Source organism: Anaerotignum faecicola (assembly GCA_024460105.1).
GTDB lineage: Bacteria > Bacillota > Clostridia > Lachnospirales > Anaerotignaceae > JANFXS01.
Window position 1 is genome coordinate 1 of sequence record JANFXS010000003.1, and the last position, 57,671, is coordinate 57,671.

59 protein-coding genes, 1 tRNA gene, 4 pseudogenes and 1 other annotated feature (1 of these 65 running past the window's edge) are annotated in these 57,671 nt (G+C 37.2%); of the genes and pseudogenes, 45 read left to right on the top strand and 19 right to left on the bottom strand.

The features are described 5' to 3' along the window. The 19 genes and pseudogenes from NE664_04955 to NE664_05045 all read left to right on the top strand — a co-directional run. A partial coding sequence (locus NE664_04955) for a phage tail protein (GenBank protein ID MCQ4726011.1) occupies positions 1 to 398 on the top strand: 398 nt, incomplete at its 5' end. Between the two features lie 13 nt (positions 399 to 411). Continuing rightward, complete coding sequence (locus NE664_04960) at positions 412 to 879, top strand: phage tail tube protein (protein MCQ4726012.1); 468 nt, start codon at positions 412 to 414, stop codon at positions 877 to 879. Between the two features lie 472 nt (positions 880 to 1,351). After that, on the top strand, positions 1,352 to 1,441 hold the full coding sequence (locus tag NE664_04965) for a putative holin-like toxin (protein MCQ4726013.1): 90 nt from the start codon (positions 1,352 to 1,354) through the stop codon (positions 1,439 to 1,441). Positions 1,442 to 1,738: 297 nt separating this feature from the next. Then, positions 1,739 to 2,413: a LysM peptidoglycan-binding domain-containing protein gene (locus NE664_04970; protein MCQ4726014.1), complete on the top strand. Its 675-nt coding sequence runs from the start codon at positions 1,739 to 1,741 to the stop codon at positions 2,411 to 2,413. Continuing rightward, positions 2,406 to 3,371, top strand: a pseudogene (locus tag NE664_04975) (hydrolase). The gene NE664_04970 and the pseudogene NE664_04975 overlap by 8 nt, the downstream one beginning before the upstream one ends. Then, positions 3,364 to 3,630 carry a DUF2577 domain-containing protein gene (locus tag NE664_04980; GenBank protein MCQ4726015.1) on the top strand — a complete coding sequence of 89 codons (267 nt, stop codon included), beginning with the start codon at positions 3,364 to 3,366 and terminating at the stop codon, positions 3,628 to 3,630. Before NE664_04975 ends, NE664_04980 begins: the two are co-directional and overlap by 8 nt. Positions 3,631 to 3,681: 51 nt before the next feature. Continuing rightward, positions 3,682 to 3,969 (top strand): annotated as a pseudogene (locus NE664_04985) (hypothetical protein). Positions 3,970 to 4,037: 68 nt separating this feature from the next. After that, positions 4,038 to 4,373, top strand: coding sequence for a hypothetical protein (locus NE664_04990; protein MCQ4726016.1), 336 nt, complete (start codon positions 4,038 to 4,040; stop codon positions 4,371 to 4,373). 63 nt (positions 4,374 to 4,436) lie between these two features. Then, positions 4,437 to 4,775 carry a hypothetical protein gene (locus NE664_04995; protein MCQ4726017.1) on the top strand — a complete coding sequence of 113 codons (339 nt, stop codon included), beginning with the start codon at positions 4,437 to 4,439 and terminating at the stop codon, positions 4,773 to 4,775. 24 nt (positions 4,776 to 4,799) lie between these two features. Beyond that, positions 4,800 to 5,786: a hypothetical protein gene (locus NE664_05000; protein ID MCQ4726018.1), complete on the top strand. Its 987-nt coding sequence runs from the start codon at positions 4,800 to 4,802 to the stop codon at positions 5,784 to 5,786. Positions 5,787 to 5,979: 193 nt separating this feature from the next. Then, positions 5,980 to 6,387 carry a DUF5986 family protein gene (locus NE664_05005; GenBank protein MCQ4726019.1) on the top strand — a complete coding sequence of 136 codons (408 nt, stop codon included), beginning with the start codon at positions 5,980 to 5,982 and terminating at the stop codon, positions 6,385 to 6,387. Between the two features lie 5 nt (positions 6,388 to 6,392). After that, positions 6,393 to 6,719, top strand: coding sequence for a DUF5986 family protein (locus NE664_05010; GenBank protein ID MCQ4726020.1), 327 nt, complete (start codon positions 6,393 to 6,395; stop codon positions 6,717 to 6,719). Positions 6,720 to 6,743: 24 nt separating this feature from the next. After that, positions 6,744 to 7,763, top strand: a complete 1,020-nt coding sequence (locus NE664_05015; protein ID MCQ4726021.1) for an XRE family transcriptional regulator — start codon at positions 6,744 to 6,746, stop codon at positions 7,761 to 7,763. An 811-nt stretch (positions 7,764 to 8,574) separates the two neighbouring features. After that, positions 8,575 to 9,582 (top strand): hypothetical protein, encoded by a 1,008-nt coding sequence (locus tag NE664_05020; protein MCQ4726022.1) that lies wholly within the window; start codon positions 8,575 to 8,577, stop codon positions 9,580 to 9,582. Between the two features lie 308 nt (positions 9,583 to 9,890). Next, the gene (locus NE664_05025) at positions 9,891 to 10,130 is read left to right on the top strand and encodes a hypothetical protein (GenBank protein MCQ4726023.1); all 240 of its coding nucleotides are present in this window, start codon (positions 9,891 to 9,893) and stop codon (positions 10,128 to 10,130) included. Positions 10,131 to 10,183: 53 nt separating this feature from the next. Next, positions 10,184 to 10,471 carry a hypothetical protein gene (locus NE664_05030; GenBank protein MCQ4726024.1) on the top strand — a complete coding sequence of 96 codons (288 nt, stop codon included), beginning with the start codon at positions 10,184 to 10,186 and terminating at the stop codon, positions 10,469 to 10,471. A 65-nt stretch (positions 10,472 to 10,536) separates the two neighbouring features. Next, the gene (locus tag NE664_05035) at positions 10,537 to 10,812 is read left to right on the top strand and encodes a hypothetical protein (protein MCQ4726025.1); all 276 of its coding nucleotides are present in this window, start codon (positions 10,537 to 10,539) and stop codon (positions 10,810 to 10,812) included. A 26-nt stretch (positions 10,813 to 10,838) separates the two neighbouring features. Next, complete coding sequence (locus NE664_05040; protein ID MCQ4726026.1) at positions 10,839 to 10,970, top strand: hypothetical protein; 132 nt, start codon at positions 10,839 to 10,841, stop codon at positions 10,968 to 10,970. A gap of 205 nt (positions 10,971 to 11,175) precedes the next feature. Then, the gene (locus tag NE664_05045) at positions 11,176 to 11,535 is read left to right on the top strand and encodes an MmcQ/YjbR family DNA-binding protein (GenBank protein MCQ4726027.1); all 360 of its coding nucleotides are present in this window, start codon (positions 11,176 to 11,178) and stop codon (positions 11,533 to 11,535) included. Between the two features lie 231 nt (positions 11,536 to 11,766). On the opposite strand, the gene NE664_05050 is transcribed toward NE664_05045, so the two are convergent. Continuing rightward, positions 11,767 to 13,149, bottom strand: coding sequence for a TrpB-like pyridoxal phosphate-dependent enzyme (locus NE664_05050; GenBank protein ID MCQ4726028.1), 1,383 nt, complete (start codon positions 13,147 to 13,149; stop codon positions 11,767 to 11,769). 601 nt (positions 13,150 to 13,750) lie between these two features. Here NE664_05050 and ispF point away from each other — a divergent pair. The 7 genes from ispF to NE664_05085 all read left to right on the top strand — a co-directional run bounded on the left by ispF (position 13,751) and on the right by NE664_05085 (position 18,504). Continuing rightward, positions 13,751 to 14,230, top strand: a complete 480-nt coding sequence (gene ispF, locus NE664_05055; protein MCQ4726029.1) for a 2-C-methyl-D-erythritol 2,4-cyclodiphosphate synthase — start codon at positions 13,751 to 13,753, stop codon at positions 14,228 to 14,230. Then, positions 14,227 to 14,452: a binding site (T-box leader), on the top strand. It overlaps the preceding gene by 4 nt. Before the next feature lie 57 nt (positions 14,453 to 14,509). After that, a complete protein-coding gene (gene cysS, locus NE664_05060) occupies positions 14,510 to 15,916 on the top strand; it encodes a cysteine--tRNA ligase (GenBank protein ID MCQ4726030.1) in 1,407 nt (468 codons plus the stop codon). Between the two features lie 2 nt (positions 15,917 to 15,918). Continuing rightward, positions 15,919 to 16,338, top strand: coding sequence for a ribonuclease III (locus NE664_05065; GenBank protein MCQ4726031.1), 420 nt, complete (start codon positions 15,919 to 15,921; stop codon positions 16,336 to 16,338). A gap of 2 nt (positions 16,339 to 16,340) precedes the next feature. Then, complete coding sequence (gene rlmB / locus NE664_05070) at positions 16,341 to 17,111, top strand: 23S rRNA (guanosine(2251)-2'-O)-methyltransferase RlmB (protein ID MCQ4726032.1); 771 nt, start codon at positions 16,341 to 16,343, stop codon at positions 17,109 to 17,111. Between the two features lie 3 nt (positions 17,112 to 17,114). After that, entirely contained in the window at positions 17,115 to 17,636 is a 522-nt protein-coding gene (locus NE664_05075; protein ID MCQ4726033.1) for an NYN domain-containing protein, read from the top strand. Positions 17,637 to 17,657: 21 nt separating this feature from the next. After that, complete coding sequence (sigH, locus tag NE664_05080; protein MCQ4726034.1) at positions 17,658 to 18,287, top strand: RNA polymerase sporulation sigma factor SigH; 630 nt, start codon at positions 17,658 to 17,660, stop codon at positions 18,285 to 18,287. A gap of 144 nt (positions 18,288 to 18,431) precedes the next feature. Then, positions 18,432 to 18,504 (top strand) — tRNA-Thr (locus NE664_05085). A gap of 417 nt (positions 18,505 to 18,921) precedes the next feature. Here NE664_05085 and spoIVA read toward each other — a convergent pair. Further along, entirely contained in the window at positions 18,922 to 20,400 is a 1,479-nt protein-coding gene (spoIVA, locus tag NE664_05090) for a stage IV sporulation protein A (protein MCQ4726035.1), read from the bottom strand. Between the two features lie 407 nt (positions 20,401 to 20,807). Between spoIVA and NE664_05095 the strand changes: the two genes are divergently transcribed. The 14 genes from NE664_05095 to NE664_05160 all read left to right on the top strand — a co-directional run bounded on the left by NE664_05095 (position 20,808) and on the right by NE664_05160 (position 40,409). Beyond that, complete coding sequence (locus NE664_05095) at positions 20,808 to 21,809, top strand: ABC transporter ATP-binding protein (GenBank protein ID MCQ4726036.1); 1,002 nt, start codon at positions 20,808 to 20,810, stop codon at positions 21,807 to 21,809. Further along, a complete protein-coding gene (locus NE664_05100; protein ID MCQ4726037.1) occupies positions 21,781 to 22,797 on the top strand; it encodes an ATP-binding cassette domain-containing protein in 1,017 nt (338 codons plus the stop codon). Before NE664_05095 ends, NE664_05100 begins: the two co-directional genes overlap by 29 nt. Continuing rightward, entirely contained in the window at positions 22,790 to 23,752 is a 963-nt protein-coding gene (locus NE664_05105; GenBank protein ID MCQ4726038.1) for an ABC transporter permease, read from the top strand. Before NE664_05100 ends, NE664_05105 begins: the two co-directional genes overlap by 8 nt. A 4-nt stretch (positions 23,753 to 23,756) precedes the next feature. Then, positions 23,757 to 24,599, top strand: coding sequence for an ABC transporter permease (locus NE664_05110; protein ID MCQ4726039.1), 843 nt, complete (start codon positions 23,757 to 23,759; stop codon positions 24,597 to 24,599). A gap of 27 nt (positions 24,600 to 24,626) precedes the next feature. After that, the gene (locus NE664_05115; protein MCQ4726040.1) at positions 24,627 to 26,237 is read left to right on the top strand and encodes an amidohydrolase family protein; all 1,611 of its coding nucleotides are present in this window, start codon (positions 24,627 to 24,629) and stop codon (positions 26,235 to 26,237) included. A 17-nt stretch (positions 26,238 to 26,254) separates the two neighbouring features. Further along, positions 26,255 to 27,916: an ABC transporter substrate-binding protein gene (locus tag NE664_05120; protein MCQ4726041.1), complete on the top strand. Its 1,662-nt coding sequence runs from the start codon at positions 26,255 to 26,257 to the stop codon at positions 27,914 to 27,916. A gap of 69 nt (positions 27,917 to 27,985) precedes the next feature. Further along, positions 27,986 to 29,197 (top strand): dipeptidase, encoded by a 1,212-nt coding sequence (locus NE664_05125; protein MCQ4726042.1) that lies wholly within the window; start codon positions 27,986 to 27,988, stop codon positions 29,195 to 29,197. 750 nt (positions 29,198 to 29,947) lie between these two features. Continuing rightward, positions 29,948 to 31,378, top strand: coding sequence for a tRNA (N6-isopentenyl adenosine(37)-C2)-methylthiotransferase MiaB (miaB, locus tag NE664_05130; GenBank protein MCQ4726043.1), 1,431 nt, complete (start codon positions 29,948 to 29,950; stop codon positions 31,376 to 31,378). Positions 31,379 to 31,382: 4 nt separating this feature from the next. Beyond that, positions 31,383 to 31,778 (top strand): YlbF family regulator, encoded by a 396-nt coding sequence (locus NE664_05135; GenBank protein MCQ4726044.1) that lies wholly within the window; start codon positions 31,383 to 31,385, stop codon positions 31,776 to 31,778. A gap of 35 nt (positions 31,779 to 31,813) precedes the next feature. After that, positions 31,814 to 34,438, top strand: coding sequence for a DNA mismatch repair protein MutS (gene mutS, locus NE664_05140; GenBank protein MCQ4726045.1), 2,625 nt, complete (start codon positions 31,814 to 31,816; stop codon positions 34,436 to 34,438). Positions 34,439 to 34,443: 5 nt separating this feature from the next. Next, the gene (gene mutL, locus NE664_05145) at positions 34,444 to 36,432 is read left to right on the top strand and encodes a DNA mismatch repair endonuclease MutL (GenBank protein MCQ4726046.1); all 1,989 of its coding nucleotides are present in this window, start codon (positions 34,444 to 34,446) and stop codon (positions 36,430 to 36,432) included. An 18-nt stretch (positions 36,433 to 36,450) separates the two neighbouring features. Continuing rightward, positions 36,451 to 37,395: a tRNA (adenosine(37)-N6)-dimethylallyltransferase MiaA gene (gene miaA / locus NE664_05150; protein ID MCQ4726047.1), complete on the top strand. Its 945-nt coding sequence runs from the start codon at positions 36,451 to 36,453 to the stop codon at positions 37,393 to 37,395. Positions 37,396 to 37,604: 209 nt separating this feature from the next. After that, complete coding sequence (locus NE664_05155) at positions 37,605 to 38,888, top strand: methionine gamma-lyase family protein (GenBank protein ID MCQ4726048.1); 1,284 nt, start codon at positions 37,605 to 37,607, stop codon at positions 38,886 to 38,888. A 102-nt stretch (positions 38,889 to 38,990) separates the two neighbouring features. Further along, positions 38,991 to 40,409: a D-alanyl-D-alanine carboxypeptidase gene (locus NE664_05160; GenBank protein MCQ4726049.1), complete on the top strand. Its 1,419-nt coding sequence runs from the start codon at positions 38,991 to 38,993 to the stop codon at positions 40,407 to 40,409. Between the two features lie 405 nt (positions 40,410 to 40,814). On the opposite strand, the gene NE664_05165 is transcribed toward NE664_05160, so the two are convergent. The 6 genes from NE664_05165 to NE664_05190 form a co-directional block, all read right to left on the bottom strand. Further along, positions 40,815 to 41,264 carry a zinc ribbon domain-containing protein gene (locus NE664_05165; protein MCQ4726050.1) on the bottom strand — a complete coding sequence of 150 codons (450 nt, stop codon included), beginning with the start codon at positions 41,262 to 41,264 and terminating at the stop codon, positions 40,815 to 40,817. 271 nt (positions 41,265 to 41,535) lie between these two features. Further along, positions 41,536 to 42,117: an N-acetylmuramoyl-L-alanine amidase gene (locus NE664_05170; protein ID MCQ4726051.1), complete on the bottom strand. Its 582-nt coding sequence runs from the start codon at positions 42,115 to 42,117 to the stop codon at positions 41,536 to 41,538. Positions 42,118 to 42,150: 33 nt separating this feature from the next. Beyond that, positions 42,151 to 42,675 carry a phosphatase PAP2 family protein gene (locus NE664_05175; GenBank protein ID MCQ4726052.1) on the bottom strand — a complete coding sequence of 175 codons (525 nt, stop codon included), beginning with the start codon at positions 42,673 to 42,675 and terminating at the stop codon, positions 42,151 to 42,153. A gap of 16 nt (positions 42,676 to 42,691) precedes the next feature. Next, on the bottom strand, positions 42,692 to 43,699 hold the full coding sequence (gene galE, locus NE664_05180) for a UDP-glucose 4-epimerase GalE (GenBank protein ID MCQ4726053.1): 1,008 nt from the start codon (positions 43,697 to 43,699) through the stop codon (positions 42,692 to 42,694). A 67-nt stretch (positions 43,700 to 43,766) separates the two neighbouring features. Then, positions 43,767 to 45,017: an MFS transporter gene (locus NE664_05185; protein MCQ4726054.1), complete on the bottom strand. Its 1,251-nt coding sequence runs from the start codon at positions 45,015 to 45,017 to the stop codon at positions 43,767 to 43,769. A 336-nt stretch (positions 45,018 to 45,353) separates the two neighbouring features. Continuing rightward, positions 45,354 to 45,575 carry a rubrerythrin gene (locus NE664_05190; GenBank protein ID MCQ4726055.1) on the bottom strand — a complete coding sequence of 74 codons (222 nt, stop codon included), beginning with the start codon at positions 45,573 to 45,575 and terminating at the stop codon, positions 45,354 to 45,356. 180 nt (positions 45,576 to 45,755) lie between these two features. Here NE664_05190 and NE664_05195 point away from each other — a divergent pair, with 180 nt between their 5' ends. Beyond that, positions 45,756 to 46,433 (top strand): manganese catalase family protein, encoded by a 678-nt coding sequence (locus NE664_05195; GenBank protein ID MCQ4726056.1) that lies wholly within the window; start codon positions 45,756 to 45,758, stop codon positions 46,431 to 46,433. 222 nt (positions 46,434 to 46,655) lie between these two features. Here NE664_05195 and NE664_05200 read toward each other — a convergent pair whose 3' ends face one another. The 5 genes from NE664_05200 to NE664_05220 all read right to left on the bottom strand — a co-directional run bounded on the left by NE664_05200 (position 46,656) and on the right by NE664_05220 (position 50,651). Continuing rightward, positions 46,656 to 47,198 (bottom strand): GNAT family N-acetyltransferase, encoded by a 543-nt coding sequence (locus NE664_05200; protein ID MCQ4726057.1) that lies wholly within the window; start codon positions 47,196 to 47,198, stop codon positions 46,656 to 46,658. Between the two features lie 65 nt (positions 47,199 to 47,263). Beyond that, the gene (locus tag NE664_05205) at positions 47,264 to 47,740 is read right to left on the bottom strand and encodes a pyridoxamine 5'-phosphate oxidase family protein (GenBank protein ID MCQ4726058.1); all 477 of its coding nucleotides are present in this window, start codon (positions 47,738 to 47,740) and stop codon (positions 47,264 to 47,266) included. 1 nt (position 47,741) lies between these two features. Further along, the gene (locus tag NE664_05210) at positions 47,742 to 48,944 is read right to left on the bottom strand and encodes a DUF2974 domain-containing protein (protein ID MCQ4726059.1); all 1,203 of its coding nucleotides are present in this window, start codon (positions 48,942 to 48,944) and stop codon (positions 47,742 to 47,744) included. A gap of 109 nt (positions 48,945 to 49,053) precedes the next feature. Beyond that, positions 49,054 to 49,881, bottom strand: coding sequence for a copper amine oxidase N-terminal domain-containing protein (locus tag NE664_05215; GenBank protein MCQ4726060.1), 828 nt, complete (start codon positions 49,879 to 49,881; stop codon positions 49,054 to 49,056). Between the two features lie 149 nt (positions 49,882 to 50,030). Then, positions 50,031 to 50,651 carry an NAD(P)-binding domain-containing protein gene (locus NE664_05220; GenBank protein ID MCQ4726061.1) on the bottom strand — a complete coding sequence of 207 codons (621 nt, stop codon included), beginning with the start codon at positions 50,649 to 50,651 and terminating at the stop codon, positions 50,031 to 50,033. 302 nt (positions 50,652 to 50,953) lie between these two features. Between NE664_05220 and NE664_05225 the strand changes: the two genes are divergently transcribed. After that, on the top strand, positions 50,954 to 51,193 hold the full coding sequence (locus NE664_05225; protein ID MCQ4726062.1) for a DUF6061 family protein: 240 nt from the start codon (positions 50,954 to 50,956) through the stop codon (positions 51,191 to 51,193). 376 nt (positions 51,194 to 51,569) lie between these two features. Here the strand turns inward: NE664_05225 and NE664_05230 are convergent. The 3 genes and pseudogenes from NE664_05230 to NE664_05240 all read right to left on the bottom strand — a co-directional run bounded on the left by NE664_05230 (position 51,570) and on the right by NE664_05240 (position 53,163). Continuing rightward, positions 51,570 to 51,800: pseudogene (locus NE664_05230) on the bottom strand (hypothetical protein). 170 nt (positions 51,801 to 51,970) lie between these two features. Then, complete coding sequence (locus tag NE664_05235; GenBank protein ID MCQ4726063.1) at positions 51,971 to 52,960, bottom strand: 23S rRNA (adenine(2503)-C(2))-methyltransferase RlmN; 990 nt, start codon at positions 52,958 to 52,960, stop codon at positions 51,971 to 51,973. A gap of 23 nt (positions 52,961 to 52,983) precedes the next feature. Next, on the bottom strand, positions 52,984 to 53,163 hold the full coding sequence (locus NE664_05240) for a cysteine-rich KTR domain-containing protein (protein ID MCQ4726064.1): 180 nt from the start codon (positions 53,161 to 53,163) through the stop codon (positions 52,984 to 52,986). A gap of 384 nt (positions 53,164 to 53,547) precedes the next feature. Between NE664_05240 and NE664_05245 the strand changes: the two genes are divergently transcribed. From NE664_05245 to NE664_05255, 3 genes are all read left to right on the top strand, one after another. After that, a complete protein-coding gene (locus NE664_05245; GenBank protein MCQ4726065.1) occupies positions 53,548 to 53,901 on the top strand; it encodes a helix-turn-helix transcriptional regulator in 354 nt (117 codons plus the stop codon). Between the two features lie 267 nt (positions 53,902 to 54,168). Beyond that, positions 54,169 to 54,507: a MobC family plasmid mobilization relaxosome protein gene (locus NE664_05250; protein MCQ4726066.1), complete on the top strand. Its 339-nt coding sequence runs from the start codon at positions 54,169 to 54,171 to the stop codon at positions 54,505 to 54,507. Between the two features lie 145 nt (positions 54,508 to 54,652). Beyond that, on the top strand, positions 54,653 to 54,826 hold the full coding sequence (locus NE664_05255) for a zinc ribbon domain-containing protein (protein MCQ4726067.1): 174 nt from the start codon (positions 54,653 to 54,655) through the stop codon (positions 54,824 to 54,826). On the opposite strand, the pseudogene NE664_05260 reads toward NE664_05255, so the two are convergent. The 3 genes and pseudogenes from NE664_05260 to NE664_05270 form a co-directional block, all read right to left on the bottom strand. Further along, a pseudogene (locus NE664_05260) lies at positions 54,819 to 55,043 on the bottom strand (response regulator). The gene NE664_05255 and the pseudogene NE664_05260 sit on opposite strands and share 8 nt — an antisense overlap. Positions 55,044 to 55,408: 365 nt before the next feature. Continuing rightward, a complete protein-coding gene (locus tag NE664_05265) occupies positions 55,409 to 56,119 on the bottom strand; it encodes a DUF6040 family protein (protein MCQ4726068.1) in 711 nt (236 codons plus the stop codon). Beyond that, positions 56,097 to 57,671: the 3' portion of a MobA/MobL family protein gene (locus NE664_05270; GenBank protein MCQ4726069.1), read on the bottom strand. The gene runs 147 nt beyond the window's last position; the window shows 1,575 of its 1,722 coding nt (coding positions 148-1,722); its start codon lies off the right edge, out of view; it ends in the stop codon at positions 56,097 to 56,099. The genes NE664_05265 and NE664_05270 overlap by 23 nt, the downstream gene beginning before the upstream one ends.

Sequence of the window (57,671 nt, forward strand, 5' to 3'; positions counted from 1 at the left end):
CGGTTAAAGCGGGAGAGCTTGTATTCCACAAAGTAGGGGATGAAATAAGGGTTTTAGAGGACGTGAACAGCTTTGTATCCGTAACCGTGGACAAAAACGAGGATTTTACAAGCAATCAGGTTATAAGGGTTCTTGACCAGATAGGAAACGACATAGCCGTGCTTTTCAATACAAAGTATCTCGGAAAGGTGCAGAACAACAACGCGGGAAGGCTTGCGTTCTGGAACGACATAGTTACTTACAACAAGGAGCTTGAAAGGCTTGAAGCTATTGAAGGGTTTATAAGCGACGATTTGACGGTTGAACAGGGAAACGATAAGAAAAGCGTCGTTGTGGTATGCCCCGTTTCGCCGGTGTGCGCTATGACGAAACTTTATATGACCGTTATCGTACAGTAAGGAGGGAAATATTATGGCAAATATAATGAAAGCGAAAGACGCCGTCGCCGCGTCGCTTGCGGAATGTTATGTTACCATAGACGGCAACAGATACAATTTTATGCATGCGATAAATCTTGAAGCGGCAGTCGAAAAAACAAAGACGGAAGTGCCCATACTGGGCAAAACGGGGAAAGGAAACAAAGCCAGCGGCTGGAAAGGCACGGGAAGCGCAACGTTCCATTACAATACCTCGGTTTTCAGGGAGCTTCTTACCAAATATAAAAACAGCGGCGAGGACACATACTTTGATATAATGGTTACGAACGAAGACAAAACCTCGGCAGTCGGAAGGCAGACCGTTATATTAAAGGACTGCAATGTAGACGGCGGCGTGCTTGCGAAATTTGATACCGAGGCTGAATACCTCGACGAGGAAATGGACTTTACCTTTGAAGACTGGGAGATACCGGAGAAGTTTACGCCGCTTGAGGGAATGTAAGCATACTGTTGCATTTTGGCGTACAGTGAAGTAAAATAATAATATGGGAGCCGTGGCGGGCGGCTGGCCTCCCTTTCGGTTAAGGAGGGAGGTGGAGCGTATGACTACATATGAAGCGTTAATGATAATGTTAACCTTTGCATTGGTTCTACTTGCTTTACTCTCTTATTTGAAGTAAGAGAATATAAAAAAAGTTGCCCCCACTAACTTTGGCAGAGTTTAGGGCAACTTAAACAAAAAACCGAGGTCAGCCGTTTGTGCGGCTCCTTACTTAACTATATTATAGCACAGAATAAAATATTGTAAAGATTTAAACGCCTGAATACGGGCATTTTTTAATGGAAGAATATCAAAAAATTTTGCTGAGTGAAGGAGTGATGTTGAATTTACACAGGTAATAAAGTAAAATAGTATTATGGGAACCGTGACAGGTAGTTGACCTCCCTTTTAACTAAGGAGGGAGGTGGAGCCTATGAGTACATATGAGGCATTGATGTCAATGTTTACATTTGCGCTTGTTTTATTGGCTTTACTCTCTTATATAGACAATAAGAGGAAATAAGAAAAACTACCTGCCATAAGAACTTTCGCGAGTTTGACAGGTAGTTAAACACAAACGGAGACCAACCACTTTGTGGCGGTTCCCTACTTAGTTATATTATACCATATAAAAAACCGTTGTAAAGGGGGGTTTACGAATGAGTTTGTTCGACATGATTATGTTGCCGATGTTGGCGGCCGCGCTGATACTTAATATACTAACCTACCGACGCACTTTAAAGTCAAGAAAAAAAGATAAATAAACAGCAGACGCCTGAATATTCAGGCGTTTTTATATTGCAAAAAAGGAGGGCGCAAAATGTACAAAGTATATCTGGGGGATCTGCTCCTTCCCGTAACGCCGTCGAAAATAGACCTTAAATACGGAAACAAAAACAAGACGGCGACGCTTATTAATTCGGAGGAAATAAACGTTTTAAATTCCATGGGGCTTACGGAAATATCCTTTGAAGCTATGCTTCCGAACTTTGAATACCCGTTTGCCGAATACGAGGACGGGTTTAAAGACGCGGGCGTAATGCTTGAGAAGATAAGGAATTTAAAGGCGTCGAAAAAACCGCTGATATTTAAAGTTATACGCCGCCTCCATGAAGAAGGCAGGGTATTGTTCTATACTGACGACTTTAAAGCGGCCGTTGAGGATCTGTCGTATACCGAGGACGCAAAAAACGGTTTTGACGTTACCGTCAAGATAAAGCTGAAACAGTATGTCGATTACGCCCCGGTTAAATTTACCGACAACGGCGACGGTACGGCGGACGTGGAAAAGGAAAGGGAGATAAGCGAAGAGAAAAAAGAAGAGATACCGTCGGAGGAAAACCCTCAAAGCTACACGGTACAGAAAGGCGACAGCCTTTGGGCTATATGCAAAAGGATTTACGGCGACGGCGGGAAATGGCGCGAGATTGCGGAGCTCAACGGTTTAAGCAACCCGCGGCTTATATATCCGGGGCAGGTGATAAAGCTTGCTTGAGATTTTTATATATAACGACGGCCAATGGTTTTCGCCTGTCGTACAGGACGGCGCAACATGGGAAACGGAGCGTTTCGGCAGCCCCGGCAAGCTTACGTTTTCGGTTATCAACACAAACTACGGCGGCGGGGAAGTTATCAACATACAGGAAGGCGATACTGTTAAACTGAAAGTTGACGGCCGGGATGTGTTTTACGGTTTTATATTCGCAAAGAAAAGGGACAAAGACCAAATCATATCTATAACGGCCTACGACCAGCTGAGGTATTTAAAGAACAAAGACGTAAAGAAGTATGATAACCTTACGACGGCGGGGCTTATAAGGGAAATAGCCGACGACTATTTTCTGGAGTGCGGGGAACTTGAGGACAGCGGCACGGCGTTAAGCCATATACATGACGGCGACACGCTTTTTGACATGATACTGTATTCAATGCAGGAAACGGCGCGCATAACGGGCGGCGGGTATGTCTTTTACGACGACTTTGGTAAGCTTACCCTTAAAAGCCTTGAACACATGGCCCTGGACTGTCTTATAGCCGAAAACACGGCGGAAAACTTTGACTACCAATCGTCTATAGACAGCGGGACGTACAACTATATAAGGCTTGTATACGAAAACAACGATACGGGCAAATAGGATCTGTATGAAACTAAGGACAGCGGAAACATACAGCGTTGGGGCAGGCTGCAATACTTTGAAAAAGTAAATAAGGAAGATAATAAAATCGCAAAGGCCGAAGCCATGCTTAAAATGTATGACGGCAAACGGAGGACACTTTCCGTTTCCGGCGCGTTTGGGGATATACGGGTGCGGGGCGGTTCCCTTGTGCCCGTTATATTGACTTTAGGCGACGTAGACGCTAAAAGCTATCTTCTTGCCGATAAGGTTAAGCATACGTTTAAAGACGGCCGCCATACAATGGATCTTACGTTAAGGGGAAACGTTTTTGTCTGACATTATAAGCATTATAAAAAAAGCCGCCGTCGAAGCGGTGGAATCGTCAAAGCCCTTCTGTGCCGTAACGGGTACGGTTGTTTCCGCAACCCCGTTAAGCATAGAAATAAGCCCGTATATAGTATTAAATTCGGAACAGCTTATATTAACCGACGCGGTAAGGGATTACAGCACGGAAATATCATTTGACGACAGTTCGGTAAAGAATAGCGGAATATTAACCCCATATTATGGGGTGGGTATAAGGTGTATAGAGTAAAAATATGTGGATATATAGAACTGGATATACAGTGAAAGGTGGAAAATATATATGAGGTTAGAGGAAAAAATAACAAAAGAGGTTGTACTAATTAGATATTATAATGTATTGTTTTATTTATTTTTTAGAGCTGGAATAGATGATTTTAAGAAACAATGTCTAGTAAATAGGATCGATGCGGGGGAAAGTGTGAGATTGAAACAAATACAGGAATGGTGTCATTGCCATTAAATTTCGTTTAAGACCAAATTTATTTATAGAAAAGATTTTTCGCTTAAAGCAAATTTGTGGAACTTATATTCATATGTAAGATTTAAGATTGATTCAATAGTAAGATAAAATGCTCTACAAATATGGTATACTTTATGTAACAGTTATGGTCTTAACTAACAAGAGGAGGAAGTTCTATGGCAAAGTATACAGATGATGAAATAAGAGCGATGAGTAAAATTACATGTAAGGTAGCAGGAGATTATTTAGGAATATCGCCAATGGCTGTGAGTATTGGAATGAGAAATAATTTATTACCAATTGGCTTTGCAGTACATAATGAGGAGCGTGATAGACGATTTTCAGAGAGTTGGTCATATTATATTATTGGAGAAAGATTAATTGCTTATAAGTACGGAAAGATTAATGAAATACAGGTTCATAATATTGAAAAAAATTTATCCGATATTATTGACAAATTTGAAGAAATGAGGAAAGACTTGCTTTTTATATTAAGCGAAAACGCAGAATAGAGGAATTAGAATTATTTGAGTATGCGTTTTCGCTTTCAAAATATAAGGATGAGGATAAAAAATATGAAGGGAGAAAGGTTTGGTATGAATGATTCTAATATGGTGTTGATAAATATGGAACAGTTATATGATGAGATTTGGAAAATATCTGTAGCCGGAGTTGCAAAAAAGTATAATTTACATTATGCAAAATTGATCGAAAGCTTAAAATCTTATGACATACCATATCCATCTTCTGGTTATTGGACAAGATTAGCATGTGGAAAAGATGTGTCTGGTGAGATAAAACCATTACCTCAAAAAGATTTTGATGATGTTTATTTGTATCCGGCAGAGTATTCTTCTGTTAAAAAACGTAAACAAAAAGATAACAATAAAAATGGTAGTTCAGAAGAACAATAATCAGAGATACGAAATGAAATCTCTGTGAACAAAACGGAAAAGCGTTTAATATGTGATATGCCAACTACAGTACTTTCTTTTTTAGAAGAAGAGGAAAGAGAGTGTGTAATTAATGAACTGGAAAACATTCAAGTCAAGCCGAATGCAAAAATACATCCTGTTTTGATTGAATATAAGAAATCAATTGAGGAATGGAAGAAGCATGAAAAGGAAAATACATATATAAGAAGAGGCCACTATGATTATTATAGAGGACAAAAAATAGAGCAACCTATTTTTATGAATGAAGTTTCTGAATCGGGTCTAAAAAGAATAATAGTAATCTTAGATACTTTATACAAGGTTATCGAAAAACTTGGAGGAGAAATAAAACAAGATTTATCGATAAAAGTCCGAGAAGACGTAGTAAGTGTCAGTTTTATAGAGGGGCAGGATAAAAAGATACATGAGCTGACAAAGCAGGAAGCGAAAGCACTTTTAGAATATAAAGAGAAGATAAAATTTCAGCAGTATGCTTCAAAACCACAGATTAAAAAATATGATTATTATTACAATGGAAAATTGCGAATTAAGTTCAGCAATGGGAAATATTTTAGAGATAATGAGCAACAACAAATTGAAGATAGAATCGATGAAATTATTATTGAATTGTATGAGATATCAGAAGAATATAGGATAAAAAGAAAAAAGAGAGAGGCAGAACATCGAAGATATTTAGAAGAACAACAACGAAAAAGAGAACTTGCAGAAAGGATAGAGCTGGAAAAGCAGAAGACACAAGAGTTAGTAAATGAAGCTAAAGATTATCAAATTGCTTGTGAAATAAGGAATTATATAGCAGCGTTAAAGGAAAGCGATAATTCAGATGAAATTGAAACAGAATGGTTTCAGTGGGCTGAGAAAAAGGCAGATTGGTTTGATCCTGCAATATCATCAGAAGACAAATTGTTAGGAAAGCGTAATCATAAGGCAGATCTAGAGGAAAACAACTTATTAGTAAAAAGAGAATGAATTCTTATAATTGGTAGCAATGATAAGTGAAATATCAGGACGGAAAAAGGTATATTAATAAATTTGTATAAAATTAAAATTACAAATCGACTTGGAAAAAAAACTAGAATTAGAAAAAATATTGACTTTTTTCTTGATATAGTAAAATATAATTGTCGAGATTATATAACATATCCAGAAAGGAGCCAATTGAATGTATTATAACAATAAAATACCATTTGAACAAGATAAAATTGAACTTGTGATTAAGTCTTTTGAAGACGGAGAATATTTATATATAGAGAATTACCGTGAACATCCGACTGTAACACAGAATGGTAAGGGTGCAACCATATGGAATAATATTTACACACAGCTTGCCAGCAATTTTAAAATTCCAGGGTATCAAACAGGGAAGATTTCAAGGGGGTTTTGGGATTTGCTTTATCTTTATGATGAAGAAACGAAATATCTTTATACTTTTATGAGAAAAAATAATTTCAAAAATCTGCAAAGCGGTCGAAAAAGAGATAAGCTGTTCCATTACGGTAATGTATTAAGTCGTTTAAATGGAGAGTTAGTAGGAACATATGAGATTCCTTATGAACAATTAGTTTCTTAGCTGAAATAAATGTTGATGAGGAAACGGATGCAAAACTAGAGGCTTTATTAAAAGATATGACCAGTTTGATTAACGGTAATATAGAAAGATATGCATTGATTTTAGTAGAATGTATAAGAGGGGAAGTAAAAGGAATTGAGTGTGTAATTCCCATTGCATATACAAATCCGATGTATAGAGAAGATTGGAGTGAATACATCAAGGCAGAATACGAAATGCCAGAGTATGATGTTCAAGAAACTCGTCCGGACGATGAGGCCATTATATTATATACAAATAATGAGGATATAGATTTAAGTGTAAAAACAGAGGAAGAAAAACAGGCAAAGTAAAAAGGATATTGGAGGTTTTAAGGTATGTCTATGTTAGAATCTTCATTCAATGGAGCAAGATTAAGGGCAGCACGTCAATACAATGGAATGACAATAAGTGAGGTAGCACAGGCTTTACATATTACAAATCAATCAGTTTCACAGTTTGAAAATAATAAGGTAGAGCCAAAGAACGAAAATGTATTTTTACTGAGTAATTTACTAGGATTTCCAAGAGAATATTTTTATGAAAGTGACAATCTTGAAATAACAATTGGAAACACATATTTTCGCTCATTGGCGTCAACTAGTAAGAAAGAGAGAAATGCACAAGTAGAAAAGGTACATCTTCTTGTTAAAATTTATGAAGGAATACAGACCTATATCCGATTTCCTAAATTTGATTTAGAACAACAGGATAGTATGAATCCGGAAGAACTTGCAGAATATGTTAGAGATAGATGGGGATTAGAAAATAGACCCATTTACAATTTGATTGATATAATGGAGAAGCATGGGATCATCATTAGTAGTGCATTTGAAAAAAACTCGAGTATTGATGCTTATAGCCACGTTGAAATCTTGGGAAATCAGATGGTTCCTATAGTTGTTTTGGGATATGAAAAAAATATTTTTCGTCAGCAATTTAATGCTGCACATGAATTAGGGCATATATTAACAGATGGTATGTATGAATTGGAAGAATTGTCCAAAGCAGAGTATAGGGACATGGAAAAATTTATGAACCAATTTGCAGGTGCGTTGCTTATGCCTAGGGATTTACTATTGAATGATTTGATGGGAAGATGGAAATTAGATCTGAGTTATTACATTGAATTAAAAAAGAAATATAGAGTTTCAGCACAAGCTTTAATTGTTCGTGCAAATCAGATTAGGGCAATTACAGCAAATCAGTATCAGTATTTAATGAAACAGATATCTCAAAATAATTATCGAAAAAGCGAACCGCTTGATGATGCTTATCAATTGATTTTTCCGAGATATTTGGAGCATGCGATGAACCTGATACGAAAAGAAAAAAAATTTCAGGTAATGAATTTATGAACCTTTTGAAATCAAAGGGAATTTCGTTACAGAAAGGTATGGTGGAAAAGCTTCTAAATTTGGAAGAAGGATTCTTGTTTGATGAAGTAAAAAATGAGGATAAAATTGTGCTGATAACACGTTAGTGAAAAATATAGAAATACTTGGGAGTTAAATTTCAGGTTAGAAGTAAGGTACCATGGAAATGAGTTTCCATGAGAAAAGAGGACATCGTTTGAGATACAAATTGTAAAAAAACGATGTCCTTTTAGTATAATAATCTAATAAAGGATTTTTGCCCAAGCTTTTCTGAAATAAAATAAATATTTCTCCGTAGCAGCGATGATAAATCATGATAAAATTGTATTATATAATTTGTTAATTCAGGAGGATCTAATTGCCATGTTTATTCAATCAATTGTTAAGAGATTAAAACCAAAATAGACATGCTAGAGAGAAAATATATTTTTCATATGAGAAAAACTATGATAACATTTTATTTGATGATATACTGTTAATATAAGAAGTTTTAAATCAAAGGATCTAAATAATAGTGATAGAACAATTGAGAAAAATTGATACAATATACGATTTATTGGCATTATGTTCTTCCTATATTTTAAACATGTACAGTCAGACTCTATATGAATTTGAATTGTTTGATAATGATGAATTTGATTGTGTGTACGATGCAGTGGAAAGATACTGTTGTTAATGTCAAGACAAAGGGCATAGGAAAGCATTTGAAGAATTAAAGGAATACATAATTTCTTTTATAGTTCCTGAGGCCACAATAGAAAAATGTTTTGCGGTAGTAAGATATATTGATGAGTTGGTTGAAGTGGAAATTAATAGTGGATTATTAGGGGGAAACAAAATTATTAAATACTCATCTATAAATTGGCAATATAAAGCTTGCGTAAGAATTATCCCTAAAATGAAATGGACATTTTTGGATAGAGGGGATTTGGAATTCAAAAGTCTTAGCAATAGTAAATATTCTTTATTTCGGGACAGAAGGGAATGTGAATGCTCTTCTTTGGATAAAGAAACGTTGAATTACATGATATGGGATAAAGTGCATCTAGAAAAATACCCAATGTGGATTTATCGCCTGGATGAAAAAAATCCTATTGCTAAACAGTTTTATGTAAAGGAGCAGATGACTTTTGGAATAGTTCCTTTTACCAATAAAAAGCTCGATGATATTTTAGATATTAAATATAAAAAAAGAGGCTTTTATATCGAGCAGATGTGTGTGGAAGCGGAAGAAGAGTTAAAGGATAGGTATGAAAATATTTGTTCGAGATGTGAAACCGAAGATATAGATTTTTTAGTATTCCCGGAGATGTTGATGACAGAAAAAATTATTTCTTCTATAAAGGGGAGGGATCAGAAACAGAGTCCTCGCATTATCATTAATGGTTCCATTTGGAAAGATTTTATGAATGAAACAATAGTCACAGATGGAAGAGGAGAAAAAATCTTCAGTTATTTAAAAAAAGAACCTTTCAAATTTTCGAGGGAAGATACGGAATATAGAGAATGTTTAAATCGAAGTAAAAATGGAGAATATTCTATTGTGGAAATAGAAGGAATATGCAGAATCGGCGTTACAATTTGTAAAGATTTAATTGGCAAAGAGGTTAAATTATTCCATAAATGTGTTGGTACAGACATATTAATTGTTCCGGCATATACAAAATCTATATCTGCGGAAGAATTATCACAGGAGTATAATTGCGTTGTGGTAGTAGCTAATGCATGTTCAGCTTTGGAAGAAACTAAAAAGATAATTTCTAATAGAATAATTGGCTTTGTCACATTACCCGTTAAATGAGATACGGATAGATCTAGAATTGTTTTAATGTACACACAAAATGATTGTACTAGGGAATGTGAATGCAAATGTGTTGGAAAAAAAGTGGTGGTAAATTTTTATAAAACTGAAGAATATACAGACGGGATTAGCTATGAAGTGTAGGAAGAAACATTTTAGATGCTATATTAAAAAGGTAAAAGAAGAGGTGCTATATGGGAAAAAGTGAATGGCAGAAAATCTCTTACATAGAGGACAGAAATGATGATTAAAAAGAGATATATCTGCAAGAATTAGGAAAATCCGTGCATAGCTATATTAAAACAGGTGTGAGAAATACTCAGTTAGATGATTTAATTGAATTGGAAGAAGAATTTCAGAAAAGATATGAAGAGCGTTTCAATGTAAGAAAAATTGCTGAGTTGATATCACAATCAAACATAGAGAAAATATCACAAATCGAGAAAACGTATTGGTTAAAGCTTGAAAAGAAAAGTGATGATACAATATGTGAAGAGAATAAACGACAAATTGATGTAAAAAAGTTTCTGATCATATTTCTGAAGTAGTTGTTGAAGTTGCTTATAATAAGTTGCAGAATGTTATAAAGGATACGGCGTATTTGAGCCATATGAATATGCTGTATGAATTATATGAACAAGAAGAACGATTGCGTAGTGAAGAAGAAGAGTATGAAAAAATCTCGGAAAAATTTCAAAAGATGGCTGATATTACAAGAAGCCTTAGTCAAGAAAGAAGAATGAAAATAGAGCAACTTCAAAAACAAACGGATATTTCTGAAAAAGAATTGGAAAGTTTGTTAAATAATATTTTAATATACGTAAAAAAAAGGATAGTATCCAAATCTCTTTATCGCCAGCAGGAAAAAAGTATTGTGATTACATTATGAATTCAAAATAAAAGTATTCTAAGAAGACTTTAGAACAAATAGTCTATAAGAATTGTGATAGATTAATGGAATCATTAGAAACTTCCTGCGATAGAGGCTTAGAATTTAATCTTAAATTAGAAGAAATTTCGCCTGAAAAGGATAGAGCACTTCAAACTAAATATCACAAATTAATGCAAAAATTCATTTCAGAGAATGAAGAAATTTATACGGAAAATGGTTATATAATTAATGAAGAGAAAGAGAGCATGTATAGAAATAATGAAAAAATAGAATTAGAATTCCAAGATAGTGGGATTAAGAAGACAATTGAATTATTTAACATAATTATAAGTCACTAATAAATTTAATAGTATAAGGTATTATTTTGGCTAAAAGACCAGTACTAAAAACAGTAGGTGCAGGGACAGAAGAACTTTTTAAGATTATTAAAGAAGCTGATATCTTATTTGAAAAAATAGAAGAACCATTTAATATTTATGAATATTGCAAAAAGTAGAAATTTTTTCAGCAAAAAAAATAAGGATAACGTTTAATTGTCGTTATCCTTATTTTTTGTTTTATCAACTAATCTGGTTTCCTTTGAGGAATTTGAATAACAATGCTATAATAGGAAAGGAAGGCGGGGCAGATATCCTGCCTGTAAAAATATGAAAAGTACAATCATAAGATTGATAAAATCGAGGAGCTGGGGAGTGGAATGTTTGAAACGGGAAGAGATTTATGAATATGTAAAGAAACAATACGGAACCGTTCCGGAATATCTTTGGAAGGAATCACCGGAAAGTGCGGTGCTGCGGCATCAGAATGGAAAATGGTATGCGGTGTTAATGCAGGTTGAAAAATCCAGGCTGGGATTAGAAGGAGATACAAAAGTAGACATCATCGATGTGAAATGTGATCCGGATATGGTGGGACTGTTGACACAGACCTATGGATTTTTATCGGGGTATCATATGAATAAGAAATACTGGATCACCATGCTGTTGGACGGAACTGTAAGCGAAGCGAAAATCTTAGACTTTTTGGATATGAGTTATGATTTGATAGATGGGAAAATATAATAAATGCTAATTGCAGTTCTCACATATTTTGCGTAGAATGTAATTAGAAAAACTGTGCATCAGCAGTGGGTTAACACCTAAAATCTGATACGTTTTCCGAACGCAGGTGTCGGAGGTTGGCAGACAACGGAAAAATCAACCATGAGAAGGGAATATTTAATGCTGTGGCATGAACATTCCCTTTTCTAAATTGCATAGGATAAGGACACATATAGCGAACAGATCAGGTTTTCAGGATTTTACTGTCACTATGGGAAGTTTGCTACGATAAACAGCCAGTTCTTCATCAGATAGAATGTAATCATCCATATCGCCATCGTGGAATTTTTCATATGCAACCATATCAAAATATCCGGTGCCTGTAAGACCAAATACAATTGTTTTTTCTTCCCAGTTATTTTTGCATTTCAATGCTTCATCAATAGCAACACGTATCGCATGGGAACTTTCCGGTGCAGGCAAGATTCCTTCTACTCGAGCAAAGTACTCGGCTGCTTCAAAGACTTCAGTCTGTTTTACGCTGGTTGCTTCCATAAATCCCTGATGGTAAAGCTCCGATAGAGTTGAACTCATGCCATGATAGCGAAGACCACCTGCGTGGTTCGCAGAAGGGATAAAGTCACTGCCAAGAGTATACATCTTTGCAAGTGGGCATACCATTCCTGTGTCACAAAAGTCGTAGGCATATATACCTCTGGTAAAACTAGGACAAGATGCCGGTTCGACAGCTATGATACGGTAATCTGTTTCTCCACGAAGTTTTTCTCCCATAAATGGTGCGATCAGACCACCAAGATTAGACCCGCCGCCAGCACATCCAATAATAATATCCGGCTTAATATTGAATTTATCGAATGCAGCTTTGGTTTCCAAACCAATCACAGATTGATGCAGAAGTACCTGATTAAGAACGCTGCCTAACACATACCGATAACCATCGCTTGTTACAGCTTTTTCTACAGCTTCGGAGATGGCACAGCCGAGGCTTCCGGTAGTTCCTGGATGTTCTGCAAGAATCTTTCTTCCAACTTCTGTTTCCATAGAAGGAGACGGTGTCACTGATGCACCGTATGTGCGCATGACTTCACGTCGAAAAGGTTTTTGTTCATAAGAGCATTTTACCATATATACTTTACAGTCAAGATCAAAGTAGGAACAAGCCATGGAAAGGGCAGTACCCCATTGACCGGCTCCGGTTTCTGTAGTCACTCCTTTAAGTCCCTGCTTTTTAGCGTAATAGGCTTGTGCAATGGCTGAGTTTAGTTTATGGCTGCCACTGGTGTTATTTCCTTCAAATTTGTAATAGATTTTTGCAGGAGTTCCCAGCTTTTCCTCCAGACGGTAAGAACGTACAAGAGGAGATGGACGATACATTTTATAGAACGATCGAATTTCTTCCGGAATTTCAAAGTAAGCAGTATCATTGTCAAGTTCCTGTGCAATCAGTTCCTCACAGAATACACCTGCCAGTTCTTCAGCTTTCATCGGTTGGTGTGTGCCGGGATTTAATAATGGCGCCGGTTTCTGTTTCATATCAGCACGCAGATTGTACCATGCTTTTGGCATCTCAGATTCATTCAGATAGATTTTGTAGGGGATTTTTTCGTTTTTCATAGTCATTACCTCCGGATAAGTTTTTTAAAATCTTTTGAGTTGTTACTTCTGTGTGGCCATTCGGCGCCATCGTTTGGTTAATAACATATCATTCGCCTCCTCACAATAAGGGAAAACTCCAGTGAATTTTATTCTGAGACAGGGAATTATAAACAAAAACGCCCCTGACAGAATACAACTATCTGTCAAGGACGAATCACGTACAAATATATACAGTACGACACTATCCGCGGTGCCACCTTGATTCATAGGATTACCCCTATGCACTTAGCAGAATACCAACATATCCCCGGCAACTTACGTATGCCTGCACGTTGCAGAATACTAGGTGTAAATAAATATACACTTTTGACTGCACCCTCAGCGGTCCATTTGACAACTTGTTTCTCACCTGACTCTCAGCAACACAGGCTCTCTGTAAAGGCATCATTGCCGTTATCTCCGCTTCAACGGTTTATCATATTGAATTGACATGATACTAACACGGATTTATATGGGTGTCAATAGGTAAGTTAAAAAACTGGAAAATTTTTTTTGCTTAAGATATAATATGCCATATCAATGGTATTTTTAAATTATAATTAAATAAAGGAGCGTGTAAATGTTGCGTATAGGTAACGGATATGATGTGCATAAACTTGCTGAAGGAAGGAAACTTATAATAGGCGGCGTTGAAATCCCGTATGAAAAAGGGCTTTTAGGCCATTCTGATGCGGACGTCCTCGTACATGCGGTAATGGATTCCCTGCTTGGGGCTGCGGCTCTCGGCGATATTGGAAAACATTTTCCCGACAATTCAGAAAGATACAAAGATATTTCCAGCATTTTTCTTCTTAAAAATGTTTTTTCCTTGCTAGAAAATGAAGGATATAGTATAATAAATATCGATGCATCTATAATTGCCCAGGAACCTAAAATGGCGCCATATATTGAAATTATGCGGAAGAATATAGCCGACGCTTTAAATATCGATATGGGAGCGGTTAATATTAAGGCCACAACGGAAGAAGGCCTTGGGTTTACGGGAAGGGGCGAAGGAATAGCCGCATCAGCTGTTTGCCTTATCGAAAAAATCAAATAAAAGCTAAGACGGAAAGAGTAGCCTTTTTAGATTTACAAAGAGATAACTGTATTGGTGGAAGCAGTTTTAAATCAAAGCGGTGAAGTGCATTCCCGAGCTCTGCAGGCGAAAGAAACATGTCTACTAGCCTGCGGCGTGCGGCCGCGTTACGGCTTTCGGTAAAAGCGGGGAGTAATCCCAATTTAGAGTGGAACCGCGGAGTCTAAATGCTTCGCCTCTTGATTGTTTGTCAAAGGCGGGGCATATTTTAGTATAAATGAAAAAGGAGAGTGTTATTTAATGAAAGTTTATAATACACTTACAAGAAAAAAAGAAGAGTTCATCCCCATTGAAAAAGGCAAGGTAAAAATGTATGTCTGCGGCCCTACAGTGTATGATTATATTCATATAGGCAACGCGCGCCCATACGTTACATTCGATACCGTACGCCGGTATTTGGAATATAAAGGTTTTGAAGTTACTTATATACAAAATTTTACCGACGTTGACGATAAAATAATTAAAAAAGCAAATGATGAAAATACAACTATGGAGGTCATCAGCAACAGATATATTGAAGAATGTTTTAAAGATGCCGACGGCCTTAACGTGAAAAGAGCTTCTCATCATCCTCGGGTTACCGAAGAAATGGATCATATAATAGAAATGATAGCGGAACTTATTGAAAAAGGCCATGCATATGAGGTTGACGGAACAGTATATTATGATACAAAGTCATTTCCGGAATACGGAAAATTAAGCCGCAAAAACCTTGATGAACTTATTGCCGGCGCAAGCGAGCGTGTCGAAATTGACAGCGCTAAGAAAAATCCGACGGATTTTGTGCTTTGGAAACCTTTTAAGCCGGGAGAGCCGAAATGGCAGTCGCCGTGGGGTGAAGGAAGGCCGGGATGGCATATAGAATGTTCTGTAATGGCCAAAAGGTATCTTGGGCCTACGATTGATATACATGCCGGAGGAGAGGATTTAATTTTTCCTCATCATGAAAATGAAATAGCGCAAAGCGAAGCCTGCAACTGTGCGCCTTTTGCTAAATATTGGCTTCATAACGGGTTTATAACAATAGATAATGAAAAAATGAGCAAATCGGCAGGCAACTTCTTTACAGTAAGGGATATTGCGTCACAGTTCCCTTATGAAGTAATAAGGTTCTTTATATTAAACGGACATTACAGAAGCCCCATAAATTTCAGCCGCGATTTGATGGAAGCATGCCAAAACGGCCTTGAAAGGATTAAAAACTGCAAAAAGGATCTGGAATATTACATTGAAAACTGTAAAGAAGAAACGGCTAAAAGCATAGAAAATACGGAAGATATTGAAAGATTCAGAAATGAATTTGAAGAAGCAATGGACGATGATTTTAACACTGCCGATGCAGTGACGGCCGTTTATGAACTGGTTCGTTTTATCAATAAAAACAGCAAAGAGAATGTATCGAAAGATTTTGCAGAAAAAGAAATGGATATGCTTAAAACGCTTACAGGCATTTTGGGCATAGCCGAAAATATTTCAAATTCAGAAAACGACGAGGATGTTTCAAAAATCGAAGAACTCATTGCAAAAAGGGCGGAAGCTAAGAAAAATAAGGACTTTGCATCGGCAGACGCTATCCGCGACGAACTGTCTGCAATGGGCATAACTATAAAAGACACGCGTCAGGGCGTTCAGTGGTTCAGGTCATAAAAATGGAAAAATTATCTGATATTAAAAATATATACGGCTGCAAAGATCCAAAGGAGCTCTCTCCTTTGGTGCTTGCATATATAGGCGACGCTGTTTTTGAAATATTTGTACGTTCAAAAGTCCTTTTTGAGTTCGGAAATGCTCCGGTAAATAAAATGCATAAAAGGAGCAGGGAAATGGTAAAGGCAAAAGGCCAGTCAGATATGTATTTCAGTATACAAAATTTACTGACAGACGAAGAGGAAGCGGTTTTCAGGCGTGGACGAAATGCAAAAAGTCATACTGTGCCTAAAAATGCGGATTTAATGGATTACAGATGCGCGACAGGCCTTGAAGCCGTTTTTGGATATTTATACTTAAAAGGCGATATAAAGAGGCTTGAAGAGCTTTTTACGGCCGGAACTGATATAAAGGAGAAGTAGATTTGGAAAGAAAAAAATTTAGGGAAGACGGAAAAGACTTTAACGAAAATCAGGTTGAAGGAAGAAACGCCATACTTGAAGTTTTAAAAAGCGGCAGGGATGTTGAAAAAATAATTGTTGCAAAAGGCAATGTCGAAGGCACGATCAGAAGGATTACAGCCATGGCGGCCGAAAGAGGAATTGTCGTTCAGCAAACTGACAGGCAAAGGCTTGATGAAATGAGCCAGACTAAAAACCATCAGGGCGTTATAGGTTTTGTATCGGCGCATCAATATGTCGGCATACATGATATAATTGAAATTGCAAAGCAAAAAGGCGAAGAGCCTTTTATAATAATTCTTGACGGTATAACCGATCCGCATAACCTCGGCGCAATATTAAGAACTGCCGACGCAAGCGGAGCACATGGCGTGATAATACCGAAAAGACGCGCCGTAGGCTTAACTGCAACGGTTTCAAAAACGTCAGCCGGAGCAATAGAATATGTTCCGGTTGCAAAGGCGGTTAATCTTTCAAGCGCTATAGAAGAACTTAAAAAAGAAGGGCTATGGATCGCCTGCGCGGACATGGAAGGCAGGGAATATTTTGATTCGGATTTAAAAGGTTCTTTAGCGCTTGTTATAGGCAGTGAAGGCGACGGCGTAAGCAGGCTTGTAAGAGAAAACTGCGATTTTTCCGTATCAATACCAATGAAAGGGAAAATTTCTTCTCTTAACGCGTCGGTTGCCGCCGCGCTTTTAATGTATGAAGTGGTAAGGCAGCGCAGGGGATAAATTATGAATAAAAATTTTCTGTTGGTTGACGGATATAATATTATACATGCATGGGATAATCTCAAAGAGATGTCGGAAGTCAGCCTTGAAAGCGCTAGGGCAAAATTAATGGAGATAATGAGCAATTATCAAGGGTTTAAAAGCCATATAACCGTTATAGTAGTTTTTGACGGTTACCTTGTTAAAGGAAATATTGGCGCTGTTTATGAATATGACAATATATTTGCAGTGTACACAAAAGAGGCTGAAACGGCGGATCACTATATTGAAAAAACAGTAAACAGCCTCCCACGCGAATGTAACGTGCGGGTGGCGACGTCAGATGGGCTCGAACAGCTTATAATTTTGGGACATGGCGCTGTCAGGATGTCTGCAAAAGAACTTAAAAACGAAGTTGAATCTGTGAATACGCATATGCGCGAAAGATATATTGAAAGAAGGCCTCCTAAAAATAACCTTTTGATGGACAATCTTGACGAAAATACTAAAAATATACTTGAAAAAATGAGGCGCGGTCTTCATTAAGCAATAAAACGGGGTGTAATTTTGGCACAAACGGACTTTCATAATTTAAAAGATGAAGAAATTATTTCGTATATAAAAAATGGCGATTTGGATGCCCAGGAATATATAATGAATAAATATAAGACTCTTGTTAAAAGCAAGGCGAGAGCATATTTTCTTGTTGGAGCCGACAGGGAAGATATTATTCAGGAAGGGATGATCGGCCTTTATAAAGCGGTAAGGGATTATCAGCCCGATAAAAACACTGCGTTCAGAAGCTTTGCTGAGCTTTGCATTAACAGGCAGATGATAACGGCAATAAAAACTGCCGGAAGACAGAAACATATACCGCTTAATTCTTCTGTTTCCCTAAACAGACCGGTTTTCGATGAGCAGGAGGAACAGACATATATGGATATACTTGAAAATGCTGAGGTTACAAGCCCCGAAATTCTTTTTATAGGGCAGGAAGATAAATCTTTTATAATGGAACATATAAAAGAGGTTTTGAGCAGTTTTGAAAATAAAGTGCTGTCTATGTATCTTCAGGGCAGAACATACAGCGAAATTGCTTTTTTAATGGGAAAGCCTGAAAAATCAATAGATAACGCCTTGCAAAGAGTTAAAAAGAAAATAGAAAAATTTATTGATAAAAGAAAACTTGACGGCTGATTTCATTTATGATATTATTATCTGCGTTGGATATATTAAAGCTGTTAATTTAAATATTTCCGGGAACTTGCATTTCCGGAAATATTTCCGATAATTATCATATAATTTTCTCTGTTAGAATATGATAGTATAAAACCTTTATTTGCTGTTGTAGCTCAGTTGGTAGAGCACCGCATTGGTAGTGCGGAGGTCTCGGGTTCGAATCCCGTCAACAGCTTTTTTGTTTGCAAAAAATCATTCAAAACTATTGTCTGAATATTAAGCAGACTTTATTTCTGATTATAGTTTATTTATAATATGCTTTAAATTTAATATGAAATGCATAAAAGCATAATTTCTGTAGCCATTTATAATTTATTTAATATTTTTTTATTTATCTTATGAATATATTGTTTTCATGTATATAAAAAATAATTCATAATAAATTAAATAAAAGTATGGATAAGCCGATAATTTTGCATCTTTCGTTTTTTCGTATCCTGTTTATTACAAATATCTGTTTGGTAAAGCATATATTTACAGACGATATTTTCTTACAATTTGATTTTGTATTTTGACTAAATTAAACTGGAATAAAAAGGGAGTTACTGTATTTTTACAGGAACTCCCTTTTTGATAAATTTAATTTTTTGTATTAAAGCAAAATACAAATGAGTCCGCCGTTTCCTTCGTTTATAATTTTTTCAAGAGTTTCCTGAAGCTTAAACTGCGCATCTTCGGGCATTCTGTAAAGCTTATTGTTCATGCCGTCGGCAACAAGGGATTCAAGGCTCCTGCCAAAAAGATTAAGTTCCCAAATTTTTTGAGGATTGTCCGCAAAATCCCTTTTAAGCGCATCCATATAGTCTTTTGTTTGCTCTTCGGTTCCTATTATAGGGCTTACTTCCGCTTCAATATCAGCTTTTATAACGTGTATACTTCTGCCTTTCGCCTTAAGGCGTATTCCGTATCTTGACCCCTGCTTATAAAGTTCAGGCTCTTCTAGAGTAATGTCGGAAAAGCTTGGCATAACTATACCGTATCCCTTATGTTTTGCATCTGCAAGCGCTGTGCCCATTTTTCCGTATTCATCCTTAATTTGTGAAAGTTCTTTAATTACGGAGATTAATTGATAATCATTTTCAAGCGGCATGCCCAAAGTTTCGCTGAGCACTTTATAGAAAAGGCCTTCGTCAAATACGATTTCAACATCGGCATTGCCTGTTCCCAAGTTTATATTATCAACAAACGCTTTCCGTATGTATGGATTTTCTTTAAAAATTTCAACCTGTTTTTTAACGTCTCCTACTTTATTTACATTTTTCATTATTTCTTTTAAAGAAGAGACAAGAGCTTTTTTGATATAATGGTTAAAATCAAGCGTATCAATCCATTGAGGCATATTAAAGCCTATTTCTTTAACAGGGAATTGAAGAAGTATACTGCTCAGTATTTCGATAATATCATCTTCTTTCAGCTGAGCACAGTTAACCGGTATAACGGTTTCACAGTATTCCTCTTCCATTTTTTCTTTAATGGCAAGCGTTTCGGCAGAAAAAGGGTGGGTTGAATTGAGAAGTACAACAAACGGTTTATTGAGTTCTTTAAGTTCTTCTATAACGCGTAATTCGGCTTCTTTGTAATTTTCAGCCGGTATATCAGTTATACTTCCGTCGGTCGTAACAACAATTCCTATTGTAGAGTGGTCTTTGATTACTTTTTCAGTGCCCGTTTCGGCTGCTTTTTCAAAAGGCATTGGCTCGCTGCTCCAAGGGGTGTTGACCATTCTCGGCATGTCGCCTTCCATATGCCCTTCGGCGCCTTTTATAAGATAACCGACACAGTCAATCATTCTTACGTTGAGATTTATATTTTCTCCCATTGTAATCGCCACCGGCTCGTTTGGTATAAATTTCGGTTCAGTTGTCATAATTGTTTTTCCGGCCGCACTCTGCGGCAATTCGTCGCGCGTTCTTTCGCGTACATAATCATCATCAATATTTTTCAGCACAAGCATATCCATAAATCTTTTGATAAATGTTGATTTACCGGTTCTTACAGCTCCGATTACGCCGATATAAATGTTGCCTTCGGTCCTTTCGGCTATGTCTTTATAAATATCATACTGCTCCATAAAAGCCCCTCCTCTATGTCAGAAATGTATTAATACAATTAAATATATGAGAGCTTTTTTATTAATATTCTAAAGTCGGCAATAATCTGTTTTTATATTTCGGAAACAATATTTTAAATTTAATCTTATAACTAATTAACTTAAGTATTTATACAATATTCGGCAGCGACGATTTATTTGTTTTATTGAAGAATCAGAAGAATTTTTTTTATAAAAGCAAAAAAAGAATAAAATATGCAAAATATTTTAAAAAAGTGTATCCGAAAATAGTGACAAATATGGTTAATTGTTGTATGATTATAAAACATGCACACACACTTTACATTGTTAAAGTGTTTTTGCTTTAAATCAGCCGAAAAATTATTTTTATATAAAATTAAAAACAACTTGTAATTTAGGAGGGAATAATGGCGGCTTTAATTGAGTTTAAAAATTACAGCATGGGATTTCAGTCCAGAAAAGGCCATGTTGATAATTTATTGGATCATATCAACTTTACCATTGAAGAAGGCAAGGCCGTTGGAATAGTCGGCGAATCAGGCTGCGGCAAAAGCATGACAAGCCTTTCTATTATGGGGCTTCTGCCTGAAGGCGTAAAGGTTCAGGGCGGTGAAATTTTATTTCAGGGAAATGACCTGCTGAAAAAGAACAGGAAAGAAATGCAAAAAATTGTAGGCAAAGATATTACCATGATATTCCAAGAACCTATGACGTCGTTGAATCCTGTGCTTACCATTGAAAAGCAGATTGGGGAAGTACTGAAAAAACACTACCCAAACCTTTCAAACCAGGAAGTTCATGAAAAAGTAATTAAGGAGCTTGACGCTGTAGGAATAGCAAACCCGGAGGAACGTGCCAAACAGTATCCTCATCAGTTTTCCGGCGGGATGCGCCAGCGCGTAATGATAGCCATGGCCATAATTTGCGGGCCTAAGCTGCTTATTGCAGACGAACCTACAACCGCTCTGGACGTTACTATACAGGCGCAGGTGCTGGATTTAATGAAGTCTTTAAAACAAAACGGTTCTCTGATGCTTATTACGCATAATTTAGGCGTCGTAGCGCAGGTATGCGATGAAATTGTAGTCATGTATGCCGGGCGCGTAGTTGAAAAAGGGACTTTAAAAGACGTTTTTGATAACCCGAAACATCCATATACGCAGGGCCTTATGAAATCAATACCTACTTTAGATTCTGTAAAAGAAGATTTGTACACTATTCCCGGCATGGTTCCGGGAATACGGGATTTTCCAAAAGGATGCCGTTTTGCGCCAAGATGCGACAAAGTTTGTCCCGAATGTATGGAACAGGTCCCGCCGATTATTCAAATAAATGAAAAACACCAAGTGCAGTGTTTTTTATATAATAATGATATTATAAATGGGAAAGGAGGAGAAACTGTTGGCTGAACCTGTTTTAAAAGCCGAAAATGTTACAAAATACTTTGACATAGGCGGCGGACTGTTTAAAAAAGCTGATAAAGTACATGCCGTTGAAAACGTCAGTTTTTCTTTATATGACGGTGAAACTCTGGGCATCGTAGGCGAGTCCGGCTCAGGCAAATCAACTTTGGCCCGTGTTATACTTGGGCTTGTTCCCATAACAAGCGGAAAAGTTTTTTATAACGGAAATGACATTACGGGAATAAAAGGACCTAACGCAAAGTATCTGCGTCAAGAACTGCAAATGGTTTTTCAGGATCCTTACGCTTCCCTTAATCCAAGACTGAAAATCGGCAATGCGATTATGGAACCTATGCTTGTAAATAAAGTAGTTCAAACAAAAGAAGACGCTAAAAAAAGGACGCTTGAACTTTTGGAACTTGTCGGGCTGCATGCGCAGGCCGCCGATCGTTTTCCGCATGAATTCTCCGGGGGACAAAGGCAGCGCGTCGGAATTGCACGAGCATTGGCGATGAATCCCAAAATATTGATTTGCGATGAATCGGTTTCCGCACTTGACGTATCAGTTCAAGCCCAAATATTAAACTTATTTAATAAGCTTAAAAAGCAGTTAAAGCTTACATATATGTTTATAGGACATGATTTATCCGTTGTAAAATATATAAGCGATCGTATTTTGGTAATGTATTTAGGGGAAGTAATTGAAATGGCTGAAACGGAAGAATTGTTTTCGCATACTTTACATCCGTATACAAAAGCGTTAATTTCTGCCATTCCACTTCCAACTACTGAAAAACAAGACGACAGAATACTTCTTGAGGGCGATATTCCAAGCACGGTTAACCCGCCTTCCGGATGCCGATTCTGTATGAGATGTTTTATGGCTAAGGAAAAATGCCGTCACGAGCATCCGAAATTAGAGGAAATACGCCCCGGGCATTTTGTATCATGTCATTATTGGAATGAATTGGAAGGAGGTGCGGAAATTGATTAAATACTTGCTGAAACGAATTGGAAAAGGCCTTTTAACACTTTATATTTCAATTACCGCGACATTCCTAATTATAAGGTGTATGCCTTCCAATCCGGTGGATATTTTGGTTGATCCGAAATTAGGGCCTGAAGTAAGGGCGTCTATGATTGCTGAGTTTGGGCTTGATAAGTCAATATTTGAGCAATATATTATATTTTGGAAAGATTTATTCCATTTTAATTTAGGGACATCTTTTAAGAGCCATGAACCTGTTATCGACATACTTATGCAGAAACTTCCATGGACATTGCTTTTATTGGTTATAGTGGTTGTGCTTGCTTTGCTGATTGGAGTTCCGATAGGCATGGCGGCGGCAAGAAGAAAGGGCAAAGCATTTGATAAGATAGTTAATATCGGAGTAATGGTCGGAGTTTCAATTTTTGTTCCGTTTTTATCATTTGGTTTAATGTATGTGTTTGCATATCTGTTAAAACTGCTTCCGACAAGCGGCGCTTACACACCTCCGCCTGCCGAAGGTTTTGCTTATATAATAGACGTTTTAAAGCATGCAATACTTCCAGCGACTACATTACTTCTTGCAAATATCGCAACCATAGTGATGTATACAAGAAACAGTATGCTTGATGTTTTAAATGAAGACTATATACGCACAGCTTATTCAAAAGGGCTTGATGAAAAAACGGTTATACACCGTCATGCTTTGAAAAATGCAATGATTCCAACCGTTACAGTTACGGGAATTATGATTGGGACGCTTGTTGGAGGCTCGGTTATGACCGAAACAATTTTTGCATGGCCTGGAATCGGAAGGCTCGTGTATGACTCAGTTGCGTCTTTGGATTATCCTGTTTTGCAGGGGGCATTTATTATACTTGCCGTTACTGTTGTTATTATAAATATTTTGACCGATTTAGTGGTCGCATGGCTCGACCCGAGAATTAAATTGGGAGGTTGAGAAAATGCGAAAAAGTGAATCTTTCTGGAAAAGTTTTTTCCGAAACCGTATGGCGGTGATTGGGTTAGCGGGAGTATTAATCGTTGTTTTATTAGGATTGTTTGCGCCGTTTATTGCCGAATACCCTAAAGGATACGGACCGGATATGCTTATGGGGCCTTCAGCCTCACATTGGTGCGGAACTGACAGCTTGGGATTGGATATTTTTGCCGAACTTGTCTGGGGGGCCAGAACCTCGTTATACGTTTCGGCAATGGCCGTATTTGTTGCCGCGGTTATAGGCATCCCGGCGGGATTAATTTCAGGGTATGTAAAAGGCAGGGTTGGCTCTGTTATAGATTCGATAATAGAAATATTTTTAACTTTGCCGGTACTGCCGCTTATGATTGTAATTGCGGCTATTGTGGGTTCTTCAGTTTCAAACGTTTCAATAGTAATAGGTATTTTTGCATGGCCGTCATTAGCCCGCGTTACAAGGAATGCCGCATTGAAAATTTCTGAAATGCAGTTTATCGAGGCTGCAAAGTGCCTGGGGATACCGTCATGGAGAATCGTGTTTAAACATGTGCTTTTGAATGTAGCGGGTCCAGTGCTTGTTAATTTAACATTAATTATGGCAACTGCTGTTTTAAGTGAATCCGGACTCAGCTTTTTGGGGCTCGGAGATCCGGAAGTATGGAGTTGGGGCACTGTTTTGAAACAGGCATGGAGCAGCGGAGCCGTCATAAACACACCAAATCCATGGTGGTGGTGGTTAAGCCCAAGCCTATTTATTATGTTTTATGTTGTTTGCTTTAACCTTTTGGGAACAGGAATTAACGAAACACTTAATCCTAAAGAAAGATAATTATATTAAGGAAAGAAGCTGTATAAAATGGATAAGATTTTGATTAAGAATGGGTTTATAATTGACGGCACAGGAAACAAAGGAGAAAAAGGCGATATTCTTGTTGAAGGCGACAGAATAATAAAAATTGCTCCGCAAATACATGAGGAGCCTGAAACGGAAGTTATAAATGCAGAAGGAAAAATAGTATGCCCAGGCCTTATAGATCCTCATACTCATGAAGAAACTGTATGTTTTACAGACGGCACATATGAACTTTTTTTGAGGCAGGGCGTTACTACAGTTATATCCGGTAACTGCGGACATTCAATAGTTCCTGGGCCTAAGGAAAACATCATAGAATATTATTACGGCAACGGGCTTTATAATGCCGATGAAAGAAAAAAATACAAAAAAACATTCCCTGATTGGAATGACTATGACAGTTACTGCAAAGCGGCGGAAAAATGCGGTACAAATATAAATCTTGCCGTACTGCTCGGGCACGGAACCATAAGATGGAGCGTCATGAACGGCGCATACCCAAGAAAACCTAATAAAGAAGAAAATGAAAAGATTGAACAGATAATACGCACATCCATGGAGCAGGGCGCATGGGGCATATCGTTTGGACTAGACTATGTGCCCAGTCGCTATGCCGATGTTGACGAATTGTCTTTAGCGGCTGGAATTGTTAAAGAATACGGCGGCGTTGCCGCGGCGCATACACGTCAGTCCGCCGGCCTTGAAACAGCCGTTTCCGAATTTTTGGAAGTTATCCGAAAAAGCGGGGCAAAAGGCCAGGTATCACATTTAAGCGCTACGTCGCCGGAGGCATTTGAACTTATAAGAAAAGCAAATGAAGAAGAAATGTTAGACGTAAGAGTAGATACTATCCCACGCAGCACAGGGCATCTTATGAGTAAGGACAGGCTTATTCTTTTTATTATGGCTATTTCCGACGAGCTTTTCAATGCCGGGCCTGAAGGTGTAAAAAAAGCCCTTGCTTCTAAAGAGGGACGCGAGATGATAAAGAAGGACGCTTTTATCATTGCCGGAGATAAATCCATAAAATATATAGTCCTTTCGGAAGATCCGTCTTTAGAAGGTAAAAGCGTGCTTGAAATTGCCAAAGAACGGAACATGGATCCCGACGAATGTATGCTTGATTTAATTGCAGACGAAAAGAAATATACTTTCTGGCTTGGAGGAGCGTCACGGCCTGATTTCCCTAAAGAGGGCCACCCCCAGAAAGTAGTTGAAAACCCATATGTAAGCCCCGGTTCAGATGAACTTTTCGGCGATGTAAGCCAGCCCTTTGATTGGTATGAACTGCAAAGAAGAGGATGTTTCCCCATATTCTTTCAAATGTATCGTCATAAAGGCGTTCCTGTGGAAGAAATTATACGCCGCAGCACAACAATGGTTGCGGAACATTTTGGCATTGAAGAAAGAGGAAAACTTGCAGAAGGCTGTTTTGCCGATATAATTATTTTTGATAAAGATAAGTACAGTTATCCAAATCCGGAAGAAGTTGACTATCATAAACCGCAGACAGTTGCGGATGGGATCGATTTTGTGCTTGTAAACGGTAAATTTGCTATTAAACACGGAGAATTAAAACGCCCAATGAGCGGCCGTGTTCTTAGGAAAAGATAAAACGGGAGGTAATTAAAGTGAAAAAAAGAATTATTACAGGATTGATAAGCGCTGTATTGGCGTTGTCGCTGGCGGCCTGTGGAGGAAATGACAGCGGCGATTCACAGCAGACGGCGCCGGCTGAAGGGCAGGGACAGCAGACGGAAGCGGAAACAAGCGAACCGCATGTAGGCGGAACATTAACGGTAGGCATTAGCGGCGAGCCGTATAATATTGCAACATGGCTTTCCAATGATATGAACTCGCATTTGCTTATGAATTTAGTTTTGCCGTCTATGATGGTTGTAAATGAAAAAGGTGAAAAAGAACCTTATATCATTGAAAGTTACGAGGCTTCTGAAGATCTAAAGACATATACAATTAAACTTCATGACGGTTTAACGTGGCATGACGGTGAACCGCTTACAGCCGAAGATCTTGCGTTTACTGCCGACTACTGTGTAAAACATAGTTTAAGCTTCGGAGCCGATATGTTCAAATCTGTTGAAAGTTCGGAGGTTGTAGACGACACAACCGTTATATTCCATTTATCAATCCCTTCTGTAAGCTTTGTAAGCCAAATGGGGTATTGGGTTGACATTATGCCGAAACATATTTACGAAAATGTTGATGATCCGATGAACTTTGAATTTAACGGCGTAGGTTACGGCCCGTATAAATTGACAGACTATGCAAAGGGCGAATACTATACTTTAGAGCGTGTTGAGAATTGGCCGCTTGCCAACGATGGACAGGGAGCTTATTTGGATAAAATTATTTTCCGCGTTTATGCAGATCCGAACGCATTGGTTTTGGCTATGAAAAACGGCGAGGTTGACGTTTCGGGAACCGAACTTCCTGTTTCAGCGCAAAATCAGCTAGCTGATTCGGACGGGCAGTTTACTATTGAAAGCGTTGAGTCTTTAGGCTACGGTTACTTAGCGTTTAATTGCAGCAATGAATTTTTAAGTGATAAAACCGTAAGGCAGGCTCTGGCAATGACAATAGACAGGGACGGCATAGTAACGGCGGCTCTTCAAGGCGGGGCAAGGAAAATGGAAACTCCTGTTTCACCGGTATATACTGATTTGGTACAGTCAAATATTACATATCCGGCATTTGACATTGAAGGCGCAAACAAATTGTTGGATGACGCCGGATACACAGATACAGATAACGATGGCGTGCGTGAGATGAACGGCAAGCCTATGGAATTTGAAGTGGTATATAAAAACTCAAGCAATAATATCGATGCGGTAGCAAATATATTTAAATCAAATGCAGAACAAGCCGGTTTTAAGATAAACATAAAATCTCTTGATATTGCGGCATTTACAAGCAATGTTGTTCAGGGACACGACTATGATATTAATATTCAGGAGTGGGGCGTTATTGACGACGTGGATTCTAAAGGTCTTTCAAATATTTATTTATCGGACTGTTCGATGAATTTTATGGAATACTATAATGAAAACGTAGACTCCATTTTGGCCCAGCTTGAAACAGAGCCTGACAAAGCGAAAAGGCTTGAATTGTTGGACGAATTCCAGAAAATATATGTAGACGAACTTCCCGTAGTAAACTGCTGGGTGCGTACAAAAGCATATGGATGTTCAAATAAATTTGCAGGCTGGAGTTTAACGCCGGGATTATATGGAGTTATGGATGTAAAAGATTTAACGCATGTATATGAAAAATAAATGATAAGATACGCCGCTGGTATATGCCGGCGGCGATTATCATAAATAAATTTAAAAGGAGGAAATAAAATGGGAATTAAAACAGGTTATAAAGGTTATAAAGCATATTCCTATTTAGAGGCCGGAAAAGATTACAAAGATTTTGAATTAGCCGATTGGAATTGGGCGGGCGAATACCGTTTGCCGTTGGATGAGGAGCAGGAAGTTAGGGTTAAAAAACTGGCGGAAGAAAGTATTATAATATCTCTCCATGAACATCCGGTACATTTCCCTAAAAAAGTAACTGAGGAGGAGATCCTTTCATATAATCAGGCGGGCAGAAATGTCTGTGCCTACGAGGCGTTGTCACATTCTTGTTTGGACTGTGTTTTCGATAATATGATGGACGGCTTAAATACTATTTCATCTAAATGGGGCTGGAAGTGGCAGGATATTATTCATGATTTAGGTATGCGTATGTGCGATATTGCGCATCAGGATTTTTTAATACATTGCCGTACTACGGAAGATATAATCCGTGCGCATAAAGAAGGCAAAATTGCATGGGTAGCTTCTATAGAGGGAGCCGCACCTATTGAAAACGATCCGGATCGCATTGATATTTTATACGGATTAGGCGTCCGCTTATTAGGACTTGTTTATTCCGAATCAAATGCATTAGGATCGGGAATTAAAGAAACTAATGACGGCGGGTTGACGCGTTTCGGCCAAGTATGCGTTGACAGGATGAATAAATTGGGAATGCTCATTGATGTTTCTCACTGCGGCCCGCAAACTGCATTTGATGCGGCAACATACTCAAAAGATCCTATAGTTGCCACGCATGTAGGCGCAAGGGCATTATGGGACAGCAAGCGCTTGGCTGAGGACAGATTGTTCAAAGCTATTGCTGAAAAAGGCGGTTTGGTTTGTATAGAGTCTGCTCCGCACACAACAATGACAATGACTAATAAAACACATGATTTAGAGTCGACAATGGAACACTTTGAATATATTGCAAATTTAATCGGGATTGATCATGTAGGCTTTGGCCCTGATACATTATATGGGGATCATGTCGGAGTGCATCATGCATTTGCAAAAACATTATCGACTAAGGCAGTATTAAATCAAACAGTTTCATATGACGAAGTTCCATTTGTAAAGGGTTTGGAAAACCCTACAGAAGCAATGTGGAATATTCTCAGATGGCTTGTTAAACATGGATACAGCGACGAGGATATACAAAAAGTATTAGGAAAAAATGCCATGCGTGTGTTAAAACAGGTTTGGGGCGCCTAAATATAATTCAAAATACAACTTGTTTTTTTAATTAGGTTTCGTGCTCAAATACTTATATGCCTGCTGAAAATTTTCGGCAGGCTTTTTCGGCTGTAAATTCAAATTTCTAAAATATTGAAGTTACGGCCTTTATATGATATACTGATATTCGGAATTTTTTCAAATATGCTGTCGTAAATAAAGAAGCAACATTAATATAACATGAAAAAGATAAATTTTTAGCAGATTGGATATTAATTGAAAATAATTTTTACTATTATCGGTATTTTACTTACTTTATTCCATATACAATTTTGAAATATGGCTCTGGATATAATATCATTATAAAAAGCATAACCGAACAATGTATTGGTAAGATTTCATTTATCCCACATCCTCATGAAGATGATGACGGACGGTTCAATATAAAACAAATTGCCGCGAATAAAACAATAAAAATATTTGGGAAATTTATAATAAATGTGAATCTTTTATTGCATAGATAGATATTCCGTCACAAATGGATAAAGAAATACCATTAACATATATTTATTCACCCAATTCTGTTACTATTGTTTATATTTTAATTAAATATAAGAAACGTCTGATTCAAAAATAAGCAAAATGAATGTAAAATCTTTTGTCAACAGCCCTAAGTTTTTAGGCTGGCTCATAACTACTATGATTGCAGCGTTATTGAATATGACTTCATGTAATTTATGCGGCAGATGAAATAAGTTCGGCACATAAAATAACTATTAAGGTGGAATTATGAATATCGACAAAATAAATACCGAAACAGAGGCAAATAAATTTTCAAAACAAACGGAATACATGGAAAAAATAAAACGGTATCTTTCTGATTTTGAACAAGACACAGGGCGGAAACAAACATATTTTGTATTTACTACAGGGTGTCAGATGAACGCCCATGATTCTGAAAAAATAGCGGGAATGCTTGAAGAAATGGGATTTTTAAGGAGCCTGACAGAGGAAGACGCCGATTTTGTAATTTACAATACATGCTGTATACGCGAAAACGCCGAAGTTAAAATATACGGCAGGCTCGGAAGGCTTAAGCACTTTAAAAAAACAAACAAAAATATGAAAATTGCCCTTTGCGGCTGCATGACACAACAGGACGTCGTAATTGAAAAACTGCGTAAATCATACAAATATGTTGATATTGTATTTGGAACATTTAACCTTTATAAACTGCCTGAATTATTATATACAAATTTGGAAACAAATGAAACTGTTTTTGATATATGGAAAGAAGAAAAAGGAATTGTAGAAAATATACCGACAATTCTCGAGTATCCTTTTAAAGCAAGCGTTAATATTTCATACGGATGCGATAATTTTTGCAGCTACTGTATAGTCCCGTATGTAAGAGGGCGCGAACGCAGCCGTAAAAAAGAGGATATTTTAAACGAGATTAAATGTCTTGCGGCTTCCGGCATCAAAGAGATCGTGCTTCTGGGCCAAAACGTAAACAGCTACGGCAAAAATTTGAACCCTCCTGTATCATTCGCACAGCTTTTAAGAGAAATAAATGAACTTGACGGAATTGAAAGAATACGGTTTATGACTTCTCATCCAAAAGATTTATCCGACGAGCTTATACTTGCGATGAAAGAATGCAGCAAAGTATGCAATTATCTCCATCTTCCGTTCCAAGCCGGGAGCAACGCTATTCTTGAAAAAATGAACAGAAAGTATACGAAGGAAAAATATCTTGAACTTATAAATAAAATAAGGTCACAGATTCCGGATATACTATTAAGCACGGATATAATGGTTGGTTTCCCGGGAGAAACCGAGGATGACTTTTTAGATACGCTTGACGTTGTTAATACCGTAGGATTTTCGACGGCATTTACATTTATATACTCAAAACGAACAGGCACGCCCGCAGCCGTTATGGATAACCAGATAGACGAGAAAACGGTTAAAGACAGATTTAACAGGCTTGTTGATGCGGTAAATAAAAAAATATATGAAATTCACTCCGGTTTTGTTGGCAAAACTCTTAACATATTAGTTGAAGACGTCAGCAAGCAGGATGAAAATATTGTTTCCGGAAGAAGTGAGAACAACTGCCTTGTTCACTTTCCGGGAAACAAAGATATTATTGGCCAAACTGTTCCTGTTAAAATAACAGGGAATAAAACATTTTATTTAATTGGAGAAAGGATTTGAAAAAATGAGTATTTATGATAAGGCAAGGGAATTAGGTAAAGAAATGCTTGAATGTGAAGAGGCGCAGAAGCTTTATGCCGCAAGGGAAACTTTTGAAAACAGCGAAGCCGCTAAAACTCTTGTAGACGAATATACCGACCTTAAAAATAAGTGGCAGGAAATTATGGGCGACGAAAACGCAGATAAAGCTATCCTTACGGATCTTGGCGAACAAATTGTGGCAAAAGAAAAAGAAATCAAAGAAAATGAAATTACAATGGGACTTATGAAGGCAGAAAGCGAATACGGCGCTTTTGTAAATTCTGTTTTCAACCTTATAAGCGCAACTATACAGGGTCAGGATTCAGCCCAGGGCGGATGCGATCCAAGCTGCTGTGCAGGATGCAGCGGCTGCCACTGATTTAAAAGTAAGTTGAATTTTTGGAGGAAAATATAATGGCAAAATTAACCCCTATGATGGAGCAGTATTTTGAAATTAAGGAAAAATATAAATACTGCCTGCTGTTTTTCCGTCTGGGAGATTTTTATGAAATGTTTTTTGACGACGCCATTATTGCCAGTAAGGAACTTGAAATAACATTAACGGGTAAAAACTGGGGACAGGAGGAACGCGCGCCTATGTGCGGCGTTCCTTTCCATTCAGCCGATACTTATATATCGCGTTTGGTTGAAAAAGGGTATAAAGTCGCTATATGCGAACAAGTTGAGGATCCAAAACTTGCAAAGGGCATTGTCAAAAGGGACGTGGTCCGAATTGTAACGCCCGGAACGTTGATTGACAACACAGTTTTGGATGAGAAAAAAAATAATTTCCTTGCTTGCGTATACTGTGACAAAAACGGTTTTGGTTTTTCTATATGCGACGTTACAACAGGAGAATTTCAAACTACCCAGTTTTCAGGTGCAGACGCGGCGTCAAAACTTTTAGACGAGATCGCAAAATTCTGCCCTTCGGAAATTATATGCAACGCTGGATTTAAATCAATCCCAGAAGGAATTGAAACAGAAAGAAAATTTAACCTGAAATTGAATATATGCGACGACTGGATATTTGAATATCATTCCGCAAATAAGCGTTTGTGCCGTCATTTTGCTGTAGACCGTCTGGACGGACTGGGACTAAAGGATAAAATATTTTGTGTGTGTTCATCCGGAAGCTTGCTTGAATATTTATATCAAACGCAAAAAATAGACCTATACCATATTTCCAATATCAAAAGTTATTCCACTGGACAATACATGGTTTTGGACATAAGTTCAAGAAGAAACCTTGAACTCAGTGAAACTCTGAGAGAAAAAAATAAAAAAGGCTCGTTATTATGGGTGCTTGATAAAACGAAAACTGCAATGGGAGCCAGGCTTTTAAGAAGATGGGTTGAACAGCCTCTGATAAACAAAAAAGATATAGAAAAAAGGCTCCAAGCTGTAAGCGAATTAAAAGATAATTTTTTTATACGGGAAGAAATCAAAGAAATACTTGATTCAATGTATGACTTTGAGCGTATAATGAGCAAAGTTATTTATAATACCGCAAACTGTAGGGATCTGGTAGCTTTAAGAAATTCTGTTAAAAACCTTCCGGCGCTTAAAGACGCCATGAAAAAATGTGAAAGCAGCTATTTTGCGGAACTTTCCGAGAGCTTGGATTCCCTTGAAGATATATATAAAATAATATTAGACGCTATAATTGATGAGGATACGCCCGTAACCGTGCGTGAAGGTGGAATTATAAAAAAGGGCTTCAACAGCGAACTTGATGTGCTCCTGCGTGCGAAAGACGAAGGTGAAACATGGATATCGGATCTTGAAAGGGCGGAAAGAGAACTTACAGGCATTAAAAATCTTAAAATACGGTACAATAAAGTATTCGGCTATTATATCGAAGTAACAAAAAGCAATTTGGAAGAAGTTCCTGAAAGATATATGCGTAAACAAACGTTGGCCAACTGTGAAAGGTATATGACAGCCGAACTAAATGATTTGGCGGAATTAATATTGGGTTCCGCCGAAAAGACCGTTGATTTGGAATATAAGATATTTTCCGAAGTAAGGGACGCCGTAGCAAAAGAAGTTATTCGCGTTCAAAAAAGCGCTGAAATTACAGCTGTGGCCGACGTTTTGCAGTCGCTTGCCGAGGTGGCCGAAAAACAGGGATACTGTATGCCGGATATATCTGACGACGGCATTATAGATATTAAAGACGGAAGGCATCCTGTTGTTGAAAAAATGATTAATTCTGATTTTATACCGAATGATACGCTCCTTGATAAAGATGAAAATATGCTTTCTATTATCACAGGGCCGAATATGGCGGGAAAATCCACTTATATGCGTCAAACAGCTTTAATAGTGTTAATGGCGCAGATTGGGAGTTTTGTTCCGGCTGCCTGTGCAAAAATCGGGATTGTTGACAGGATTTTTACCAGAGTCGGCGCTTCCGACGATTTAGCTTCAGGCCAAAGTACGTTTATGATAGAAATGATAGAAGTTGCGAATATATTAAACAACGCAACGGAAAACAGTCTCTTAATATTGGATGAAATCGGACGCGGCACAAGCACTTTTGACGGATTAAGTATTGCATGGGCTGTTTTGGAGTACATAGCGGATAAGAAATGCGTAGGCGCAAAAACATTATTTGCAACGCATTATCATGAGATAACAGAATTAGAAGGGAAACTGCCCGGAGTTAAAAATTACTGTATAACTGTTAAAGAGCAGGGAGAAGACGTTATATTCCTGAGAAAAATTGTACGGGGCGGAGCCGATAACAGTTATGGCATACATGTAGGCCGCCTTGCAGGGCTTCCGATAAAAGTAATCAAACGTGCGAAAGCTATTTTAAAACAGTTGAACGCCGCTGATATTACAAAAAAAGCAAAAAAAATTGCGGCTGAGTCCGAACTGCTGAATGAAGAAACAACGCAGCAGCTCGATATTTTTAACGCACAAGATACGCAGCTTGCAGATGAGATAAACAGCATAGATGTTATGAGTTTAACTCCTATACAGGCAATTCAGGTACTTTTTGACCTTCAAAAGAAAACAAAAGGAATGTGATAGCTATGAGAGAGATCCGTTTGCTTGATAATAACACTATAAATAAAATTTCTGCCGGCGAAGTAGTTGAACGGCCAAGTTCGGTTGTTAAAGAACTCGCAGAAAATTCCATAGACGCCGGGGCAAGCGCCGTAACTATAGAAATACGCGACGGCGGAACAAGCCTTATTAAAATAAGCGACAACGGCAGCGGTATACCTAAAGAACAGGTTAAAACGGCTTTCCTTCGTCATGCGACAAGCAAAATTTCCGATATAGAGGATCTTGACTATATATATTCTCTCGGATTTAGGGGCGAGGCTCTTGCAAGTATCGCTTCTGTTTCTCAGATTGAAATGGTTACAAAGACCCAAAATGAAGAGCTTGGCTGTAAAATTGAGATAAGCGGCGGAAATATGATTGAAGAGAGCGAATGTGCCTGTGCAGGAGGAACGTCAATAACAGTTAAAAACATATTTTTCAACGTGCCCGCAAGACGAAAGTTCCTTAAAAAGCCGGCAACTGAAAGCGGATATATCTCTGACACAGTTAATAAGCTTGCGCTTGCGCATCCGGAAATTTCTTTTAAGTATATTAATAACGGAAACGTAATGCTCCATACCAGCGGCAACAATGATTTAAAAACGGCTGTTTTCCATGTTTACGGAAAAGAAATGAGCCAAAAAATGATAGATGTTTCATGTGAAGAAAACGGTTTTAGGCTTTTCGGGCTTATAGGGAAACCGGAACTTTCAAGAGGCAACAGAAATTACGAAAATCTATTTATAAACGGACGTTTCATAAAAAACGACGTCGTTTCACAAGCAGTTGAAGAAGCCTACAAAACCCGTCTTATGATAGGAAAGTTTCCGGTTTTTATACTGTCCCTTACTTTAAGCGCCGATATGGTTGATGTTAATGTACATCCTGCAAAACTCGAAGTTCGTTTCAGGGATGACGACGTAATTTATGATTTTATATATAATGCCGTTTATGAGGCGTTAAAATCTATAGCGTTAATACCGAAATCAGATTGGAATAGCGCCCCGTCGGAAAAAGTAAAAAAACTAATCGAAAACGGAAACTTCTTGGACAATCAAAATAGTTGTGCAAATAAAGACGAAGGGAATACTGCCCCTCATGACTCAAATCGATTTAAACAGGAAGTTATACCGGAAACGAACATAACGGAAGTCATTAATAAAAATATATTTTCCAAAGTTGACGAATCCGTTAAATATAACAGTGAAGGAACACGACATTCCATTGACGAACTGAAGGAGCTTTATAAAAATAAAATGGATTCCGAAGATATAAACGGCGGTAAGAATATACTGAAAGAACGGCAGTTGGGGTATATACCTGATAAGGATGTAGGGCAGGAAATAATGCCGACGCCGGATAATATCGAAGAACTCGAACAGGCTGAAAGATTTTTCAATAATTATAAAATAACAGGCCAAATTTTTTCAACATATTGGATAGTTGAACAGGGATCAAGCATATTTCTTATAGATCAGCATGCCGCTCATGAGAGAATACTTTTTGAACGTATTATGAATGAATTTAAAAACGGCGATGTTGTTTCACAGCGTATATTGCAGCCTATAGCGCTTAATTTAAGCGAAAAGGAAGCAATCCTGCTTAATGAAAATGTGGAGCTTATGGAAAGATTTGGATTTGACATTGAATTTTTAGGCGGTATTAACTATGTGATTAAAGGCATGCCGTACATATTTCAAACTCCGGAAAATCTTAGCTTTTTTACAGAAATACTCGACACTTTGGGAGTAGGCCAAAATGAAAATGTGTATGATAAAAAGATACATACAATCGCAACTATAGCATGCAAGGCCGCTGTTAAAGCCAATGATAAATTGTCGGTTCAAGAAGCGGTTTCACTTATAGAGAGGCTTTTAAAACTTGATAACCCCTTCAGCTGCCCGCATGGCAGGCCTACAATTATAGAACTTACTAAATATGAACTTGAAAAAAAGTTTAAACGTATACAATGAATTAATCGGGGGATTGATATGAAAAAACCTCTCATAATTATTACCGGGCCGACAGCCTGTGGGAAAACTGATATTTCTATAGAACTTGCAAAAAAAATAAACGGTGAAATTATATCCGCAGACAGCATGCAGGTATATAAATATATGAATATAGGCACGGCAAAGCCTTCAAAGGCTGAAATGTGCGGAATCAAGCATTATTTGATAGACGAGCTTTATCCCGATGAAGAGTTTAACGCAATGGTTTTTCAAAGCATGGCCAAAAAATATATTGAGGAAATATATTCAAAGGGAAAAATTCCCATAATTGTCGGAGGAACCGGATTTTATATAAACGCATTGGTTTACGATAATAATTTTATGTCAACTTATGATGACGGACATATCCGCCGCCAGCTTTATGACGAGGCGGAAAAGTACGGTAAATGTTATATGTACGAAAAGCTAAAAAAAATTGATCCGGAATATGCAGCGATTGTGCATGAAAATAACTTAAAAAGAGTTATAAGGGCTATCGAATATTATATACAAACAGGGGAAAAAATGTCTGAACACAATAATGATGCCAAAAACAAACAATCGCCTTATAATGTTTCTTTTTTTATTTTAAGCATGGACAGAACAAAACTTTATGACAGGATAAATCAAAGGGTTGACATAATGATTAGCAACGGATTGACAGAAGAAGTAAAAAAGCTGATAGATATGGGTTACGGCAGCAGTATTATATCTATGCAGGGTATTGGATATAAAGAGCTTATACCTTATATTAATGGGAAAATGGAACTGGATGAAGCGATAAATATATTAAAGCAAAGCACGCGCAGATTTGCAAAAAGGCAGCTTACGTGGTTCAGACAAAAAACCGACGGTATATGGATAGATGTTACAGAAAAAGATAAGGAAACAACAGTCAGACAAATAATAGGATATTTGAAAAACGGCGGCGCGGCTGAAATATAATGGCAATCTGCCATGATGTTTAATTATGTTATACTGCCGCAGCTTCGGTTTGCAATGGCACACACGGTTTTGACCGTCAGGCGCGGATTCTATGGCAAGCGGTATGAAACTCCGAAATATAAAAAATTTTATTTGTGAGGTATTTATGCCTTTTTAAAACGCAGTTATATTTATGGAATTAAATAAAAAGCAGTGGGGAGCTGTTTGAATTGGAATTAAGTGAATTTGTATATGAGAAATTCGGCATAAGCCACAATATCTGGAATTATGCCTGCAAAATAGAAAAAGATTTAGAATTAAAGTTTAAAAAAATAGACGAAATAACAGAATTTAATCAACTTAAAGTTTTGGCCGCTATGCAGAAAAACAAATTAAGCGATACACACTTTGCGGCTACAACAGGGTATGGCTACAATGACTTGGGGCGCGATACTCTTGAACAGGTTTATGCAGACGTATTTAAAGCGGAAAGCGGCCTTGTAAGGCCTCAGATTATATCAGGAACGCATGCCCTTACAGTTGCGTTGTCCGGCAATTTAAGACCCGGTGATGAAATACTTTCTCCTGTAGGCGTTCCATATGATACTTTGCAGGGGGTTATCGGTATAAGAAAGGAAAAGGGCTCGCTAAGTGAATTCGGAATAACATACAGGCAGGTGGATCTGCTTCCAGACGGTAATTTCGACTATGATAATATCGAAAAAGCAATAACAAATAAAACAAAGCTTGTTACAATACAACGTTCAAAGGGATATGAATACAGGCAGTCGCTTTCTGTAGAGAAAATAGGCGAATTAATAAAATTTATAAAAACTATCAATAAAAATATTATATGTATGGTTGACAACTGCTATGGTGAGTTTGTTGAAAAAACCGAGCCTACGGAAGTCGGCGCGGATTTAATCGTCGGTTCATTAATTAAAAATCCCGGCGGCGGCCTTGCCCCTATAGGAGGATATATTGTAGGAAGGGAAGAATTTGTTGAAAATGCCGCTGTCCGCCTCACATCTCCCGGCCTGGGCAAAGAAGTAGGGGCGACGCTCGGAATTACGCCTGCGCTTTTCCAGGGACTGTTTACAGCCCCTCAAGTTGTAGGAGGAAGCGTTAAAGGCGCAGTGTTTCTATCCGCATTGTTCAGCGGGCTTGGATTTGAAACTCTCCCGAAAACAGATGAAAAGAGGGCAGATATTGTTCAGTGTATTAAAATGAAAAGCGCCGAAAATGTTATTGCATTTTGTCAAGGCATACAGCGCGGCGCTCCCGTTGACAGTTTTGTAAAGCCTGAACCGTGGGACATGCCCGGATACGATTGTCCTGTTATAATGGCGGCAGGCGCTTTTGTTCAAGGTTCTTCAATAGAATTAAGTGCGGATGCACCGATAAAACCGCCTTATAATGTATTTTTTCAGGGAGGTTTAAGCTGGCATCATGCTAAGATTGGAATTATAATGGGCTTACAGGCTATGGTTGAACAAGGACTTGTTACTGTTTAACAAATATGTTAGAATATTTAAAAATACATATGTTTGTTACATAATCCTGATTTAATTCCGTTGTTTTATTGTTTTATAAGTTATATAGTGGGAGAGTTTAATATGAAGATATTTAAACAAAAAGTTATGTTGCTTATGCTTCTCGCTTTTACTTTTGTGTTTTCAAATATATCATTTGCGGCCGAAAAGCCGGAAGTAAAAGCAGAAGCCGCCATTTTAATAGAACCTTCAACAGGAAAAGTTCTCTTTGAAAAAAATGCTGATAAAAAAATGTATCCTGCAAGTATGACAAAGTTGCTTACAGCAATTATAGCGCTTGATAATTTTTCTCCGGACGACGTTATTTTAGTTGGAAATGAAATTAATGAAGTGTCTCTTGATTCAAGCAAAGCCGGCCATGTCAGAGGAGAATCCATAACAGTGAGGAACTTGATACGCGGCCTTATTATACCAAGCGGCAATGACACGGCTGAGGTAATTGCAAACGCAGTTGTAAAGAAAGTTCAAAACGACGACACATTAAGCCCTAAAGAATGCGACGTATTATTCTCTGAAATGATGAATAAAAAGGCGGAAGAATTGGGTTGCACCAATACAAATTTTTCTAATCCTCATGGATATCATGACGAAAATCATTATACAACTGCTCATGATATGTCAAAAATTGCGTCGAAAGCTTTAGAATATGATGTTTTAATGCAAATATGTTCCGAAAAAAGCTACAGCGGAAACAGCATGGAAGATAAAGATTCGGCAGGAGTGAGAACAAAAGAATATAATTGGAGCAGCCATAACCTTTTAATCACAAACGGCGAGTATGCGTATCCATATGCAACAGGATTAAAAACAGGATTTACAGATGAAGCCGGAGACTGCATTGCCGCATCTGCTGAAAAAGACGGAATACAGCTTGTTGCAATAATATTTAATTCAGAAGATCCCGGACGTTGGGAAGATGCGGCGGCATTATTTAATTATGGTTTTGAAAATTATAATTTCTTTACAATAGCCCAAAACGGTTCTGTTGTAGGACAAGTTCCGCTTCATAATCACAATAAAGCCGACGGCGATAACCTTGATTTAATTATCAAAGAAGATATATCTTTATACCTTGATAAAGAAGTTCTTGGAGCTATTGAAACCGACATAGAAATAACGAATGAAGAATATATATATCAGGAAGATACGAAAGACAGTGAAACGCCAACTACTTTTATAAATGCTCCAATTACGCAGGATACGGAAATCGGAAAAGTATCTTACAAGTATAATGGCGAAGTCCTTGCAGAAACGCCTGTATATGCAGGAAGGACTGTTGAAGAAGCAACTTTCTTTGAAAAAATCGGATATACATTTAAAGATATTGCTTCAAAGCTGTTTACAAAGGATGGGCTTATTAAGTTTGGAATTGGCGCCGCAGTAATTATTGTTATTGCTTTAATAATAAAATTTGTATCATCAAGACGCCGACGCTCCAGGAATGTTTATAAATTTAAAAATAATAAAAGAAGAAGGTATTGATTTTTTGTATTATCAGTAAAAATTTTAATCTGATTTTATAATTATATTATAATTATATTTAGGATAGGGCATTATAATTAATTAATAATGCCTTATTTTGTTTAATGCACAACTATTCGCAAAACACAACTTTTACGAATAGTTATAGAGATTTTTACGATTTTGGGATTAGCCCCAAATAACTATGTAACTGAATCATCTATATATGAATTTACAAAATAATAATTTAGAAATTATTTATATTCATCATTTCTATTTATTGTGCTATAGTAAGTCTGCCAAACGTTATTTTAAAATCGATACGGCCGCCAACAATTTTAAATCTCTTAAATACTGTAACCGCAACTAAATTTATCCGGTTTAAAGTATTAAATTTATTACAACATATCTGCATAAATTATATAATTACAACGTTTTATTGTCCCAATATTTAAGTTTTGGCAGCAAGCATTTAAAATAATCTCTTACTTGCTCTGCCGGCCAACTGTCGTTAGACATATGCTTTTCCAAATATTCAATTAGAACATCAATATCGTTATATATAAATTTTCCATTTGAATAGCACCATTTACAATACTCCTCGTTGAAAGTTCCGTCATTTTCTCTGCTCATTAGATTATCGTCAAGAGGCATACCGCAACATTGGCATATAAGTTCTCTTGGCGAACCAAGCAATGTATTAATGGATATATCAAATGATTTTGAAATTAATTTTAAAGTTTCAACATTTGGTATTGTTTCACCGTTTTCCCACCTTGAAACGGCTTGCCTGGTAACAAATATTTTTTCTGCAAATTCTTCCTGAGTCATATTTTTCTTTCTGCGTAATTCCAATAAAATATCTTTAGTTTCCATTAATTAATCACCTCATGTATATTATAGCACTTTTTAGTTTACTTAATAAGCAACTGCCTGTGGCATTTTAAAAAATAGCTTGTATTTGTGCGATAAAGTTAAAAGCAATATACGAGGTATAGTTCACCATAAATATATTATGTAAACTATACCTCGTATAATATATTAGTTTTAAGTTTTTACTTTCTGTTCCTTATAAAAAATAAAGATTTTTCCCGGCATATTTTCTAATATAAATAATCCATCATATCTTGATATGTCAGAAATTAAGTTAAAATAAATTATAAGTTACAAAACTATCCTCATCAATCATAGGCGCAACAAATGGAACGCCAAAGTATTCCGCTATTGACAGCGCTATTGCTTCCGCAATTTGATTTATATTATTTTTTATCCATGCCTCATCTTCCGGATTATCGTGATAAGCAACTTCAATAAGGGCTGCCGGAGCAGTTGTCCTTCTAATTTCCCGTAAAGTTGTTGTAGGCAGTATTTCAACTTCATCAGGCGTAGGATATATATTTTTAAAATTATTCTGCAATATTTTAGCAAACTCTCTGCCATAGTAGCTGTTTGGGCTATAATAAATATCAGTTCCTCTTATTTGCCCTGAAAGATTTTCGGGGGCTGCATTGCTGTGTATTGCGACATGTAAATCGTAGTTTCCCATATTTGATTCGTTTATTGCATCGCCAAGCGGCTTGTTTGGGTTATTTCTTCCAAATTCAATTCCGCTTGCAATCAAATAAGGCTCAATAGCGTCAGCAATTAAGTTCATATATTGTTCTTCTGTTCCTCCGCTATGAAATTGGTTATACTCCTGTACAGACGGGCTTAAATATACTCTGGGCATTGTCACACCATCCTTACATAAAATTATTATATCTTATGCAGGATAAATTTTATTTGATACAAATAAAGCAATATTTGCAGCCAGAATTCCTAAAACAGCCCCACAGATAACATCGCTTGGATAATGTACATACAGATACAGCCTTGAAAATCCCATTAAGGCCGCTGTCAACAAAGCTAAGGCTCCACTCCTGCCGCTGCGTTTATATAAGACAAATGCCGCTGCAAATGAACTCATAGTATGGCCTGAAGGAAATGAGAAATCCTGTGGAGCCGGAATCAGCAAATTAATAAATTCCAATCCATCAAACGGTCGCGGCCTTGCAACTACATTTTTAAGTATTATATTTCCAATCAACAAAGAAAGTAAAAGAGCTAATATAACAGTAATACCGTATTTTTTATCTTTTTTTATAAAAATTAAATAAGCCGCAATAATTATCCACAATAAACCAAAACTTCCAAGTTTAGTAAAAATAGGAAAAAATATATCCCCTGCCCTGCACGTTAAGTTGTCGTGTATAAAATTAAGTATGCCATAATCAAAACTTAACAGCATGATATCCCCCTCTTTTTTATTTTTCAGAATTAAGCGTCTGCCATCTCCATATATCTTCGCACATTTCTTTCAGCCCATATTGGGGTTCCCATCCAAGTTCTTTTACAGCTCGGGAACAGTCTGCATAGCACTCGTCTATGTCCCCTTCCCTTCGTGGACAAAATTTATATTTTATTTCTTTTCCGCATACTTCTTCAAATGTTTTAATAACTTCCAAAACACTGTATCCTTTTCCGGTGCCCAAATTATAAGTGAAAATTCCGTGTTTTTCGATCGACAATTTTTCAATCGCTTTGATATGACCCTCGGCCAAATCAACAACATGTATATAATCCCTGACGCCGGTACCGTCTTTTGTTTTATAATCATTTCCGAATATCTGAACATACGGTAGTTTTCCTATCGCAACTTGTGAGATATACGGCAGTAAATTACTTGGCGTGCCTTTTGGGCTTTCGCCTATAAGTCCGCTTTTGTGAGCTCCTATTGGATTAAAATACCGTAAAATTGCAATCGACCAGTTATTATTTGATATGTAAATATCATTAAGAATATTCTCTAAAATCAATTTACTTCTGCCGTATGGATTTTCAGCGCTTAAATTGAAATCTTCTTTAACAGGCGATTTTCCGCTTAATCCGTAAACTGTTGCCGAAGAGCTGAAAACAATGTTCCTTACAGAATGTCTGTCCATTATTTTAAATAGGTTTATTGCACCGTTTAAATTATTTTCATAATATAAAATGGGAATTTTTACAGATTCTCCGACAGCTTTTAAACCGGCAAAGTGTATAACGCCGGATATTTTTTCACTGCCGAAAATATAATCCAATAAATTATAATCCAATAAATCGCATCTGTATAATTTCACTTTTTTCCCTGATATTTCTTCGATTTTTAAAACTGTTTTTTCATCAGAATTTGAAAAATTATCAGCTATAATAACCTCATATCCTTTTTTAAGAAGCTCTACGCATGTATGGCTTCCAATATACCCTGCCCCGCCAGTAACAAGAATGGCCATATTATCACCTCAAATATATATTTTTCTATTTTATCATATAAACGCGGTTTTTATCAATATAATCAAGTTATTTACAAGCGGAACAACCACTGCTTTTGTATCTTTTTTTCCAGCCTATATTTATGCATAAAGCAGATATTAACAATAATACTATCATAATGATAAGTACTGCCGAATAATTTTTGAACAAATCGAACATAAATCCATATGCCGGTATTAATATAATTGAGGATATCGGAGCTCCCATAGCAACCTTTGAATAAATTTTTTCATAATCTGAATCTCCAAAAAATGTTTTTGTTAAAATAGGAGATAATACGGCTATTCCCGATGCTGTAAATCCGAATATAAAAGCGGATATAAGAAAAATCAAGTAGCTTCCTGCAAAAAATAAAAAACCGAATACAGATATAATACCGGTTAAAATTATGCCGTAACATGTTTTTAAACTGCCGAAACTGTCACATATATATCCTATAATTACAGAACCGAATGTTGTTCCGATCGACGCAAGTGAAAGTACAATTCCCGTTTCTTCAACCGAATATCCTTTTTCAGCTCCGAACGTAGGAATATGCTGTGTAAACACACCGACTCCGGTTATGGCTATCATAAAAAACAAAAGCAAATAAAACGACGCTGATTTTACAGCAGTTGCTTCATCAATATCTATTTCTTTCGATTTACAGCCGGCGTCTGCGTTATTTTTTTTATATCCCAGCGGGTTTAAATTAACGCTTTGAGGTGAATTCCTTAATAAAAATACAGATGACAGCGAAGCCATAAAAAAAGCCAAAAGCCCTATAGTTATATATGCATATCTCCAACCGTTTTCCGTTATTTTAAATGAAGCTATCGGCTGAAAAATTGCGGCGAAAATACCTACAAACGCCATTTGTATACCAATCATCGTTCCGGGATTTTTTATAAACCACCTGTTGATAAGTATAGGTCCTAATAGATTTACTGTAAGAGCGGCGCCCATAGCGCTAGGAATGGAAAGCAAGTACCACCCGTAAACATTTTTCATAAAGCCAAATGCTGCAAAAGACAGTGTATGAAGCAGCGCGCCGATTAAAGCCATAACTCTGACATCGTATCTATTCATTAGTTTTCCTGCTATCGGAAACCAAAAAACCATGACGGCAGATGTAATGCTGAAATATATGGAAAGCCTGCCGATACCAACCCCTATTTCATTTGAAACAGGAGCAAGGAACAGGCCGGAAGTCATATTGATACACCCTCCCGAAAATCCTCGTATAAGTATTACGCCGATAAGTATTATCCACGCATAATGAATCTTTTTTTCTGACATGTCGGCCTCCATGCAATTTAAATATATTGAGCGCTTTTTACCGAGTTCGGCAGTAAATCGGTACGCCTATAGTTTCTTTAATAATTTATAAGTTTATATTTTATGTCAATGTACTTTTGTGATGCCGCACGTTCAATATAAAACGGCTATACTGTGAACTTCTGAATTTCCACAGTAAAATTGATATAAAAAATATTTGTGATTAGTTTTACTTTTTATTATCCCGAAGGTTATGTGAAATATTCATACTCCGAATTTAGAATATATTTTGAACTAAAAAATGCCGCTTAATAACTGAAAGCAGTTATTAGCAGCGGCATTAATCTGACATTAAAATTATCTTTTATTTTTACGTTCAATTATAAGTTCTCTTAATTTTGCCGCATGCATCCCTTCATCTTTAGCAAATTCGGCAAAAACTTCTCTAACTTTAGGATCATGTTCTTTATCTTTAGAATATATACTGTAATCTCTTGTCAATTCCATTGAATTTTCCCATGATTTCAACAGCCTGTCATATGTTGTAAATTCAATATCACAGTCTTTGTTATTATCCATTTAAACAGCCCCTTATTCTTTAAATATTTAAAATTATAGCCTTCAAAACTAAGTAAACTATAATTTATATTTTTTAATTCCCCTTTTACAAGAAAAATATTCACTTAAAAAATAAATGTCGGATACATTAAGCTCAATTATATGCTCATAATAATATTAAAATTTATTGGAGGTGTCATAATGTTTAAACACGAAAAACAGCTTCTCAAACCTGTCAGTATTGAAAAACCGAATCCGCAATATGCCGTTCTCCTTCAGGAACAGCTAGGAGGCGGAAATGGCGAACTTAAGGCAGCAATGCAGTATATGTCCCAAAGCTTCAGGATAAAAGACCCTGCAATTAAGGATCTGTTTATGGATATTGCAGCCGAAGAGCTCAGCCATCTTGAAATGGTGGCCGCTACCATTAATTTGTTAAACGGTCATGATGTAGATTATGAAACAGTTTCAGCAGGCGAAATCCAGACCCATGTCATACTCGGCCTAAATCCCGGGCTTATGAATTCCTCGGGATATTCATGGACATCAGATTATGTAACTGTAACGGGAGATTTATGCGCAGATTTATTATCTAATATTGCGTCTGAACAGAGGGCGAAAGTGGTATACGAATATCTTTACAGACAAATCAAAGATAAAAAAGTAAGGGATACTATAGACTTTCTCCTTAACAGGGAAGAAGCCCACAATGCAATGTTCAGAGAGGCGTTCAATAAGGTTCAGGATACAGGCAGCAACAAGGATTTCGGCGTAACAGAAGATTCCAGGCTTTATTTCAACCTTTCAACCCCTTCTCCGGAAAACTCATTCGGCCGGACAAAAGCTGAACCGCCAAGTTTTGCACATGCTGGAAAATAAACTTAGAAAATAAGAATGTACCACAAATAGATATGATAAGTAAAATAAATAATCATAAACATTTGCAGACCGAAAAAACAAACTTGATTTTCTTAACGGCTGACAGAATATAAGATATATAAAATAAATGAACCTTGTATATTTTTTATTCGCATATTAAATAAAAAAGCTGTTGAAAAGTTTATTAAAGCTTTTCAACAGCTTATAAAAACACTTAAAATATTACATCATTTTTTCTTTCATACTGCAATGTTCCATATCGCATCCTGTAAAACCTATCACGCCGCTTCTTTTTTCCAACAGTATGGTGTTTCTCCAATGCCTGAATTTATCAATACCAATCATTTTACGATAGCCTACGCGCCTGAAACCGCATTTTTCAAAAAGCTGTATCCCTGCTTCATTCTCGTCCAATACAGTAGCCTGCAGAGTCCATATATTGTTGTCGTCAGCAAACGACACTTCATTTTTTACAAGAGCCTCTCCTATGCCTGTGTGCCTTTCGTCCATATCAACGTAAATACTTACTTCACATACGCCTTTATAAGCTTCGCATCCGGATATTTCGGATAAAGCAATCCATCCCACAACTTCGCCGTTTTTTTCGGCCACAAAACGCCCGACCTTTTTATGTTCCGCATCCCATTCGTCAAAAGGAGGACATAAATATTCTAAAGTAGCCATGTTGCTTTCTATGCCTTGTTTATATATTTCGCTTACCATTTGCCAGTCGTCTTTAACCATAGGCCTGATTTTTATATCCATAAATATACCTCCTTATGAAACGTAAATGTATTTGTATATATTATTATAAAATATTTTATTAGTAATCAATATATTTTTTCTTTGGCTGAAAATTCATCGGCCGAAATTCTGTATACATTTGTTTTATCCAATACATTTTCATTATATTCAAAACCGCTTTTACCTGTTGCCTTTTTCATAATTATATCCAAAGCATGCCTTTTGTCGGAATTGTTTTCCAATACTGTAATCGTTCCGCTGCCCATTATGCTGTTGTAAAAGCAACTGTATTTGCAGCCCTGCGTACCGTCGCCGGCAACTCCGTTATTACGTTCCATTTCAAATGCAACTACAGGTCTGCTTTTGCTTAATTCGGCTTTTGTTCCGCTGTCGGCCCCATGGAAGTATAATATAAGTTTCTCATTTATAAACTCATATCCAAAATTTACGGGAAATATATAAGGTTTATGTCCGTCGTAAAACCCAACATGCATTATATCGTACTCTTTTAAAAAACTTTCAATTTTAGAATTGTCAGTTACAAGACGATCTGTTCTTCGCATATCAATTCTCCTTTTTCTCTTTTATTATTATATATTTTTTGCCTTTTGGCAATGGTATTTTAGAAGTTATTATGTTTATTCTTTTTTTTGCCGCAGGTTTTGAAGATTTATTTGAAACCAAATTCTCTTTTGCAGACTTTATTAAAAGCTGTGCCGTTTTAATTAATATCTCTTTAGTTTCATCATCAAGCGCGCTTATATTCTTAAGGATTAATCCTGAATTTTTTATTCCGTCGGATTTAAGTTCCGTAAGTGTTTTTGCATCGGTAGAATCCAGTATTTCAAAAAGCGCATCTACAAATTTTTCTTTTTGCGCATTATCCATTTTTAAAATCCAGTCCCTTAATGTGTTGTCTGCAAATTCGCTGCTGTCCGTAATCTTATCGCAAAGTACAAATTTGTTTCCGAGAACCTGCCAATTAAACGGGTTATGCTGAAAAAGGCCAAACTGCCTGCTCTGAACTACATTAAATTCCCGGTGATACGAAAACATCATTCCAACGACAGACGATTGCGGCACATATGAATATATCTTTTTATATATATCTTTATAGCTTTTTTTTGAAAGGAATTCCTGACTAAATCCTGGACCGTCATTGTTATATATGCATATAATTCTTTTGCGTATTTCTTCACTGCAATAGGCAGAAGAATAAATCGCAAGGTTTCCGCCTTTTGAATGGCCCGCTACCCTCAGGCTCCCTTCAAGGCATTCCGCCGCTTTTGTAAGATATTCAACGGCTGCCGACTGCGACGGCACATGATCCAAAAAGCTCATATTGAAATCTTCTTTCCAGCCGACCAACGTGTCGTCGGTGCCTCTGAAAATTACTATATTGCTGCCGTCATTAAGCATAGATGTAACAGCCGAAAACTGTTTCTCCTCTTCCTTGTCAATTAAATTTACATATCCGCAAAGCTTTATATCAGAAAACCTTTTGCTTTTTCCCATTTCATTAAACATAGACAAAATTTCGTCCGATATTAAAAGTCCCGTTTCCAACCGTTTTTTTTGATAAGATAAATCAAGAAAAATATTGAGCGCTTCTTTAAGCTTTATTTTTTTTGAAAAACTTTCCGGTACGATATCCTCCAAGTTTAAATATGAAAACTGGCTTAAAATAAGCGCGTCAATAGAATTAAACTCATCCTTGTCAAACTCCAAATCTCCGCGCCATTTAATATAATCAAGTATATTTCCCATTTTATCAGCCGCCTTACTTATATATTATAAGTTTTTACACGTTTTGTCTTATACAAAAACCGCAATCCATATAAAAATGTTGAACTGCGGTTTTAAATCTTTCTAATATTTATTTTAATTCGAGTGAAATTCGTTCAGTTTCTATCGGTACATTAAGGGTCTTGTTAATTTCAAAGCCTTCATCTTTAATCACTACAGACGGGCTTGCTATTTTTTTCCCGTCCTCGTCATAACAAACTAAATATAATCTGATATTTTTGTCTCCCGCATAATTTTCACCGTTGGCCCCGATATTATAATTAATATCTCCTGAAAGGAAAACATTAATTTTAAGATATTTATCATTAACGGCTTTTATATCCGATATTTTAAATGTATCTACTCTGCATGATACTTTAGGGGTTCCTGACGGATAGTTTACAAACATTGTGCCCGGCATTGACGAATACATTATTGTATATGATTTTTCCTCTCCCTCTTCCCCTAACGGTTCGCTTTGATTATCTGTATCATCTGCGCTTTCCGTATCGTTTTTTTCAAATAAATATACGGAAGCGCTGCCAAAACTTATATTGCATCCCAAACTTTCGGCAACTGCATCCGCCGTTATATATATACTGTCGTTTATAAGCAGCAAAGGATTTTCCATAACGAGATTGATGCCATTGATTTCCATTATTCTGCTGTTTAGTTTCGTTTTTATTACAGTGTCCTCTTTTAATATTGATACTGCTCCCGAAGAACTATCCCATTCTATTTCTGCCCCTAGGCCTTCATACGCTTTTCTGAGAGGAATCATTGTTTTGCCGCCGATGTCTATACATTCGGTTTCAACTGATAATCCAACAGTTTCGCTGACTTCGCTTGCAGCGAATGCCGTGCCGTTTAAAGTTATTGTGCAGGCAATTAACGCCATATATCTAAAAAACTTTTTCATTAAAACTACCTCCATAGACCGTTTTTATCAGAATAACACAATATGCTTTAAATTAAAAGTGTTAATTATAGAACTATTAAACAATTAAGTCACATAAATACTGTTAATAAATATATTTTGACTAATTGTCGTTTTTTAAACATAGGACTTTAAATGAGTCTATTTGATAATTCGCGGTTATTGATATAGTTTTCAAGATTTTTAAACACCATATTAAACATGCGTCCTTCATTTTCTTCAGAACCAAAGCTGTTATGAGGAGAATAATAGAAATTTTCCAATTCCCAAAGTACGCTGCTTTTATCCAAAGGCTCCCGCTCAAAAACATCTATTGCCGCCCCCATAAGCTTCCCGCTTTTAAGGGCAGTGATAAGCGCCGCTTCTTCAACTATGGCTCCTCTGCCGACGTTTACTAATATAGAATTTTGTTTCATCAGTTCAAACATACTGTCATTAAATAAATGGTATGTAATATTGTCCAAAGGCGCTGCAATAATTACAATATCAAATCGTTGTATTTCACTTTTAATATTTTTGATATTATATATATTATCAAAATAACGGGCGCTTTTTTCACTTCGGTTAAAACCGCTTATTACAACATTAAAAGAACTTAGCCTTTTTGCAATTTCAACACCTATGCCTCCTGTACCTATAACAGCGGCTTTTTTCCCCGAAAGTTCAAAAAGGTCAAATTGTTTTTTCCAGTGTCTTTCCGTTTTTTGTTTTTCATAAATGCGCATACGTTTACCTATTTCAAGTATTCGCATTATAACAAATTCCGATTGAGATTTCACCTGTTTTAGGGAATTTAATAACTGTTATATTTTGTTATTAAATTCTCTGCAAACCCTTGAAAACACTGGATTTATCGCAGGTGAGCTTTCCCTTATTGTTTCCCTTGTGTTATATCGTCCCGTCAGCGTTTACGAACTCTGATAAGGGCAAATACAAGGGCAAGAAAAATCTATAAAACAGTATAACACAAAATAAAAGTGACATGGTGAACTGATTGAAATGCTTCTGATTTTTGTAACAAATGACTGATTGAATGATAAGGAGATTCTATACGATGAGAACAATATTTGCAGAATACAATCCACACAGAAACAGCATTGATATTTATACTTCTGCTGGTTATATGCTCCGCATTGACTGTTGGGAAGCCGAAAAGGATTTAAAAACCACACCCGGATCAGACTGTGCATTGAACGCACTTGCCATTGATAAACCGCTTGAATATGCAAAATTATATCTTGATGAAACAATGCAGATATGGGTAGATGCAGAAGATTCATTAGAACTATGGTGATTTTTTCAACAGCACTAAGGTTACTTTTTCCCAATCTCATTTATTGAGAATCGTCTTTTTACCGTGCATATATATTCAATATCTTTTTATCTATTATAATGAAATCAAGGGCTGGTCTAATGCCAGCCCTACAAAAATGAAAATTCACATAGAAAATAAATTTACAATTTTTCCGATATAAACCTGTTATCAACAAATACAAACATAATTTATATTATCGTATCTATTGATATGATATGTATTTCAAAGAGTTACCAGAAGTTTTTGAAAACTTTTCCCTTGTGATATTATCTAAAGCTCCTAATTTTATACTTTTCCCATGATGGAGCAGCTTATTTGACCGTATCTTTAATAGCTGTATTTTTGTAATTAGATGTAACACCACCGGATTTTCATCCGTTGAATCATCCGCATATTTAAGACAATAAGAAAGACCGGTGCCATTACCTCCTGTCCACAACATATTATCTGTTGTGAATATCTGATATACCTTCGGTGTTTCTGCCGTATAAAATGTCTTTTCCCCAGATGCAGGCGTTTTCATATTATTGCCTTTTTGTTGGCGGTACATTGAAGATACCGTATTTAGACCAGAACCAATGTGCATACTTCTGTTCCTCCAATCATTTTATCTGAATTGTAAATGTACTGCTTCTGATTTTGCTCCAATATGGTTATTAGGGGCACAAATTAAAATCAAAAAAGAGCCGATAACAGCAGTATTTCAAACTGCATATTATCGGCTCTGCGTCTGTGCGTCTGGCTCTTTTAATTAAATTATTTCTGTTGTTTTTTGGCTTTATTATATGTATTAGCTAACTGTCCACAAGCTGCTTTAATCTCTCTACCATGAGAAACTCTCATGGTAACTTCAAGTCCTGTTTGCTCTAATTGATGTTTGAACGCAACCATTTCTTGTTTTTGTGGTGCTCTAATTTTTGAATTACTCGTCGGGTTGTATTGCAGCACGTTAATCATAACATTTTTGCCCTTAAACCATTTTGCAAGTTGCCTTATATCTGAGGAACGGTCATTTATACCTGGTAAAAGCAAATACGCAAATACCACTTTTCGATTATGCCTTTGAGAATAGGACAATGCTTGCTTAACAACATCTTCAATAGCGTACATGTGCATATGAGGAATGATACAGTTTCTCGCAGCCTGTGTTGCTGCATGTAAAGATATTGTCAACTGAATTTTTAGATGTTCTTCGCGCAATTTTTTTAATTGATTAACTGGACCAACTGTTGATACGGTAATGCCGTCGGTTGGAAAGTTAAGTCCATTTCTATCTCGAAGAATATGGATTGCTGCAATCAAGTTGTCGTAATTGAATAAAGGTTCTCCCATTCCCATAAAAACGATACGATTTACTTTTTGACGTATCAATACAACCTGCTGCACAATTTCAGACGGTGTTAGATTACGAACAAAACCATTGCGTCCGGACTCACAAAAAATACAGCCAACAGAACAACCAACTTGCGTACTTACGCAAACAGTCCCACCATCTCGCCGTTTAATAAAAACCGTTTCAATATACCTGTTATCTTTCAATTCATAAACATACTTTTCAGTATCGCTACTTTTATAGACTTTTTTTGTTGATATTGATAGATTTTCTTTGTGAAATGGCTGTTTATACAATTCCGTATATAAGGCTCTTGCTTTATCCTCTCCAATTACTTCCGACATTTCTTTGTAAGTAAATCCGTATGGGTCATTCAATATTTCCGTAGGTGTACTTTTAGGTAAGTGTTTCATTTAAATATCCTTCCTTTTCAAAATTAAAAAGTTTGTTTTTCAGAGTTTTTGATTATGATTTCTAGTTTTTCAACATCAACGATATGCGTTAATTTACATTTAGGGCAGAAAAGAGGAAAATTTCTTAATACCGTATTATAAAATACTTGAACCCTCGTCTTTCCGTTACAAATTGGACATTTTATCCAATATTTTTCAAGCATAATATTTCTCCTTTTGCGCAAAAAAATGCAGGTCAATTCTCAACATGAGCATTGACCTGCATTTATACATATAATACTACAACAAAATTAAGGCATAGTTTTTATACTATGTCTATACGTCGTTAGTTTTGTTGTATAGCATACGCAAAATAAGCATGACAAAAAAGCCCATATTGAAAATGGGAAAAATCTTTTTTGATTTCAATGCTTATCGAATACGCATGCTATGTAACATAAACATTCCCCCCCTTTTATATAATATTATATACAAAAGCAGCTTGTTGTCAACATATATATATATGAATTATTTTGGCTAACTGATAGAACTACGTAGACATATCCAAGAAGAAAGGGGAACAGTAAAATGTAATAGGGTGAATAACTATGGCAAAAAGACCAGTACCACGATACGACTTTAAGGCTTTTGGGGCAGCGATAAAGGCAGCGCGTGAGGGATGCAAGGAGAGCCGCAAGAAAGTAGGCGACGAAATGTTTATCTCGCCGCGCTACCTTGCGAACATTGAGAACAAGGGGCAGCACCCAAGTTTACAGATATTCTTTGAGCTGATACAGCGTTACCATATATCCGTAGACCAATTCCTTTTAGAAACGCCGCCGGAGAAGAACACGCAGCGGCGGCAGCTTGACGCGCTTCTTGACGGTATGAGCGATACAGGCATACGGATTGTAACCGCAACGGCAAAGGAGATTTCCGAAGTCGAAAAAGAGGGCGAATAGGAATGTCCGACTTAAAACTGAACAGGATTTAGAAAGCGTTGTAATCTTTTTTGAGGTTGCAGCGTTTTTCTTTTGCGTAAGTTTGGCAAAATCGCTTTTTCTCCGTAGTAGGTGATAAGAGCCTAAAGGATAAAAACATTCGTAGCAAGCATAGGAAGCGGGTACCACTTCCGTATTTTCGCCCTCCCGCGCTGCGGCGCGTCGGTTGAAAATTGCTTGTTGGGAAGTGTCCCAAACCCTCGGAACGGAAAGGAAAGGAGCGAACACATGGACGGACGCAAAAGGACAGTGCAAATCAAATTCAGAGTGACGGAAGCGGAACGGGATTTAATACTGGAAAAAATGAAGCTCGTACCCACCCGGAACATGGCGGCGTATCTGCGGAAGATTGCCATTGACGGGTATATCATTCAGATAGACCACGCCGATATAAAGGCTATGACCGCAGAGATACAGAAAATCGGTGTCAACGTCAACCAGATAGCACGCCGCGTAAACGCGACGGGGAACGCATACCAAGAGGACATAGAGGAAATAAAGGGGGTGCTTGCGGAGATATGGCGGTTACAAAGATTAAAGCTTCAAATCCACAAGGCTTGGCTTTAAGAGCAAAAAACGCATCCCCACCGCAAAGGACAGGCGGGCGTATATCGAAAATGCCCATGCCCCCATCATTGACAGGGATATATGGGAAAAGGTACAGATAATACGGGAAAACAAACGCAGACCGAACAAAAGCGGGATTACGAGCATGTTTTCTGGACTGCTCTATTGTGCCGACTGCGGGGCAAAGTTAAGCCTTGCCACTGCCAACGGATACGCCCATTTCCGCTGTTCGCAGTACAAACGGACGAGCCGCACGCAGAACTGCACGCAGCATTATATCCGAGAGGACGCATTAAACCAGTTGGATATTTTTCTTTAATCCTCATAGCTGTTTTCAGCCCATCCATCCCCTGCATATTGATGTCCAGAAATAATATCTGACACGCTTCCAAAGCTGATTGTTCTTCGCATAACTGTTCTCCAGAATCATATTCTGTAATAGCAAACTCATAATTCTTTTTTTCACCATAGTCTGACAGCAAATCTGATAGATTTTTTCTGTCATCTATCCTGTCATCACAAATAATAATGTTCATATTTTTCATTCCTGTCTTTGATTTCTCTCATACCTGTAAACCATACAAGTCTCACCTAGCACTCTTTATTATATCAAACAAATCTTCCGCTCGATCATTCTCCGCATCAAATGACTATTTTCCGCATAGAACGACTATCTCCTATAGAAACGCAGAAGCATTGTATCTCAAACTCTTTGAAATACAATGCTTCCCTGCATTTTCTATATCGGCATGTTGATATTATTACTTTACTATCCTGCACACTCTCTGAGAGTGACTGTATCTATCAAAAAAGAAGCCAGCAGTTTATTCACGCACTGCTGACTTCTTATAATACTACTCATTTTATTTACTTCGCTGCGTCTCAGACAATTTTTTTATTTTTAAACATAACCTCTGTTTTCCCGCCATCCCTTTACATACCACCTGATTCCAACATATACCAGTTGCACGAATAATAAGAGAAATAGCAGATTGATTGGCAATACTTCCTTTATCCAATCCCCAAAGTAGATAGCTATTGCCATACTTACAAGTATCACCATTATGGTAATCATATCCCAACAGTATTTCTTATATAGCCCTGCAATCTTTATTTCGATGAATGCCAAAAGTATTCCCACACCCACCAGACATCCACCGCAAATCAGTATTCTTATCAGCCAGTTTATAATTCCAGCAACGACAGGATTGGATATTCCATCACTAATCTGTGCCACGTTCTTTCCTGCCAGTACAACCCAGCCAGCAATGGTCTGTGTGAAAGTTGCGATTGTATCAAAGAATACCACGCAATCAGAAATAAATATTTTTGACCGTATCATCTGAAAAAGAGTAGTTGATACGGAATACCATATCAGCAGAAACATCAATGCTTCATACATGGCTGTTTTTGTTTTATATCTGCCTGCCAGTTTTTCCCTCTGCATATCATACTTTTCCTTAGCTTTCAGATAAGCTGTCTGTTTACAATTCCCGCACTTTTGATAGAGTACCGGCTTTTCAACCGGTATCTCTACTTTTTTCTGATGGGAGAGTACATAATCCCGTTCCTGTTCTGCCTGTCTCTGCTTATCTCGACATTCCTCTATCATGGCTTGGACGGTGTGTGTTTTCTCTTTCTCGCTCTGCAACAATTCTTTTGTTTTCCTCAAGTCGTTCTTTAAGGCTTGAATGTTCTCTGTTTTGTTCTCGCTGTTTAACTTCTCGTTCAAGGTCAGCGATTCGTCGAGCTGCACTTTCAGTTCCCTGATAGTCCGGTCTTTCTGGTCGAGTTCTTCCTGCATCTGCTCTGTCAGCAGAAGCAACTCTTCCAGTTGATCGTCGCTCTTTGAGTTTCTTAATTCGTTCATCAATCAACCTTCCTTTCTCTAATTGCTGTTCAAGTTCAGTAATTCGCTGTTCTGTTTCTGCAATAGCCGGTTCTCGCTGTTTAATTTCTGTGCCAATTCCTGCCATTGCTGATTTTCGTCTGTGAGTTTCTGTATCTGGTCTGTCTTTTCTTCCAGAAGCATCAACAGTTCTTCTGTATCCGGTAAGATTTGTAGCAGCTCTGACAATTCTTTCTCTAATTGCTGCAATCGTTCTTCCTGCTCCTGAAAGCACATCAGCTTCTCGTCCTTTTCCTGTATCTCCTGAAGCATCTCTGCCATGATATTCTGCTGTTCCTCTATCTGTGTAATCATTGCTTCCATCATGGGAATTACTTCTTTGCTTTCTTCTAATGTCATTCAACCACTCCCTCCACATCGACAATGCACCGGATACCTTACCAAAGGTTGCAATTACCTTTTGCAGCAGTGCATTTTGTTTTTTTATCATCTGGTTTTCCTCGACCTTCCATGAACCTTTCCTTATCTGCCCGGTGAGATATTTTTCCTCAATCTTCCTTGCATCTGCACCCTCATGAATCGTAGGGACTTTCAATTTGCCCTGTCTTTCATAAGAGCGGTGGTCAATCAGATTGTCTATGGATAAATGCCGGTTACACATCTTTGCCCATTCGCTTCGCCATAACTCACAATTCTTTGGATTGTTCCAGCCGGTAGCGTCAGTCAGAACCCTTTTCCATTGTTTTCTGTTTCTTGCCCCGACTTTCTGTACTCCGTTTTCATCAAGTACCGGAATACGGATTCCATGACGGTCTGGATTTTTCTTATCCTGCCACCAGTCCGGGTGGGATTCATCAACCACGATATTTCCGTCAGTATCTCTGACAAAATCCCAGTCCTTGACTTCCTTGCTGCCCCATGAGTGGTCTGGATTGAATGGTCGCATGGTTACAAGTAAATGCACATGTGGGTTCCCGTCGCCCTTATCGTGTATGCTCCAGTCGGCACACATTCCCTCGTCCACGAAAGTCTTTTGAATATATTCGGTTGTATAATCAATCTGTTCCTGTCTGCTCCATTCTTTCGGCAGGGAAAATTCAAATGAGCGTCCAAGCTGTGCATCTGCATTTTTTTCTATCTTCAATACCTCATTCCATAGACGCTGTTTCTGAAATGTGATTTTAAACTTTTCCAGTGCGGCATCTTTATCATCCGCTCTTTTATAACGGATAGACTGTTGACACCTTTTTATATTTTCTTCCGGTACATGCAGCCATTCAGGAGGTGCATTTTCGCACATCATCAGACTGGTGTA

What these genes read in the sequence shown, in the direction of transcription:
- NE664_05095 (MCQ4726036.1), top strand. Translation starts at nt 20,808, where the DNA reads ATGGCGGCTTTAATTGAGTTTAAAAATTACAGCATGGGATTTCAGTCC.
- mutS (MCQ4726045.1), top strand. Translation starts at nt 31,814, where the DNA reads ATGGCAAAATTAACCCCTATGATGGAGCAGTATTTTGAAATTAAGGAA.
- miaA (MCQ4726047.1), top strand. Translation starts at nt 36,451, where the DNA reads ATGAAAAAACCTCTCATAATTATTACCGGGCCGACAGCCTGTGGGAAA.
- NE664_05035 (MCQ4726025.1), top strand. Translation starts at nt 10,537, where the DNA reads ATGGAATCATTAGAAACTTCCTGCGATAGAGGCTTAGAATTTAATCTT.
- galE (MCQ4726053.1), bottom strand. Translation starts at nt 43,699, where the DNA reads ATGGCCATTCTTGTTACTGGCGGGGCAGGGTATATTGGAAGCCATACA.
- NE664_05200 (MCQ4726057.1), bottom strand. Translation starts at nt 47,198, where the DNA reads ATGGATATAAAAATCAGGCCTATGGTTAAAGACGACTGGCAAATGGTA.
- NE664_05215 (MCQ4726060.1), bottom strand. Translation starts at nt 49,881, where the DNA reads ATGAAAAAGTTTTTTAGATATATGGCGTTAATTGCCTGCACAATAACT.
- NE664_05075 (MCQ4726033.1), top strand. Translation starts at nt 17,115, where the DNA reads ATGAATAAAAATTTTCTGTTGGTTGACGGATATAATATTATACATGCA.
- NE664_05005 (MCQ4726019.1), top strand. Translation starts at nt 5,980, where the DNA reads ATGTATTATAACAATAAAATACCATTTGAACAAGATAAAATTGAACTT.
- NE664_05160 (MCQ4726049.1), top strand. Translation starts at nt 38,991, where the DNA reads ATGAAGATATTTAAACAAAAAGTTATGTTGCTTATGCTTCTCGCTTTT.
- NE664_05125 (MCQ4726042.1), top strand. Translation starts at nt 27,986, where the DNA reads ATGGGAATTAAAACAGGTTATAAAGGTTATAAAGCATATTCCTATTTA.
- NE664_05100 (MCQ4726037.1), top strand. Translation starts at nt 21,781, where the DNA reads ATGGGAAAGGAGGAGAAACTGTTGGCTGAACCTGTTTTAAAAGCCGAA.
- NE664_04995 (MCQ4726017.1), top strand. Translation starts at nt 4,437, where the DNA reads ATGAAGGGAGAAAGGTTTGGTATGAATGATTCTAATATGGTGTTGATA.
- NE664_05195 (MCQ4726056.1), top strand. Translation starts at nt 45,756, where the DNA reads ATGTTTAAACACGAAAAACAGCTTCTCAAACCTGTCAGTATTGAAAAA.
- NE664_05240 (MCQ4726064.1), bottom strand. Translation starts at nt 53,163, where the DNA reads ATGCTTGAAAAATATTGGATAAAATGTCCAATTTGTAACGGAAAGACG.
- NE664_04970 (MCQ4726014.1), top strand. Translation starts at nt 1,739, where the DNA reads ATGTACAAAGTATATCTGGGGGATCTGCTCCTTCCCGTAACGCCGTCG.
- NE664_05165 (MCQ4726050.1), bottom strand. Translation starts at nt 41,264, where the DNA reads ATGGAAACTAAAGATATTTTATTGGAATTACGCAGAAAGAAAAATATG.
- NE664_05210 (MCQ4726059.1), bottom strand. Translation starts at nt 48,944, where the DNA reads ATGGGAAATATACTTGATTATATTAAATGGCGCGGAGATTTGGAGTTT.
- NE664_04990 (MCQ4726016.1), top strand. Translation starts at nt 4,038, where the DNA reads ATGGCAAAGTATACAGATGATGAAATAAGAGCGATGAGTAAAATTACA.
- NE664_05050 (MCQ4726028.1), bottom strand. Translation starts at nt 13,149, where the DNA reads ATGAAAAACGAAAAAATCCCCTACAAAATCTATCTGAATGAATCTGAG.
- NE664_05170 (MCQ4726051.1), bottom strand. Translation starts at nt 42,117, where the DNA reads ATGCCCAGAGTATATTTAAGCCCGTCTGTACAGGAGTATAACCAATTT.
- ispF (MCQ4726029.1), top strand. Translation starts at nt 13,751, where the DNA reads ATGTTGCGTATAGGTAACGGATATGATGTGCATAAACTTGCTGAAGGA.
- NE664_05115 (MCQ4726040.1), top strand. Translation starts at nt 24,627, where the DNA reads ATGGATAAGATTTTGATTAAGAATGGGTTTATAATTGACGGCACAGGA.
- NE664_05235 (MCQ4726063.1), bottom strand. Translation starts at nt 52,960, where the DNA reads ATGAAACACTTACCTAAAAGTACACCTACGGAAATATTGAATGACCCA.
- NE664_04960 (MCQ4726012.1), top strand. Translation starts at nt 412, where the DNA reads ATGGCAAATATAATGAAAGCGAAAGACGCCGTCGCCGCGTCGCTTGCG.
- NE664_05220 (MCQ4726061.1), bottom strand. Translation starts at nt 50,651, where the DNA reads ATGCGAATACTTGAAATAGGTAAACGTATGCGCATTTATGAAAAACAA.
- cysS (MCQ4726030.1), top strand. Translation starts at nt 14,510, where the DNA reads ATGAAAGTTTATAATACACTTACAAGAAAAAAAGAAGAGTTCATCCCC.
- NE664_05185 (MCQ4726054.1), bottom strand. Translation starts at nt 45,017, where the DNA reads ATGTCAGAAAAAAAGATTCATTATGCGTGGATAATACTTATCGGCGTA.
- NE664_05255 (MCQ4726067.1), top strand. Translation starts at nt 54,653, where the DNA reads ATGTTTTCTGGACTGCTCTATTGTGCCGACTGCGGGGCAAAGTTAAGC.
- NE664_05175 (MCQ4726052.1), bottom strand. Translation starts at nt 42,675, where the DNA reads ATGCTGTTAAGTTTTGATTATGGCATACTTAATTTTATACACGACAAC.
- spoIVA (MCQ4726035.1), bottom strand. Translation starts at nt 20,400, where the DNA reads ATGGAGCAGTATGATATTTATAAAGACATAGCCGAAAGGACCGAAGGC.
- NE664_05205 (MCQ4726058.1), bottom strand. Translation starts at nt 47,740, where the DNA reads ATGCGAAGAACAGATCGTCTTGTAACTGACAATTCTAAAATTGAAAGT.
- mutL (MCQ4726046.1), top strand. Translation starts at nt 34,444, where the DNA reads ATGAGAGAGATCCGTTTGCTTGATAATAACACTATAAATAAAATTTCT.
- NE664_05265 (MCQ4726068.1), bottom strand. Translation starts at nt 56,119, where the DNA reads ATGATAGAGGAATGTCGAGATAAGCAGAGACAGGCAGAACAGGAACGG.
- NE664_05245 (MCQ4726065.1), top strand. Translation starts at nt 53,548, where the DNA reads ATGGCAAAAAGACCAGTACCACGATACGACTTTAAGGCTTTTGGGGCA.
- NE664_05225 (MCQ4726062.1), top strand. Translation starts at nt 50,954, where the DNA reads ATGAGAACAATATTTGCAGAATACAATCCACACAGAAACAGCATTGAT.
- NE664_05190 (MCQ4726055.1), bottom strand. Translation starts at nt 45,575, where the DNA reads ATGGATAATAACAAAGACTGTGATATTGAATTTACAACATATGACAGG.
- NE664_05110 (MCQ4726039.1), top strand. Translation starts at nt 23,757, where the DNA reads ATGCGAAAAAGTGAATCTTTCTGGAAAAGTTTTTTCCGAAACCGTATG.
- NE664_05015 (MCQ4726021.1), top strand. Translation starts at nt 6,744, where the DNA reads ATGTCTATGTTAGAATCTTCATTCAATGGAGCAAGATTAAGGGCAGCA.
- NE664_05065 (MCQ4726031.1), top strand. Translation starts at nt 15,919, where the DNA reads ATGGAAAAATTATCTGATATTAAAAATATATACGGCTGCAAAGATCCA.
- NE664_04965 (MCQ4726013.1), top strand. Translation starts at nt 1,352, where the DNA reads ATGAGTACATATGAGGCATTGATGTCAATGTTTACATTTGCGCTTGTT.
- NE664_05135 (MCQ4726044.1), top strand. Translation starts at nt 31,383, where the DNA reads ATGAGTATTTATGATAAGGCAAGGGAATTAGGTAAAGAAATGCTTGAA.
- miaB (MCQ4726043.1), top strand. Translation starts at nt 29,948, where the DNA reads ATGAATATCGACAAAATAAATACCGAAACAGAGGCAAATAAATTTTCA.
- NE664_05250 (MCQ4726066.1), top strand. Translation starts at nt 54,169, where the DNA reads ATGGACGGACGCAAAAGGACAGTGCAAATCAAATTCAGAGTGACGGAA.